We start from the raw sequence: 56,396 nt of genomic DNA, 5'->3' as shown, positions 1-56,396 counted from the left end.
CCGGTTGATCTCGGTCACCGGGCATGGCGGGTTGGCGGAGCAGATGGTCGTCGTTGCGGCGAAGGCGTTTCGCCTGCCCGGCGGACGCGATCCGGCGGAAGGCGCGGCCCTGCTCATGACCTATGCGACGACGATCCACGCGCTGATCGACCGGGGAGAGTTGCAGGAGGGCGAAACGCTCCTCGTGCTCGGCGCGGCGGGCGGGGTCGGGCTGGCCGCCGTCGAAATCGGCAAGGCGCTGGGCGCGCGCGTCGTGGCCGCCGTCTCGACCGAGGAGAAGGCGCAGGCCGCGCGCGATGCGGGCGCCGACGATGTCGTGCTCTACGGCCGCGCGCCGTTCGACAAGGCGGAATCGAAGGCGCTCGCCGACAAATTCAAGGCCGCCGTGGGCAAGGGCGGCGCCGATGTGATCTACGATCCGGTGGGCGGCGATTATTGCGAACCGGCCCTGCGCTCCATCGCGTGGGAGGGGCGCTATCTCGTGGTCGGTTTCCCGGCGGGCATTCCGAAACTGCCGCTCAACCTCACCCTGCTCAAAAGCTGCGATGTGCGCGGCGTGTTCTGGGGCGCGTTTGCGCAGCGTGCGCCGGACCGCAACCGGGCCCATGTCGAACAGCTTTTCACATGGTGGGAGGAGGGTAAGATATCGCCCCGAATCGACCGGACCTAGCCGCTGAAAGACGGCGGCGATGCGATCCGCTGGCTCTCCGACCGCAAGGCGGTGGGCAAGGTGATCGTCACGCCGGGCTGAACGCATTCCGGCATCCCGGCACAGGAAAATGGCGGCCCCCATCGGGACCGCCATTTTTGTTGTGCCTTCCGGACGGGTTCAGGCGACGGCCTGCAACGGCTCCGAGGAATAGTTCATCATCGCATCGTAATTGGTGCGATAGAACATGTCCTTTTCGGTTTCATTGAGATCGTCCATCGTCGCCTCGAACAGGCCGACGGGATCCTTCGTCCCTTCGGGATGCGGGAAATCGCTGGAGAACATGAAGAGTTCCGGCCCGGCCTCGCGGATCATGGCGCCGACGTCTTCCTTGGGGAAGGGCGTGAATTTCACCGCGCGGCGGATATAGTCCGACGGCTTCATGGCGAGCGCTTTTAGATACTGATCCGTCTTGCCGAACGCGCGATAGGCGTAGTCGAGCCGGCGCAGGAAATCGGGCACCCATCCCGCCCCGCTTTCGATGACGCCGCCGCGAAGGTCGGGGAAACGGTCGAACACCCCGTCATAGACCATCGCGGTCAGGAATTCCTGCGGCGCGAAACACAGCGAGGTGAAATCGGCAAAGCGCAGGTTCTCGCCCCCGCCGTGAATGTCGGGCGACCGTTCGCGACCATTGTTGTGATAGCCCTTGGGCTGCGTGATGGTGCCGGTGCCGATATGCACCATGAACGGGATGCTGCGATCCGACAGCATCTGCCAGAACGCATCATGGTCGGGATGGCCGGGCGATTTGTTGCCGCATGGCATCGGCGCCACGCCCACCGCGCCGGCACCGGCGTCGATCGCGCGCTTCGCCTCGGCAAAGGCCATGTCCGCATCGTCGAGCGGGACATAGGCCACGTTCACGAGCCGCTTGTCTCCGTCGCAGAATTTCTGCTGCGCCATGTTGGCCGCCTTCACCAGCGCATATTTGTCGCGCAGGTTTTCGGCCCGGCCCATCGCGGCGAGGCTGGCGGTGGTAAAGACGAGCTGGCTCACGAAGCCATATTTGTCGAGCATGCGCGTGCGTTCGGACGTGTCGAACGCCCCGAACGCGAGCCAGCCCTTGTCCCCGCCGATGGGATCGGCGGCGGCGGCGGCATCCGCCTCCGGATCATGGGCGCGGCTCTTCGCCTTCTCGATCAGGCTGACGACGCGGCCCGACGTGTCCGCCTTGTAGAGATCGCCGTATTTGTCGCGCAGATCCTCGTCGAGAAATTCGTAGATCCAGTCCGCGGTTTCCATCGTGTGGCTGTCGGCGTCGTTGATGACGCGCCCGTATTCGTAATTCATCGTATCGCTCTCCTTGCATCCTGCCTGCCGTTCCATCGCCGGTTTGCGTCATCCGCCGGGCCATGGAGCACGCTGCGATTATGATGCACTATTAGAGTGCGAGTCAAGACGTTACCGATGCGGATAGCGGAACTGCGCGTCCACGACGTATGTTTCCCAGGCTTTATGGAATTTGTATCAGGTCATTGCGCCGCGATGTCGGTGCCTGCGGAAGGTGCGGGAAACTGGCGCTTTTCCAGAGCTTGGGTAAAGGAGGGGAAAGCCCCGCGCCCATCCGGCCGCGAAGGACAGAAGGACACGAGGATTGGCCGAGCACGAGAGTTCCGCAAGCCAGGCCGACCGGCGCGCGCAGATCGTCGCGGCTGCCCGTGCGCAGATCGCGCAGAGCGGCACGCTGCAACTCGGCATCGCGCCGCTGACCGAATCGCTGGGGATCAGCACGTCGCTGTTCTGGACCTATTTCGCGAATGGCGATGCGCTGGTGGCGGCAGTGTTCGGCGAGTTGATCGACGAATTGCACGCAGCCGGCCTTGCCCGTGCGGCGCGGGATGGCGATGCCGGAGATCGGTTGCTGCGTTGCGCGCGGATTTATCTGAAGTTCCTGTCCGGCGGGGGCCTGCCGCTGACCTATTTCGTGCAAGGGGACGCGCTCGCCCATCTGGGCAGCCATGTGTCGGAGCGGTTGCGCGCCGATCTGCGGCAATTGCTGCGCGCGCTGCGCCGGGATTTCAGCCTTTCGGTGCGCGAGGGGTTTGCATGGATCGAAATGCTCGCCGCCATTCCGGAGGAGCTGGGCCGGATGGTCGCTACGGGCGCGCTCACCCCGGACATGGCGGGCGAGATTTGCGACACTTTGATCGGTGCGGCGATCGACGCGGTTCGCCCTATTGCTCCGTCCCGCCCGGCCGGGTGAGAGCCGCGACCGCGCGGGTCCCTGCCATGACCGTCGCGAGGCAGAGCCGCGCCACGTCCCAGGAATCGTGCCGGTTCGCCGCGACCATGCCGCCCGCGCGCATGCACACCTGCGTCAGCGCCGCATTCGTCGCCTGCGCCCGCGCATCGGGTGCCGTGCCGTCCGCGTAAATCGCGGCCAGGATCTGGCTGCGCGCGCGGGCGCTGGCGATGGCGCGTTCGTCGCGCAGCCCTTCGCGCACCTCCGGCAATTGCATCAAGGATTGCAGCAACGGCCCGCGCAACGCCGCCTCGTGCAGATAGCCGGTAATCGACAGGACGAGCCGTTCGCGCGGATCCTGGCCGCGCGGCTGGCGCGAGGGGCGCCCCGGCCCGCCCCGCCGCAATTCGCGATAGGCCAGCGCCATCAGCAATTCGCGCCGCCCGGCATAGCAATTATGGGCCTGTGCCTCGCTGATCCCCGCATCGCGGGCCACCTGGCGCAGCGAAACTTCGCGCGGGCCGCGCGTCCGCGCAATCTCCGCCGCGATGTCGAGCAGATGTTCGCGCCGGCGTGCGATCGGCATGCGCGTGCGTTTCGGCACGGCATCCCCGCCGCCCGTCGCGACAATGGGAAGCGGCGGCTTCTCAACCGTGTCCCGCCCCTTCGCGGACCAGAATGCACGCGGCGGGCGCGGAACGTCCATCCGGTCGCAAAGGCGGGCGAAACCGGTGGGCGACATCCCGATCCGCGCCGCCGCCTGCGCAAGCGGCGCCGCCCACGCCAGCGCGTAAAGCTCCTCCCGCGAGGGGCGGGCGGGGGATGTCGCGTCGGTGTCACGGGCCTGGCTCATGGTGGCGCCGGTTATGCGCGCGTTCGCCACCTTTGCCAAATCGGATCATTTGTTTTGACGGGAGCTTTCGCGGCGCTGTCCCGTTATGGTTTCGTCCCGTCCGCCCGTCTCCGAACAAGTCCGAGAAAGCATCATGACCGATCCAAGCCGCAGCGCGACCATCCGGGGCGGGGGTATGTCCGCGCGGATCGATGCCGATGGCGCACAGCTCATGACGCTCGACGACGATGCGGCGGGGCCGCTGCTCTGGGATGGCGATCCGCAATTCTGGACCGGGCGCTCGCCGATCCTTTTTCCCGTCATCGGCTGTGTGGCCGGGAATGCCTACCGGCTCGACGGGCGCGAATATGCGATGACGAAGCATGGGTTCGCGCGCGACAATCGCTTTGCCCTCGACAGGGTCACGGCGGACCGCGCCCGTTTCACCCTCACCGAAAATGCGCGGCCCGGTGCCGACTATCCGTTCGCGTTCGCGCTTTCCCTGACCTATGCGCTGGACGAGGATGGGCTTTCGATGACGGCGTGCATCGCCAATCGCGGCGATCGGCCCATGCCGGCCAGTTTCGGGTTCCATCCCGCCCTGCGCTGGCCGCTGCCCTATGGCGGGGAGCGCGAGGACCACGCCGTGGTGTTCGCCGATACAGAGCCTGATCCGATCCGGAGGTTGAATCCCGATGGTCTCCTTCTGGACGAGCGTTTTGCGACGCCGGTCGACGGCGACACGCTGACCCCGCGCGACGCGATGTTTGCAGAGGATGCGCTGATCTTCGATGCATTGCGGAGCCGGCGCGTCCGGTTCGGCGTGCCGGGGCGGACGCGGCTGGAGATTGGCTTCGACGATTTTTCGGCGCTCGGCATCTGGACCAAGCCGGGGGCGCCGTTCCTGTGCATCGAACCGTGGCAGGGTATCGCAGATCCGGTCGGCTTCGACGGCGACATCTTTGCAAAGCCCGGCATCATGGCCATCGCGCCCGATGACACCCGCACGCTCACCATGACCATCAGGAAACTGCCCGCATGACCGATCTTTCGCAATCCATCGCCATCGTGACCGGCGGCGCATCGGGCATCGGCCGTGCCTGCGTGATGGCGCTCAACGAATCCGGTGCCCGCGTCGTCTTCACCTATCATTCGGAGGAGGACACGGCGCAGGACATCGCGGCCAAGACCGGCGCCATCCCGGTGCAGACCGACGTCGGCGACGAGGATGCGGTCGCATCGCTTTTCGCCCGGTGCGAGGAGGAATTCGGCACGCCGACCCTGCTCGTCAATTCGGCGGGGCTGAACATGAGCGGGACCTGCCTCGTCGACATGGAGCTTGCGCATTTCGACAAGGTGGTGCGCACCGACCTCTACGGTCCGTTCCTCACCTGCCGCGCCTTTGCCCGCGCGGCGAAGGAGGGCGGGCGCATCGTCAATATCTCCTCCATTCACGAGGATGCGCCGCGTGCAGGCGCGGTCGATTACGACGCGGCCAAGGGCGGGCTGGCGCAATTGACCGCGACGCTCGCGCTCGAACTCGCGCCGCGGCGCATCGCGGTGAACGGGGTCGCGCCCGGCATGATCCTGACGCCGATGAACGAAGAGGCGATGGACGACGAAGAGGTCCGCCGCAAGGCCGAGGCGAACATCCCGTGGGGCCGCGCCGGCACGCCGGAGGAGGTGGCCGCGCTGGTCGTGTTCCTGCTCTCCCCCGCGGCGGATTACATCACCGGGGCGACCGTCACCATCGACGGCGCCCTGTCGCAGGTGGTCGCACCCGGCGCCTGAATGCGGGCGGTGAACGCGGCGGGGGTTCAGCCGTTCGTTTCGGCGTCGGTGCGCTTCACCGTCTTGTGCTCATCCTCGATCAGCCCGCGTTTCCAGTAGCTGGAGAGATAGAGACGGTCGGGGCCAAGGGCGCGTTCCTTGCGCAGATATTCGCGCAGACCCTTCATGCTCTCGAACTCGCACGCGGCCCAGGCATAGGACAGGTCTTCCGGGAACGGCGCGCCGCGCACCGCGTCGATCAGCATCGCGGGATTTTCGCCCAGCTTCGGATCGACGAGCCAGTGGATCGCGACCCCGTCGGGCGCCGCGATCTGCTGCCGGTCGGCCTCGTCCCGGATGGCGATGAATGCCGTGCCGGTCGCATCGCGGCGCGCCCGCTCCAGATTGACGGCGATCGCGGGCAGGGCGGTCATGTCCCCCGCGATGAGGAACGGCCCGGCCGTATCGGGAAGCGGTTTCGCCGCGCCCGGCCCGCCGACCTGGATCGTGTCGCCCACCGCCGCCGTCATGGCCCAGCGCGTCGCCGGTCCGCTCTCCGCATCCTCGCCATGCAGCGCGAAATCGATGTCGAGCCTGTCGGCATGGTGGTGCCGGATGGTGTAGGTGCGCACGCGCCGAGCGTCGCCGTCCTCGATCATCAGCTTGACATAGCCGCCGTCCTGTTCGGTCGGAAACCCCTCCATCCCCGCGCCGCCAACGGTGACGCGATGCATGTTCGGGGTAAGGCGGCGGCTGTCGATGACGGTCAGCAGGCGGGGTTCGGGGCGGGGCATAGGCGGTTCCTTCTCTGCAATATGCGCCGTCTCATGCAGAAGCGTTCGCCATGATGCAATGCCGCGCCGCGTATCATCCGGTCGCAGCATCCTGGCGCCCGCCCGGTGACCCCACCGCGGCGTGGAACGCGACATGCGCATTGGCGAGCGCGGCCTCGCTGTCGATAAGCGACTGGCGGCTGGCGATGAGCTGGCGCTGCGCGTCGAGCACGTCGAACAGCGAGGTCAGCCCTTCGCGATAGAGGGCGTTCGACTGGCCGAGCGCAGTCTCGCTCTGCTCGATCGCCTCGCTCAGCGCGTCGATCCGCTGCCCATAGGCGTCGATGGCGACAAGCGCGTTTTCCACCTCGCGCAGCGCATCGAGGAAGGTCGCGCGATATTCGGCGAGCCTCGCATCCGCCTCCGCCTCCGCCGCGGCGACCTCGGCCCGGCGGCGTCCGCCGTCGAAGATCGGGACGTCGAGCGCGGCGCCGAGCCCGAGGAGGAAATCCCCGAACAGCCCGCCGAGCGTTCCGTCGCCCAGCACCAGATTGCCCGGAATGGTCAGCGAGGGGCGCAGGTCCGCGCGCTCGATCCCGATATCCGCCGCCGCCCTTACGAGCCTTGCCTCCGCCGCGAGAATGTCGGCCCGCCGGCGCAGCAGATCCGCCGGCACGCCCGCATCCGGCCCGCGCGCGAACACCGGGATCCCGGCGGACAGCGACGGCGGCGCGAAGGCGCCCGGCGCCTCGGCAAGCAGCACGGCCAGCGTGTTGGCGGCATCCGCCCGCGACAGCGCGATGAGCCCGCGGCGCGCCTGCGTCTGGGCAAGGTCGGCGGCGGCGCGCCGCACGTCGAGATTGGCGGCAAGCCCCGCCTCGTACCGCAGCGTCACGATGCGCAGCGTCTGCTCCTGCAGGCCGGTCGACTGGTCGAGCAGTTCGAGCTGTGCCCCGGTGCGGCGATATTCGATATACTGGCTGGCAATGGCGGCAGCGACGAGGCGGCGCCGGTCGGCGAGGACATAATCGGCTTCGGCGTAATCGGCGGCGGCGGCGCGGATTTCGGCGGCCAGCCTGCCGTTAAGGTCGGGATTGAACGCCACCAGAAGCCCGGCCGCGCCATCCACCGTGCTGTCGCCCGAAAGCGACACGCCCGCCTCCGCCGTGCCGTCGAGCCGGGGCAGGCGATCGGCCCGTTCCGCACGCAGCAGCGCGGCCGCGGCGGCCAGCCGGTCGCCCGCCGCGTCAATGTCGAGATTGGCGGCCAGCCCCCTTTCGATCAGTGCGGCCAGCACCGGATCGTCGAAGCCCTCCCACCATTCCTCCGCCAGGCCGGAGGGCGGCAGGTCGCCCGCATATTCGGGCGGGGCGGAGACGACCGGGGGCGTTACGACGACCGGCGTGGCGGCACAGGCGCACAGGGCGAGCGCCGCGACGCAGGGCGGGATTTGGCGCAATATCATGCCGGCGCGCCCACCGCGTCGGTATCGCTGGTCTCGATCTCCTCGCGCAGGCGGTTCGCCTCCACATTGCGCGGCGTCTCGAACCGGGCAAGGGCGAGATAGATCACCGGCGTCAGGAACAGCGTGAAGATCCCGGCCAGCCCCAACCCGCCGAAAATGACCCAGCCGATCGATTGCCGCGCCTCCGCGCCCGCGCCGCTCGCGAGGATGAGCGGCACCGCGCCCAGCACGGTGGAGATCAGCGTCATGGCAATCGGGCGCAGGCGGATCGCGGCGGCTTCCTCCACCGCTTCGCGCACGTCGCGGCCTTCCTGCCGCAGCTGGTCGGCGAATTCCACGATCAGGATGCCGTTCTTCGCCATGAGCCCGATGAGCATGACCAGCCCGATCTGCGAATAGATGTTGAGCGATATGCCCGACAGGAACAGCGCGAACACCGCCGCCGCCAGCGCGAACGGCACGGTCAGCACGACGACCAGCGCGCTCGTCAGGCTTTCGAATTGAGCGATGAGCACGAGGAACACGATGACGAGCGCGAAGCCATAGGTCAGCAACAGATCGTTCGACGTTTCATCGAGGCTTTCCGCCTCGCCCTGCAGCAGCATGTCGATGCCGGGGGCGACCGTTTCGTCCGCGAGCCGCTCGATCTCGTCCACCGCGTCGCGCAGCGGGGTGCCCGGCGCGATGTCGGCGCCGATCTCGATTGCGCGGCGCTGTTCCGTGCGGTCGAGTTCCGCCGCGATGCCCTGTTCATCGAACCGCGTCACGCTGGAGAGCGGGATGAGCGCGTCGCCCGTGCCGCGCACGTAGATATTGGAAAGATCGGACGGCCCGCTCACGCTGACCGCCGGGGTGGTGAGGAACACGGGCACGGCCTGATCCCCGACGTTGAGATCGATGAGATCGTCGCCGCCCACCATGGCGCGCAGGGCCTGCGATATATCGTCGAGCGCCACGCCGAGATCGGCAGCGCGCTGCCGGTCGATGCGGATCGACAATTGCGGCTGCGTCGGTTGATAGGAGACGTCGGCATTGGACAATATGTCCGATTGCGTGTCGATCGCGGCGGCCAGCGCCTGCGCCGATTCGTAGATTTCGGGATATTCCGCCCCGGTCAGCGCCACCTCGATCCCGTCGTCCCCGCCGCCGAAGCTCAGCGTGCCGCGCCCCCGCGCACTGGCCCGCGAACCGGGAATATCCTCCAGCGGTTCATTGAGCGCCTCGACGATTGCGGTCTGGCTGCGGTCCCGCGCGTCCCAGTCGGCAAGCTGTGCCGTGACGCGAATGCGGTTGGGGTCCCACTGGCCGACGACGGAAAACGTGCTCCTGATCTCGCCGCTTTCGAGATAGGGGGCGAGCACCTGCTCGATCTCGTCCATTTCGCGGTCCATGAAATCGATGCCGACCCCGTCCGGCCCGCTGGCGTCGACGGTGATGACGCCGCGATCCTCATCCGGGACCAGCTCGTTTTCAAGCTGCGTATAAAGCAGCCCCGCCGCGACGGCGAGCACGACCGACACGATGCCGACGAGCCGAGGCCGGTCGAGGCACCGCTTCAACCCGCTCTCGTACCGGTGCGTCACCGCGGTGCCCCAGCGCGACAGCCGCCCCGGCGCCTCGTCCCCGCTCGTCAGGTCGAAGCGGGAGGCGAGCGCGGGCACGAGGCTCAACGCGACAAAGCTCGATATGATGACCGCGACCGCCAGCACGAAGCCGAATTCGCGAAACAGCCGCCCGGCCTCCGACGGCAGGAAGCTGATCGGCACGAACACCGATACCAGCACGGCGGTGGTGGCGATCACGGCAAAGAACACCTGCCGCGTGCCGACGACGGCGGCCGCACGCCGCCCCATGCCCGCATTCTGCAACCGCTGCGCATTTTCGAGGACCACGATCGCATCGTCCACAATGAGCCCCGTCGCCAGCACCAGCGCCAGCAGGGTCAGCAGATTGACCGAGAACCCCATCATCCAGATGCCCGCGATCACGCCGACCAGCGCGACGGGAATGGTTGCGCTGGGCACGATGGTGGGCCGCCAGGCGCGAAAGAACAGCAGCATCGTGCCGATCACCACCGCGATCGTGAAGGCGAGCGTGATCAATACCTCGCGCACCGAGATGCGGATGAATTCGGCATCGTCCGACACGACATCGATCTGGATGTCGTCGAACCGTTCGTTGAGCGTGTCGACCCCGCCCCGAATCGAATCCGAAATCTGGATCGTGTTCGAACTCGCCTGCCGCACCACGCCCAGCCCGATGATCGGCCGCCCGTCCATCCGCACGAAATTCGTCGCATTGGCAGGCGCGAACCCCGCATCGGCCACGTCGCCGACCCGGATATTGCCCGCGATCACGACATTCTCGATCCGGGCGGGCGAGGTCGCGCTGGCCTCCGCCCGCACGATCAGCTCCTGCGCATCGGAACGGAACGAGCCGACCGGCACGTCATAGGGCGCGGTGCGCAGCGCATCGGCGACGTCGACGATGGTAAGGCCGAACCGGTTCAGCCGCGCCGGGTCCACCGACACGCGCATCTGCCGCGGGCGGGTGCCGAATTCCTCGATACTGGCGACGCCTTCTGCGGTGAGCAGTTCGGGCACGATGTCGTTCTCGACGATCTGCGTCAGCTGCGCCTGATCGTAGCGGGTGGATTGCACCGCCAGCGTCATGATCGGCTGCGCGTCCTGATCCGCCTTCACGATGCGGACCTGTTCGACGCGTTCGGGCAATTCGCGGGTGACGCGGGCGACCGCCTCGCGCACGTCGCTCGCCGCGGTGTCGAGATCGACGCCGGGGTTGAACTCGGCCCGGATGCGCGAATTGTTCTCCTCGCTCGACGCGCTGATCTGCCGCACGCCGGACACGCGGGCGACCGCATCCTCAAGGACGCTCGTGACCTCCGCATCCATGGTTTCGGGCGCGCCGCCGGGCAGGGTCGCGCTCACCGACACGATGGGCCGGTCGACGTCGGGAAGCTCGCGCACCTCCACGCCGAGCAGGGCCGCAATCCCCGCGATCACGATGAGGAGGTTGAGCACCCCGATGAGCAGCGGCCGCCGGACCGCGAGCATGGGAAGGCCGGATTTATTCTCCATCGCGGCCTGTGTCATCGCGGCCTGTGTCATCGCCGCCTGTGTCATCGCCGCTCGACACGGTGACATCCTGCCGGGCGGGGCCGCGCGGCTGCACGAGGCGGATGTCCTGACCATCGCGGATCTTCTGCACCCCTTCGACGATCACGCGATCGTCGCGCGACAATGGCGCATCGACAAAGACCATGCCGTCACGCCGCGCGGTGATGGTGACGGGCACGCGCACCGCCTTGCCCCCGCGCACAACGAAAAGATGCGATCCCTCTCCGCCCCAGACGATTGCCTGTTCGGGCACCGCCGGGCGCGCCTCGCCATTGCGGGTGAAATTGACGCGGAAACTCATGCCCGGACGCAGGCGGTCGCCATCGTTGGGGATCGCGGCGCGGACGATGAAATCGCGGCTGTCGGCGGAAATGCGGCTGTCGGTGGCGATGACGCGCGCGTCGATGGTGCGGTCGGGGTCGGAAAAGGGCGTGACCTGGATCACCTGTCCGGGTTGCAGCGCACTGAAAATCGCCTCGGGCGCGGGGAAATCGACGTAGAGCGTGCCGCGCCGGTCGATGCGCGTGATCGGCGTGCTGTCGTTGACGCGGTCGCCGCGGTCCACTTCGGTAAGGCCGACATGGCCCGAAAACGGCGCCCGGACCGTCCGGTCATAGAGCGCGGTCTGCGCCTGTTCGAGTGCGACGCGGGCCGAGGCGAGGGCGGTTTCGCCGGTCTCGATCTGGCTTTCGGAAAGCGCGCCCGTATCCTCGATCCGGCGATAGCGGGCGAGCAGCTGATCCGCCTCCCGCACATCGACGCGCGCGGCCTCCACCGCGAGCCGCTCGGCCCGCGAATCGAGGCGGAGAAGCGGCGCACCCTCGCGCACGTAATCGCCGGCGGAAAACAGCACCTCGGTCACGCGGCCCTGCGTTTCGGGAAAGATTTTAGCCGATGTGGCCGCGCGGGCGGACCCGATCGCCTCGATCTCCAGCGTTTGGGGGAGAGTGCGTATGGCCTGTGCGACGACGGCCACGGGCGCCCGCTCCTGCGCGGCTTCCTCCCCCGAACAGGCGGAGAGCATGACGAGCCATGCGACGCAGAGCAGCCGGAAGTGCGATGGGACCATGTGCGTAGCCCTAACGCCTTGTGGCGATAGGGCAAAGCGATTGTGTCGGGATTGCCGCCCGGTCCGCATGCAGAGTAAATCGTAATGCAAATCACTTGCAACAAGCACGGCAAATGGTAAGGACGCCGCCGCACGCCCAAGAACCGGAGACTTTCGCAAATGACCGCCGTGACCCCGTTCCTCCTCGCCACCGCCGCGGCAACTGCTGCCAGCGGCGCCGCCACCGGGGCCGCCGATGATTTTCAGCCGCGCGACGAGATCGTGGTCACCGGCGTGCGCTCCGAAGGGAGCGACGATTACGCGGTCAAGGAACAGCGCACCGCAACCCGCCTCCCGCTGAGCCAGAAGGAAACGCCGCAGTCGGTGAGCGTCGTCACCCGCGCCCAGATCGAGGATTTTCAGCTCAACGACGTCAACCAGCTTTTGACCACCGTGCCCGGTGTCAGCGTGCTCGCCGCCGAGACGGACCGCGTTTATTATTCGGCCCGCGGGTTCGATATTCAGACGTTTCAGATCGACGGCGTGGGCCTGCCCTTTGCCTTCGGCATTCAGACAGGTTCGATCGACACGGCGATCTACGACCGGGTGGAGGTCGTGCGCGGCGCGACCGGCCTTTTGTCGCCAACGGGCAATCCCTCCGCGCTGATCAATTTCGTGCGCAAGCGGCCCTACCGCGATTTTCAGGCGGGGGTGAGCGCGCAATACGGCTCCTTCGATCACAAGCGCATCGACGCAGATGTCAGCGTGCCGCTGACCGCCGATGGCAGCGTGCGATTTCGCGGCGTGGGGGCATGGCTCGATACCGGGAGCCACCTCGACCGGTACGAACTCGAACGCTGGACCGGATATGGCATCGTGGAGGCCGATCTCGGCCCCGATACGGTGGTGAGCGGCGGCTACGCGCATCAGGACCATCAAAGCCAGGGCTCGCAATGGGGCGCGATCCCGCTCACCTATACCGACGGCACGCGCATCGCGTTCGACCGGTCGGCGAATACCGGGCCGAAATGGTCGGGCTGGGGCGTGATCGACCGGCAGATCTTTGGCGACATCACCCATGATTTCAACGCGGACTGGTTCGTGCGCGGGACGATCATGCGCCGCGCGGCGAGCGAGGCGGACGAGATTTTCTACGTCTTTGGCACGCCGGATCGCGAAACCGGGCTCGGCATTCTCAGCTATCCCGGCAAATTCGGCGGGGAGACGCGCAACATCACCGTCGACGCGCATGTCGGCGGCAAGGTTTCGGTCGCCGGGCGTGAGCATGAGGTCATGTTCGGCGGTGTGCGCGGCACGCAGGATTACGTGCAGTCGTCGGCCTATGATGTGTCGGCCAACTTCAATTCCATTCCGGTCAATCAATTGTTCGACGGCACGTTCCCCCGGCCCGACTTTCCCGAGTTGCAGGAAAGCCTGAACGTCGAATCGAAGCGGGAGAGCCTTTACGGTCTCGTCCGGCTCAACCCCGCCGATGCGTTCAAGCTCATGGTCGGCGGCAGCTACTCCCACGCGATGAGCGAGGGCGTATCCTATGGCGCGCCGCAGAATTTCGACGAAAGCAAGCTGCTGCCCTTCGTTGGGGCGACCTTCGACCTGACGCCGACGATCTCCGCCTATGCAAGCTATACGACGATCTTCAATCCGCAGATCGAATATTTCGACATCGACAATCGCCGGCTCGACCCGATCACCGGCGATAATATCGAGGCCGGGCTGAAAGGCGAATGGATGGGCGGGCGCCTGTTCGCGAGCGCCGCGATCTACCGCGCGAATCAGAACAACGTTGCCGAGGCGGCCGGGTTCGACGAGGCGCTCGGCCGGCAGATCTACAAGGGCGTCGATGCGAAATCCGAAGGGATCGAGGCGGAAATCGCCGGTTCTCCCATCGAAGGCCTGCAACTCACCGGCGGCATCAACGTGATGCGCGTGCGGGGCGACGATGGCGAAGCTGTCCGCACTTTCGTCCCGCGCAACACGGTGCGGCTGAACGCGGTGTGGACGCCGCAGATGCTCGACGCGCTCAAACTCGGCGCATCGGTGCAGTATCAGAGCGATTTCTACTACGAACCGGGGCGGCAGTCTGTCACCACCGGCGAGGAGGTGCGGATCACGCAGGGCGGCTATGCGCTGGTGAACCTGATGGGGTCCTACGCGCTGACCGACAATATCGGGCTGGCGGTGAATGTCCGCAATGTGACGAACGCGAAATATCTGTCCTCGCTGACCTTCGATCAAAGCTATTACGGGGCGCCGCGTTCGGTGCTCGGCACGATCAGCTTCGGGTTCTGAGCCGTGATTGCGGCGCCTCTTCTCCTGATCCTCGTGGCCGTGGCGCTGGTGCGCGCGGGATGGGGCCGGGATCGCCGGTTGTCGCATGGCGGCTGGGCGCTGGGCGTAGGGGCGCTGATATGGTGTGCGCTGCTCGACGGGGCGTGGGGCGTGGCGGTGGGTGCGACTCTCGGCGTGGCGGCGGTGATGGCCATCGTGCTGTTCGTCGCGGCGACCGCTCCTGCGCGCAGGAACCCGCAACGCGCCGGGGCGCCGCGATCGGACAGGATAGCCACGCTTTCCACCCGTCCCGGCGACCTTGCAGTGGGCCGGCGGCTCGCCGTCTTTGCCCTGACCGTGCCGGTGTCGTTCCTCGCCGCGCAATGGTTCGCATTTGCATGTAATGCCGCTATGAAGGGGGATGCCCCGCTCGAGGCGAATTCGGTCGCGACCATGTTCATGGTGCAGCCGCTCGTCTGGGCCGGATTGATGACGTGGCAATTGTGTCAGCGCGGCCCGGCGGAGATGATCCGCCCGCCGCTGCTGATTGCGGCCATCGGCGCACTCATATGGATATTTGCATGACCACTGCCACCCGCGACAAAAGCCTCGTTCAACGCGCCCTGTCGGGGCATGCCGCGATCGGCCTCATCGCAGGGGCGCTGATCTATCTCATCGCGGTGACCGGCACGCTGGTCGTCGTGCTCGAACACTGGCAGCGCTGGGAACAGCCCGATATTGCCGAGAGCGCTGGCCTCACCCCGCAGGCGGCGCAGGCGTCGATCCCCAATGTCCTTGCGCAGGAGGCGGACATGACGCCGACCGCGCATCTCTATATCCGCATGCCGAACGCGGCGCTGCCCCGGCCCGTCGTCACCACCGACAACAAGGCGTGGTATATCGACGGGGAGGGCCGCGTCGCCGGGCGCGAGGGGCACAGCTGGACCGAGATGGTCGCCGCGCTGCATTACAACCTCACCCTGCCGGTCATCTGGGGCATGATCCTGGTCGGCGCGCTGGGCGTGGCGCTGGCGGCGTTGCTCGTCACGGGGGTCGTCGCCCATCCCAAGATCTTCAAGGATGCGTTCCGCCTGCGTGCCCGCGCCGAACCGCAACTGGCGCGGACCGACTGGCACAACCGGCTGGGCGTGTGGACGTTGCCCTTCACGCTGATGGTGACGCTCACCGGCGCGTTCATCGGGCTGAGCTATACGAGTGTCGGCACGCTGGCGCAGAGCTATACCGGCGGGGCGATGGACCCTGTTTACGCGACGATATTCGGGGCGGAGCCGGAACACGATCCCGCGCCCGCGCCGATGGCGAACGTCGCCCGCGCGATGGAGACCGTCGCCGCCCGTTTCCCGGATGCGGAGCCCACCTATATCGTCGTGCACGATCCCATGACGCAGGGGCAATTCGTGCAGGTCATCGCCGAACATCCGCGCCGCCTCATCTATGGCGAGGTGTACAGCTTCGACGGTGCGGGCCGCTATCTCGGCAAGGTCGGGCTGTCGGACGGGGCGCTGGGCCGGCAGGCGGCGGCGTCGACCTATAACCTGCATTTCGGCAATTATGCCGGGCTCCCGGTGCAGCTTGCCTATATCGCTTTCGGCATCGCGCTTTGTGTCATCACCGCGACGGGCACGACGATGTGGCTGCGCAAACGGCGGCGCAAGGGGCATGACATCGCGCGCATGGCGGCGGCATGGGCCATGACCGTGTGGGGCATTCCGCTGGTGCTCGTGCTGGTCGCGGCGCTGCGCTTTGCAGGCGGGCCGGACATGCCGGTGGTGGCGGCGTTCTGGGGCCTGCTCGGTGCGGGGCTGATTGCGGCGGCTGCGTGGCCGGCGCTGTTTTCGGATGCGGCCATGCGCCGCGTGCTCGGCATTGCGATGATCGCGGGCGCGCTGCTCCATCTCGTGTGGTTCGGCGGGGGCGCGCCCGGCGTGGTGGCGATGAACCTTGCGATCCTGGTTACCGGCGCCGTCATCTGGCGCCCGGGGCTGCGGATGGCCGGTGTGGCGGCGCCGCGAACGGGCCGGCCCGAAGCCGCCTGATCCCGATCGGCTGGACCGGGATCAGGCGCGAGGGGATCAGGCAGGGTTGCGGGCAAACACGCCGAAGCCGCCGATGATCGCGTAGCAAACCGCCGGCAGTATCAGCGCATAGGACAGCCCCCCGGTAATGTCGGCCAGCGCGCCGGTCGCGAGCGGGATGATCGCCCCGCCGCAGATGGCCACGTTGATGATGCCCGACCCGTCGGCCGCGCGCGGGCCCAGCTTCTCGCACGCGAGCGAGAAGATCGTCGGGAACATGATCGAGTTCATGAGCCCGACGGCGAGCAGGCTGTAACCGGCAAGCGAACCCTGCGAAAACAGGGACAGCACGATGAGCAGGATCGCCCCCGTTGCATTGACGGCGAGGATCTTGCCCGGGCTGAACATGCGCAGCGCCCACGAGCCGATGAAACGGCCGACCATCGCCCCGCCCCAGTAGATTCCGATCATCCAGCCCACCGCGCTCTCCGGCTGTCCCAGCACGCGGTCGAGCGCGAGATAGTTGATGATGACCGAGCCGATCGACACTTCCGCCCCGACATAGAGGAAGATGCACAAGGCGCCGAAGCCGAAACGCTTGCGCTTCAACAGGTCCAGCCCGGCGAGGCCGGAGGACGCCTCATGTCGTTCCCCCTTCAGCCGGTTGCGGAACAGCCACACGGCCAGCGCGACGATGCCGATCATCACCGCGAGCGCGAGATAGCCCTGCCAGATCGCCTCGCCCTCGGCCTGGCGATAGGCGCGCAGCGCCTCGCCCGAAAGCGTGGCCGGGTCGACCTCTGCCAGGCTGCCGAGCAGCACCGCCGCGCCGACGAGCGGAAAGACCGTCGTGCCGAGCGAATTGAACGCCTGCGCAAAGGTCAGCCGGCTATGCGCGGTCTTCTGTGGGCCGAGCAGGCTGATGAGCGGATTGGCCACGACCTGCACGATCACGACCCCGCTCGCCAATACGAACAGGGCGAGCAGGAACAGGCTGAAGGTCGCGCCCTGGCTCGCCGGGATGAACAGCAGGCAGCCCGCCATCATCGTGACAAGTCCAAAGGTCGCGCCGCGCATGTAACCGACGCGCTTGATCAGCTTCGAGCCGGGAATGCCAATGATCGCATAGGCGGCGAAGAAGCAGAACTGCACCAGCATCGCCTGCGTGTAATTGAGCGTGAACAGCTCCTTGAGCTTGGGAATGAGCACGTCGTTGAGCGACGTGATCCCGCCAAAGATCAGGAACAGCCCGAACATGAAATATTGCAGCCCTCCTGCATCCACCGGGCGGCCCGTGTCCTCGATCGGTTGCGGATCGGTGCTGCTCGATACGTTGGGGGCAAGTGCCATCAAAGCGTTCCTCGTCATGATATTAGGCCGCGAAAGGCCGTGAGAGCCCAAGCATGGCCGGGCTGGATTACAACGTCAAAAAGTGCAAGCGGTATCGGCGGCGATTTCGGCTCTCTCTACACGCGAAATACGCATGGTGAAGGCGCCCTGCGCGGCAAAGCCGATGCTTTTCGCCGCGGTGTCGAGACATTGCGCGGTCAAGATCATCTCGCGCCATCCCTTGCCCGCCGCGACGCGCAGGTGATCGGTGATGTCGATCCGCTGCGTCCCGTTCAGGAGATGGACCGGCGCCGTCGGGGCATCCGTCACCTGATACGCGATGCGATAGGCGCCGCCTCCGCCGGCTGTTCGAGCACGAGCCGCGATCCGGGGGCAAAGCGGATTTCGCGGGCGTCTTCCTGCGCGTCGCGGTCGTATCCGCGCGCGGTGATGCCGCCCTCGCTCCCGATGAGATTGGGCAGCGCGCCTTCGCCGGCGCGGGCCACGACCCCTTGGGCGAGCCGGCCCGATCCGAATAGCTGCGCAGAGGGTCCCTGCGCCAACGCGGCGCACTCTTCGGAGAGCGGGGCCAGCGGCGCCGTATCGGACAGATCGCGACCGTAGCCGAGCGGGAAGAGCGTGCCGTCGCCGCCGTTCACCGGCATTCCGGCGCATCGCGCCGGCCAGCTGAACGAAAGACGCCCGGTCGCCGGGACCGTGCCATACAGCACGTCGGCAATACCCGCGCCCTCGCTCCCCGGAAGCCACGACGCGACGAACGCATCGGATGCATTGAGCTCGCGATTGACCCAGAGCGGGCGCCCCGACAGGAACACCGCCACCGTCGGCACTCCCGCCGCGCGAAACCGGCGCAGCGCATTCAGACCGGCCTCGTCGCGAAACGCCAGATCGGTCCGGTCGCCCGCGAATTCGGCATAGGGATCCTCGCCGAACACCACGATGGCCACGTCCGCGCCGCCGACCGCCCCATCGCTCTCGCTCAGCGTCGCCGTGCCGCCGCCCCGCTGCGCATGCGACGCAATGCCGTCGAAAATCGTGGACGCATTGGGAAAGCGCGCATTGGTCAGATCGCCGCCACCCTGCCAGGTGAGCGACCAGCCGCCCGATTGTTTGGCAATGTCGTTTGCGCCCGATCCGGCCACGACGACGCGCGCGCTCGGCCTGATCGGGAGGACGCCGTCGTTCTTCAGGATCACCTGCGATTTCGCCACGGCCTCGCGCGCAAGGGCGCGATGTTCGGGCGAGGCGAGCATGGCATAACGCCCGGCGAGCGGGCGCGCCGACGGACGCCGCGCATCCGGCCCGAGCAGCCCGGCCCGATATTTCACGCGCAGCACGCGCCCGACCGCCTCGTCCAGCCGCGCCGCGGGGATCGTCCCGTCGTTCACCTGCGCGATGAGCGTGTCGAGCAATCCCTTCCAGTCGTCGGGCACCATGTAGATGTCCAGCCCGGCAAGCAGCGCCTGCGGACAATCGGTCACGGTACAACCGGCGATCTGTCCGTGCCCGTTCCAGTCGCCCACGACCAGTCCGTCGAAGCCCATCTGCCCGCGCAGCACATCGGTAAGCAGCGGGGCATTGCCGTGCATCTTGCGCCCGTTGACCGAATTGAAGCTGGCCATGATGGCGGCCACGCCCGCATCGATCGCGGCGGGATAGGGGCGACCATGCAGGGCGAGGAGCGCGTCGATATCGCCGTTCACGTCGCCCTGGTCGACGCCATTGGTGGTGCCGCCATCGCCAAAGAAATGCTTCGCCGTGGCGATCACGTGGGGACCGTGCAGGTAATCCGCGTCCGCCGGCTCGCCCTGCAACCCGCGCACCAGCGCCGCGCCCATGGTGGCGACGATGTCGGGATTTTCCGAATAGCTTTCATAGGTCCGGCCCCAGCGATCGTCGCGCGCGACCGCCACGGTGGGCGAGAAGTTCCAGTCGATGCCCGTCACCGCGATTTCGGCGGCGGTGGCTGCGCCGATCCGCTGCACCAGGCCCGCGTCCCCTGTTGCGCCGAGGCCGATATTGTGCGGGAAAAGCGTCGCGCCGACGATGTTCGAGTGGCCGTGGACGGCATCCGTGCCCCACATGGTCGGCACCGCCGGTTCCCCGCCCGGAAGCGGACGCACCGATGCGTCATACATCGTATCGGCAAGCGCGAGCCATTCCGACGCAGGCGCGTATTCGTCCCCGCCCGGCCCGCCATTGCCGCCGTTCAGATAGCTGCCGAAACGATAGCGGGCCATGTCCTCTGGGGTGAAGGAATTGATCTGCGGCTGGATGAGCTGCGCGACCTTGCGTTCCACGCTCATGCGCGAAAGCAGGCCGGCGACGACGGCATCCTCGCCATCGCGTTCGGTCGCGGCCGGTTCGGCGGCGGCCGCGGATGCGGGGCGCTCCATCGTCGCGCAGCCGGGCAATGCTGCGGTGGCGAGCAGCAGGGCGGCGAGTTGCGGAAACGGTTTCATGGCTGAGGATCCCTTGGTTGCGGGCATTGGGGCCGCGGGTGCGGACAAGCACGAAGCATGGCGGCGTGGTCGTTAAAGAGGACGCCGCCCCTTCGCACCCTGCACGGCTTCGCTTCTGTATCACGGAAATTGCGGGGAGCATGCGCGACGGCAACGCTGGCGAGCGCCGGAGCGAGGGCGATCACAGCCACGGCGAACCCGGTCGCGGTGGTGTTACGATCATCAGGCGCATGGTTCTCCCTTCGCTCGTCGAATCGTTGCGTCCGACGTCACGCATGTTGACATAACCATAATTGTGAACGCTCACAATCCGAAAAAAGGGGAGCGTTCACAGCGCCGCGATCCGCTGCTATCTACCGCATGGGAAGAGGAACTCGCGTGCGAAGGACAAGACGATCGGCGACGAACGATGCCGGCGCGGCGGCGGATCATGGCGGGGACGGAGCGGCGCGCCCGGCGGCAGGTTTCGCCGCGCATGCCGTGCCCGGCGCCGGTGCGCCCTGCGCGCATCTTTATTAACATGCCCATGACGGCTTCTGCTGCGCGGCTTTCGGCGGGGCCGGGTGTCTTTCGCTACGTGCTGGCCTTCATGGGCGGGCATGTCGCCTTTGTGCCTTTGCTCGTTCTGCTGCTCCCGCGCCGGGTCGAGGCGGGCGACGCCGCCGATCCGGTCGCGGCGCTCAGCATCCTTCTCGTCATCGGCGGGGTGGTCGCCAGCATCGCCAATATCGTCGCGGGCCGGTTGAGCGATCGCGCCTTTGCGCAGGCCGGCAACCGGCGGGGCATGATCGCGCTCGGCCTCGCGCTTGTCTGTGCGAGCTATGCTCCCTTTGCGCTGTCGTCCGGTTTTGCGGCGCTGTGTGCGGCGATCATCGCGTTTCAGGTCGCGCTGAACGTGCTGCTTGCTCCGCTCGGCGCGTTGCTGGCCGATTATGTGGAGGATGCGCGCAAGGGCCGCGTCGCCGGCCTGTTGAGCGCGGCCTTGCCCCTGTCCTATGGCGTTCTCGCGGTGCTGGGCTGGGCGTTTCCGCGCGACGCGGACCTTGCCTTTGCGGCGACTGCCGTGATCACCGCCGTGCTGGTGCTTCCGCTTCTGCTCGCCTGGCCGTTCGGGCGGGAGGGCGCCGGTGCCCCGCCGGCGCTTGCCGCACCGATCGGCGCGGGGGCGGGCAGGGACCGGCGCAGCGTGCCGCGGGACTTCGCGATGGCCTTTGTCGCGCGGCTCGCCATGCAATGCGGTGCGGTGCTGGTGCTGTCCTATGTGTTCTTCTATCTCGACGGGCTGGCCGCGCGCATCGGGGCGCCGCCGGGCGGGACGACGACGGCGGCGCTGGCGCTGCTCTCGGTGCTGGCGCTGTGCGCATCGGCGCTTGCCTCGGTCGTCGCGGGGCTGGCATCGGACCGGCTCGGCCAACGGCGCGGGCCGCTCATGGCGTGTTGCGCGCTGGCGGCGGCGGCGCTTGCGCTCATGGCGGGGGCGCCGGGGTGGTGGGCGATCTTCCTGTCCTATCCGCTCTTCAACGCGGGGTTGAGCGGTTTTGTCGCGCTCGACGCCGCGCTTGTCGGGCAGCTTGTCGCGGGCGATGCGCGGCGCGGCTTCTGGCTCGGCATCATGAACCTCACCAACACCGTGCCGGCGATCGCGGTGCCGCTGCTCACCCTGCTCTATGCCGCGGGCGATGCGATGGCCGTGTTCTTCCCCGCGTTTCTGGCAAGCGCCGCGTGCGCCGCAATCATCGCGATTGCCTGCGTGGCGGCGATCCGGTCCATCGACTGATCGACGCCGGGCGGTGCGCCCTTAAAAATCGTAGCGCAGCGACACCCCGTATTGCCGCGGCGGCGCATAGCCGGCGAGCCCGCCATAGCCCGGCGAATCGAACACCGTCGCGATATAGCGGGAATCGAGCAGGTTCTGCGCCCACGCGCTCAGTGACCAGGCGCGCGAATCCGGGTTGTAGGTGATCGACGCGTCGACGAGGTGGATCGGCTGAATCGTGGAGCGCGGCGTGTTGAGGATCGCGGTGTAATATTTCTCGCTCGTATAGGAATAGAGCGCATCGGTGACGACCTCGCCGCCGCCGCCCACGGGGATGACGAAATTGACGCCCGCCGTCGCGCCCCATTTCGGCGCGTTCTGCAACCGGAATCCTTCGAGGTCGATGATGTCGCCCGAAATCGGGTCGCCATACAGAAAATCGGTATAACGCGCGTCGAGATAGGCGAGCGATCCGCGCAGCGTCATGCCATCGACCGGCGCGGCCGTGGTTTCGAATTCGAAGCCCTTGATCTCCGACGCGCCGGCATTGAGGATGCGGTTGCCCTGCGTATTGGTGGCGCCGTCGAAATAGATCTGCGCGACCTGCATGTCCCTGTAATCGGTGTAGAACGCGGCGAGATTGGTGCGCAGCCGCCGGTTCAGGAAATCGGCCTTGATCCCGGCCTCGAACGTGTCGACTTCTTCGGGATCGAACGGGGTGTCGCCGTCCGACGGCACGCCGACGCGCCCTGTAAACCCGCCCGATTTGAACCCCCGCGTCCAGCTGGCATAGAGCAGCGTGCCGTCGTCAAATGCGTAATCCGCGCCGAGTTTCCAGCCAAGGTTGTCCCAGCTCTTGCGCCCGCCGGTGGTGAAGCTGTCGATGATGACATTGCCTTCGCCGGTATAGTTCGATCCCGCAGGATCGCCGATGCTGGTGATGAGGCTCGGCATGGAAGTGGTGCGCTCGTGGGTATAGCGCAGGCCGCCTTGCAATTGCAGGCGGTCGGTCAGCTGCCAGTAGGCCTGCGCGAAGCCGGAAATCGAATAGTTGTCCTGATCCTGAAGATTGGTCTGCAATAGGCCGGGCGCGGCGAATTGCAGGCGATAGGCCTGAATATGGTCGTAATGGGTTTTGAGGTAGAAGCCGCCGACGATCATCCGGATGTCCGGCGTGATGTCGACATTCGTGCGCAATTCCTGGCTGAATTGCCAGCCTTCGGTTTCGCGGAACGTGTCGTTCTTGAATTCGGGCGTGCCGTCCTGATCGGTGAATTCGGTGAGGGTGAACTGCTTGTACCCGGTGATCGCGGTGATGTCGCCGATGCCCGTATCGAACAGGTTCATGGTAAGCGTGCCGGAGTAGGTGTCCATGTCGGACACGTCGGGCACGGAATTGTTCGCGCTGAAATATTCATCGGGGGCGAAACATTGCCCCCCGCCGGCGCACGGGCTGCGATACATGCCGTCCTCGCCCGTGGGCTCGTAAATCGCCTCCCCGACATAGGCGCCATTGACGATGATCGGCGAACCGTTGCGCGCGGCGACATATTCGCCCTGCAACGTGGCATCGAAACTGGCGGACGGTTCGAAGCGCAGATAGGCGCGCACCGCGTCGAGGTTCTTGCTCCCCATGTCGGAGCCGTCGACGACATTGGTGACGAACCCGTCGCGCTGCGAATGGATGCCGGCCACCTTGAAGGACAGCGTGTCGGCGAGCGGAAGTTCGATCGCGCCCGTTACGTCGAAACGGTCGTAATTGCCGTAGACGCCCTTGATATGGCCGCCGAATTCACCCGTCGGCCCGGCGGTCGTGACGTTGATGACGCCACCCGTCGTATTCGCCCCGAACAGCGTGCCCTGCGGCCCGCGAAGCACCTCGATCCGGTCGACGTCATACAGTTCGAGCAGCGCGCCCATGGAGAAGAACTGCGGCACGCCATCGACCACGACCGACACCGTATTGCCGGCGTAGGGATCGGGTTCGATCACGCCGATGCCGCGAATGGTGAAGACCGCGCTTTGCGGGGTGTTGGCGAAATTGTCGATCTGCACATTGGGCACTTCGCCCTGCAATGCCCGCAGGCTGGTGCCCTGCGTCGCGGCGAAGGCATCGCCGCTGATCGCGGTGATGGCGATGGGCACGTCCTGCAGGTTCTGGCTCGTCTTCTGTGCCGTGACGACGATTTCCTGAATCGCGGGGGAGGTGGGCGGCGTGTCGGCCGGCACTGGCTGCGATGCCGGGATGGGCGCGGTCTGATCGGATGTGCCGGCGTTTTGCGCCAGCGCCGGCGCGGCCAGGCATGCAAGACCGATCACGCATGCGATCGCGACGCGCGAAGCGCCCCCTGTGTAGCTCATGTTACTCTCCCTCGAACGATTTCGTCATGTTCGGGTGCGCGGTTCTGGCCGGTTCTTGTGCTCTGGATGGCTGTCGCCGCTGCTGCCCGATCGGGAGGGGACCGGCCTGTTGGCCTTGTTCCGCTCTCGCCGACGCTTGTCGCAAACCGGTACGGCGCGGGAAACTATCCCTTCGCACAGGAAATCCGGCAGGGGTGCCTGTTTTACCGGTACCGCAACCGGAGTCGCGCGCCATCGTGACACCGCCCGACAGTTGCGATAGACCTTGCCTCCATGAATGCATCACCGCCGATCTGGACGCCCTATTGCGGCGCGGCGCCCGACCCGGCGGGATTGCTGCATGCGTGGAACCCGGACCCGGTTCTGCTCTGCGTGCTGTTCGCGGCGTTGATGCTGGGATGGCGCTACGCCCCGGCGGAGCGTCGCTGTCATCTTGCCGCTGTGTGCACCATGGGCGTGCTTTTCATCAGCCCGCTTTGCGCGCTGGCCTCGGCGCTGTTCACCATGCGGGCGATCCACCATGTCGCGCTCGCGCTGGTGCTTGCGCCGTTGCTGGCGCGTTCGCTCGGCCTCGGGCGATATGCGGGGCGGGTTTCACTGTCGGTGATGACGGGGGTGCAGGCGCTCGTGTTCTGGTTCTGGCATGCGCCGCCCGTCTATGCCGCGGCGTTGTCGAACGATGCGGTGTTCTGGATCATGCAGGTCACGCTGACCGGGACGGCGGCGTTCTGGTGGGCGGCGATGCGCCAGGCGCCGGCGCCCGGCGCCATTGCCGCGACGCTCGCCACCATGGTGCAGATGGGCGCGCTCGGCGCGTTGCTGACCTTCGCAGGGCGTGCGTTCTACACCCCGCATTATTTCACGACGCAGGCGTGGGGCTGGACACCGCTGGAGGATCAGCAGATCGCCGGGCTCATCATGTGGGCGCCGGCATCGGCGGTCTATCTGCTGATCGCGCTGGCCATGCTCTATCGCGCCCTGCCGCCGGCCTATGCACGATGAAACCATGGGTGCAGCAATGGCGCGAATGGTCGCTCTCCTATCGCGAGCGGGGCCGGTATACGCCGGTGGGGGTCGCGTTTCACTGGACCATGGCGGCGGTGGTCACATGGCAGCTCGCGACCGGCTGGTGGATGCAGCGCTATCTTGTCGGGGCGGCAAAGCTCGACGCCTATGAACGCCATTCCGCCATCGGGCTGACGCTGCTGGCGCTGGGTGCGCTGCGGCTGCTATGGCGGCTGATCGTTCCGGGGCCGATCAACGATGCGGACCGGATGGGATGGAAGACGACCGTGGCGCATGCGATCCACGCGGTGTTCTACCTGTTTTTCGTGCTGTTGCCGGTGTCGGGATGGGCGATGTGGTCCGCGATTCAGCCGGCGCGCCCGCTCCGGCTGGCGGGGATCGTGCCGGTTCCGCCCATGCCGTTTCAGGACATGTCGCCGGCGTGGCAATTCTTCATCCTCGATTTCGCGCAGGATGTTCATGTCGCCTGCGTCGTGGTGCTGTCCCTGCTCATCCCTGCGCATGCGCTCGCGGCGATCAAGCATCATTACTGGGACCGGGACGACGTGCTCAAGGGCATGATGCCGGAGGTGCCCGATACCCACTGGCACCCGGCAGGCCCGAACTATATACGGCGAGATGCGCCATCTCCCGCTCCGTCAGAAGACGGCTGACCGCGGTCATCGCATCGCTCGCGCCATAGCGTTCGCCGTTCGCCCATTGGTGCAGCTGCGCCTCGACATAGGGGGCAGGCTGATGGGCGAGCGGGGGATTGCCCGCGCCCACGCCCGCACCATCCGCGCCGTGGCACGTCGCACAGGCCGGCAGGCCGCGTGCCGGATCGCCGCGTTGATACAGCGTCGCCGCCGTGCACTCTACCGCCGCCAGCTCCTCACCCGCCGCGTCGGGAACGGGGAGGGCGGCATAGTAATTGGCGACCTTTTCCCGCGCCGGCCAATCGAGCTGATCCGCGATCCACACCATTTGCGGGTGGCGCCGCTGTCCTTGCGCGAAATATTCGAGCTGCCGCAGCTGATAGCCGGGATCCAGTCCGGCGAGCCGCGGCACGAGATTCCCGTCGCCTTCGCCGTTCAGCCCATGACACGTCGCGCAGGCCCCGCGCGCACCGGCGTCGCCCCCGCTCAACGCGATGATTTCCCCTGTGGTTTCAAACGCGCTCGTCGCCGGCATGTCCTTGCCGCAGGCGACAAGGAGTGCCACCATCGGCAGGACAGCGAGCAGGGCGGGCCATTTGTGCATCGTCCATGGGAACCGCCGTGCAAACGCGACGGTTCCCGAAGCCTTGGGGGTAATATCGTGACACGCGCGTTTTCGTCCATGGCTCTGTCCGTCATGCTGTGTGCCTGTCTTGCCGGGTGCAAGCAGCCGCCCGGCCCGCGATACGTCCCCGACGAGGCCGCCGCCGCGCGCGGGCGCGCCGCGATCGAACGGGTCGGCTGCGGCGCGTGTCATGCCATTCCCGGCATCGGCTGGCCCAAAGGGCGCACCGGTCCCTCGCTCGACGGATTTCGCGACATCGGCCTCATTGCCGGGGCGCTTCCCAACACGCCGGCCAATCTCGCCGCCTTCGTGCGCAATGCACCGCGGGTAAAGCCCGGCTCCACCATGCCCGCCACGCAGTTGAGCGAAGAAGAGTCTCGCGATGTGGCGGCATATCTTTATGGTCTCGACGATGAATAGCAGCACGACAGATGTCTTCGATGCCTGGTGGGGCGGGCCGCCGCCGGTTCTCGACCCCGCCGGGCCATATGCGGACAATGTGGTCGTGCTGGCGTGGGCGCTGTTCGCGATGGGGGTGATCGTCACCGGCATCGTGGTCGTCGCGCTTTACGTCGCGATCCGCGGCCCCGCGCGGTGGAAGGCGAAGCTCGGCGGCGAAAGGCTGGTGTGGATCGGCGGGGTTGCCTTTCCCGGCGTGGTGCTGACCTGCCTGCTGGTGTGGGGGTTGTGGCTGACGTCCTCGCTCACGCAGCCGGTGCCGGATGGGGCCATGCGGGTGCGGGTCACCGGCTATATGTGGTGGTTCGACGTCGAATATCTCGGCCCCGATGGCGATGTGATCATGCGCGACGCGAACGAGTTGCACATCCCGGTCGGCCAGCCAGTCGTGGTGGAGCTTCGAAGCGAGGACGTGATCCACAGCTTCTGGGTTCCGAACCTGTCGGGCAAGGAGGACATGATCCCCGGCCGCACCAACGAATTGGTGATCGAGGCGGATCGTGCGGGCCGCTTCGGCGGGGTCTGCGCCGAATATTGCGGCGGGCCGCATGCGTTGATGGGCTTTGTCGCGGTGGCGCACGACCCGGCGGACTGGGCCGCGTGGCTGGCGGGGCGAAGCATGACGCCGCCCGCCATCGCGGAGCAGGACGTGCCGGGCACGGTGCCCGCCCTCCGCCCCGTCGCGGCCGCGGATACCGTGGATGACGCGGCGATCGCGGCGAACGGGCGCACGCTGTTCATGGAAAGCGGGTGCGCCGCGTGCCACCGGGTCGCGGGGACCGAGGCGAACGGCATCGCCGGCCCGGACCTCACCCATGTGGGGAGCAGGCTGACGCTGGGCGCGGGGATATTGCCGAACAATCGCGGCACCATGATCGGGTGGATCGGGGACAGCCAGTCGATCAAGCCGGGCAATCGCATGCCGAGTTACGACATGCTCTCCGCCGACGAACTGACCGCCATCGCCATCTGGCTGGAACAGCAGCGATGAGCGATGCACCGCGGCTGAGCACACGCGACGTGATGGCCGGGCGAAAATCCGAAACAGGCTTCGATCACGCGCTCTATGCCCGCTTCCCGACAAAGGGGCCGCGCCCCGATGGCGAGGTCGAGGAGCTGGAGAAGATTTGGGACAACCCCAGGGGCTGGGGCCTGCTGACCGTCGTCAACAACAATTACATCGGTTTCTTCTACGTCGCGACGGCGTTCCTGTTCTTCCTCTTGGCCGGCGTGCTCGCGCTCGGCATGCGGATACAGCTGGCCGCGCCGATGCAGGATTTCCTGCCGCAGGACACGTATAACCAGTTCTTCACCATGCATGGCACGGTGATGATGTTCCTGTTCGCCGTGCCCATGGTGGAGGCGATCGGCGTGATGCTGCTGCCGCAGATGCTGGCCGCGCGCGACCTGCCGTTTCCGCGATTGTCGGCCTATGCGTTCTGGGCGTATTGCGTAGGGGGGCTGTGCTTTTTCGCGAGCATTTTCGTCGGCCTTGCGCCCGATGGCGGGTGGTTCATGTATCCGCCGCTCACCTCCATCGCCTACAGCCCGGAAATCAACACCGATTTCTGGCTGCTCGGCATCGGCTTCATCGAGATCAGCGCGATTGCCGGCGCGATCGAGATCATCGTCGGCGTGCTTCGCACCCGTGCGCCGGGCATGACGCTCGACCGGATGCCGATGTTCGCCTGGGCGATGCTGGTGTTCGCGGTGATGATCGTCGTCGCCTTTCCCAGCGTCATTCTCGGCACGTTGCTGCTCGAACTCGAACGGGCGTTCAACTGGCCCTTCTTCGATCCGACGCGCGGCGGCGATCCGCTCTTGTGGCAGCACCTGTTCTGGTTCTTCGGCCATCCGGAGGTCTATATCATCTTCCTGCCCGCCGCCGGGTTGATGAGCATGATGGTGGCCACCGTCGCGCGCACGCCATTGGTGGGGTACCGGCTCAACGTGCTGGCGCTGGTGGCGACGGGGTTCATCAGCTTTGGCGTTTGGGCGCATCACATGTTCGCGACCGGCATGCCGCGCGTGTCCACCGGCTATTTCAGCGCGGCCAGCATGGCGGTCAGCCTGCCCGCCGGGATACAGGTGTTCTGCTGGATCGCGACGCTGGCCGCGGGGCGCATCCGGTGGTCGACGCCCGCGCTGTTCGTGGTGGGCAGCATCGTCGTGTTCGTGATGGGCGGGCTCACCGGCGTGATGGTCGGCATGGTCCCGTTCGACTGGCAGGCGCATGATAGCTATTTCATCGTCGCGCATCTGCATTACGTGCTTTTGGGCGGGATGGTCTTTCCCATGTTCGCCGCGTTCTATTACTGGAACGGGATGACGTCGAAGAACGCGTTGTCGGAACGGCGCGGGAAATGGGTGTTCTGGCTGATGTTCACCGGGCTGCACATCACGTTTCTGCCGATGCATCTCACCGGGTTCATGGGGATGCCGCGCCGCGTCTATACCTATCTGCCGGGGCGGGGTCTGGAATGGCTCAACCTTGTATCCACCATCGGCGCGTTCGTCCTTGCGGCGGGGGTGTGCCTGTTCCTCTACGATCTGGTGCGGCGGTTCCGGTTCACCACGGACGAGGATGCGGGCAATGTCTATGGCGGCGGCACGCTGGAATGGTTGCCGACGGGGATGTATTCGACCCGTTCCATCCCATTGGTGAAAAGCCGGGAGCCGCTCTGGGACGATCCGGAGCTTGGCGACGATGTCGCCGCGGGCCGCTATTTCCTGCCCAATAGCGCGACGGGTCTGCGCGAAACGCTCATCACCTCGCCCATCAATGCGGAGCCGCAATATATTCAGCTCATGCCCGGCCCGTCGGCATGGCCGGTCGGCGCGGCGGTGTTTACCGCGGGCTTCTTCCTCGCGCTCACCGTGCAGGCCTATGTGTTCTCGGCGGCGAGCGGCGTGCTCGCCGTCGCCTGCGTCCTGCGCTGGCTGTGGGAAACGGACCGTCCGATCGAGCAGGACCATGCCGACATCGGCGGCGGGATCACCGTGCCCATCGCGATCACCGGGCCATCCTCGCACGGGTGGTGGGCGCTCAACACGGTCATGGTGGTCATGGGCATGATCGTGTTCATGGCGCTGTTCAGCTATCTCTATCTCTTCGGCATCAATCCCGAATTCTGGATCGCGCCGCCGGATATGTTGCAGACGGCGGGGATCGCGGCGCTTCTCGTCGCGGCGTTTGCGGCGGCATGGCTGTCGCGGCGGATCCTGGCGGCAAAGACACGCGGCGAATTTCCGGGGCAGGGGCCGTGGCTCATGGCGGTTATCGCGGCGGCGCTGCTGTGCATCGCGGGGTGGTGGGACTGGACCGGGTGGCGCGGCGCCGGGCTCGACCCCGCGGCCAGTGGGCAGGGGGCGACCGTGTTCGCGCTGCTCGCGTTTCAGGCCTGCAGCGACGGGATCGCGGCGATCATGGCGCTCTATCTCGGCTATCGCAGCGGCAGGGGGCTGCTCGTCGCGCCGTCGAGCGTCACGCTCGACATTGTGGTGCGCTTCATCGGCTATACCGCGGTGCAGGGGCTTGTCATCGCGCTTGTCGTTCGACTGTTTCCGGGGGGCTGAACGGGTGGCGGATTATCGCAACGATATCGACTGGCTGACCCCGGCGCTGGCGCTTGGCGTGTGGGCAGCGCATTTTTCGCTGTCCTGGGCCGGCAGCAGTGTCTTTCCGGGGCAGGCCACCGCGCGGGTGGTCGGGATCGGGCTGGCGCTGCCCGCGCTTTTCGCGATGGCGTGGCTCTGGCGGCGGGCCGGGGCGGGGCCGATGCGTTCCGTGCCCCGGCTGGGCATCGCGATTGCGGCCACGGGCGTGGTGTTCACCGTGCTGCCGGCCCTCTTCGGCTAGTGCGCTATTGCGAATTGCCGCCGAGAAGGCCGCTATTGCCCGCAAGACCGAGCCCCGCGCCGATCGACACCACGCCGACGCCCAGCGCGATCAGCATGAGCAACCCGTCGCGCACCAGCAGGGCCAGGCCGAACGCGATGATGGCGGCCATCGGCGCCGTGCTGGCAAACGGCACGAATTCGAGCGGCGGCACGGTGAGGCACAGGAGAATCACGATGGCGGCGGCAATGCGCGGCCAGATGCCGGTCACGAAGCGCGGCATGCGCCCGTGGAACCACCGGTCCAGCCAGTTCGCCAGCCCGTCGAGCTTGTCCGCCGCCTTGTGAAGCTTGCCGGCCGAAATCGCGCGCTTCTGAACCAGTTGCGGGAGCCAGAGATGCTCCTTGCCGATGAGCAATTGCGCGGCGGCCAGCGCGACGATCGTGGCGAGCAATGTCGGCACGCCGGGAATCCCGCCGACCGGGCTGATCTCGATCATCGCGGGCAGCATCATCGCCGGGCCATAGGACCGGTCCCCGATGGTATCGAGCACATTGCCGATGGAAACCTTGTCCTGCCGATCCGCGAGCGAACGCAGCATGTCGAGGATTTCGCCGACCGAGTGAATCTCGTCGCCGGAATCGCCGCCCGTCTCTTCGCCCGTGTTTCGGGTTGTCATTGCGGCGTTCTCCTCAACCGGGCGCTTGTGTAAATTGGCGAGAGGCCCGTGCGCGGCAGGGCGGGCCTGTCGGCGCCATGGCCCCTTTCGTCATGAAATGAGGTAATGAACGACAGGCCCGACGGTTTCCCGTTGCGCGGTTTGGGTGGCGCCCTCGCCGATAATTGCGTTTGCTGTGCTGCCCCGCATCACAGCATCGCGATGAGTGCGCGAGATGAAGGGATAGCCTCGGCGCGCCGTCATCGCCCTCGAAATTCATGCGCCCGCTGTCGCGCGAAGGCGTCGCGCCTTTCCCTGAAATCTTCGGTTCATGGGACGAGGCATGGCCGGTGATTATCGGTTTCTATGGCAATGCGTAGGGCGCCCGGCTCCAGAATATCGCAAATGACCATGCCGCCGTCTCGAGCGATCGAAGGCGCGGCGCCGCACCGCTCAGCCCCGCGACGTCGCTTGGGACCGCGCTCACCGATCCCTGCCGGAATGTTCGGCATTGCCGTCGGTGGATAGGTAAACCCGTTTAGGAGCGTCTGCAGCAACGGCCACACAAGCATTCCGGCGAATCGAGCGCGAGTGCTTCGCTGTGGGCCAGCGTGGCGCGCAGCGTGCGTTCCCAACATCCCATCCTCGCCCATGAAATAATTCCATAGGCCCTGCTGGTTTCGGAATGGTAGAGCGAGCGCCCGCCCGCGCTGAACGCGATGCCGTTCGAGGCGAACAGGTCGCGCCGAACATCATGAGCGAGCCCTGCGCTTATGCGAAGATGCGGACGATCGCCGTGATGGAGCATGACGCCTTTGGCGAACCCGGCCTGTTTCGGGTGCTGGGGCGGACCATATTTTCCTGCATGAGGAAAAGGGCGGGCCTAGCCACGATACGAATCTCGCGCCGCCGTCCGAACATTTCAAACGCTGGCGACACGCGGTGTGCGTGATTCTCATGCGCGTTGCGAAGGAAGTCGTCGCGAACTGGAAAGGGACGATGGCTTTCATGGAGGCCTGTCACACCGTCGTTCCGCACCCGCGACTTCTTCCGCTTACCGGTGCCTGCGACGCAGCATATTGGACCTTGGGCGACAATGTGAAGGCCAATTTCACCCCTCTCGGCGTGACGAGCCCCACGTGGACCGAGGGCAAGTGGCAGCAGTGGATCGTCGACGCATTCGCCAGATACAATGGAAGCAGCGCCCGCCCTTACGGGCATGACGCCGACCCGCCGGCCATCACAGTGCCGGAGGGCAGCGTCGCGGGAAATGCGCCGGGCGCGCAGATGCGGAAGCTTTATCCCGAGCAGACCGGTTCCGATCACGACGATGCGAGCGATGCCGAACATCGTCGGTCGCAGGGTGCCGGGACAGACGCCGGACAAAATGGGATGGAGGTGCGGATATTGTCACGCGTAAAGAAGGGCGATCCGATGCCGCCCGCTGCGTTGCCCAAATTCCGCACCCTCGATCAGAAAGGGACCGAGGCGCCCGGACTTGGCGTGCTGGCCGACGTGTTCGAGCAGGAAATGAACGGCCTGCCTTATTCGACGCCGATGCAATGTATGAGGCGCCACGGGGGCGGAATGTTCGCCCGCCCCTGCGACGCCCGATCGCTGCCGTAAAGGACGCGGTGACGATCGCGGATGAAGGCATTGCGCATCGCTTTGCTGCCTCCACCGGCGGCCCGGATGATCAACGCCCGTATGAAGGACCGCAGTCCCTCACGCCATTTCCGGCATCCTCGCCGGACTCGCGGTTCAGATCGGCTGTGCGCAGACTTCGAACATCTGTGTCGTGGCCGCGTGATTGTCGACCGGTGGGCTCTTGCCGATCTGTCCGTGGCAAATGGCCAGCGAACTCTCGACGATATAGCGGCAGCGTTCGAAACGGCGTTCGCGATAGGCGGCAAAGGCGTCTTCGGGCGTGTCGGCCCGGGCCAGCTCCTCGGCCAGCACGATGCTGTCCTCGATCGCCATGCCGGCCCCCTGTCCAAGGTGCGGCGTGGTCGCATGCACCGCATCGCCGAGCAGGACCACGCGCCCGCGACTCCACGCGCCGTAGAGCAACATCGTCTCGAGCGGGCGATAGACCACGCCCTCGTCATCGGTGATGCCCTTGGCCAGTTCCCGGATCTGCGGCGCGGTCCCGGACAGTTTTTCGCGCATGGCCCTTGCGATACCGGCCTTGTCGTACCGGGGATTGCCCGGCTCCGGCGTGGTGACGAACATGTACATCATCTGCGAACTCATCGGCACCAGCCCGACGCCGGTGGGACCGTTGAAGGCATGCAGCGCGTCAAGATCATCCGGCCGGGGGAGGTTGTAGCGCCACACCGCCTGCCCGGTATATTCGGGCGTGCCCGCCTCCGGCATGATGCGCTGGCGGGTATCGGAATAGATGCCGTCGGCACCGATCACGATGTCGAAACGGTCCTCGCTCCCGTCCGACAGGCGGACCGTGACGCCGGCGCCGTCATCCTCGATCGCATGCGCCACCACGCCGAGCCGGATTTCGGCGCCGGCCGCGATCGCGCGGTCGCCCAGCACCGTGTGCAGGGCGGGTAGGCCGATTCCACATTGGCGGGATAGCCATCGACGAGGCGGGGGCTGGGCACGCGCGCGACCTCGGTGCCATCGGGCGCGTGGACCGCGACGACATCGAACCCGACCGCCGCGTCCATGTAATCGTCGAGCAGGTCGAGATGCTTCATCGCGCGCACGACATTACCCTGCTGAATGATGCCGACGCCATAGACCGACCATTCGGGATCCTTCTCGATCACGGTGACGGCATGACCGTCCCGGCGCAGGGCGATCGCCGCCGTCAATCCCCCGATACCGCCCCCGATGACGAGCGCTTTCAAGCCTTGCATGGTCGCGATCTCCCCCGCGTGGTCCGAACTCTTGCGCCGGACAGTCCCACCGGCACTGCCATCGGTCCAATTTTTTCTTTTGCTTATCTATCATCAACGGTATCGATGGATGATGCGGCTGGACAATTTCGATCTCAACCTGCTCGTGGCGTTCGACGTGCTGATGCAGGAGCAGAACGTGACCCGCGCGGCCCATCGCCTCCACGTCACGCAATCCGCGATGAGCGCGTCGCTCAAGCGGCTGCGCGAAAGTTTTCAGGACGATATCCTGGCGCAGCATGGCAAGCGGATGATACCGACGCCTTTCGCGCTGACCATGCAGGGCGAAATTGCGGACAAGATTGCGGAGCTTCGCGCGCTCATCACGCGGCAGGGCAGTTTCGACCCCCGCCGGTCGGAGCGGCGCTTCCGCATCGCCGCCTCCGATTACATCACGACGGTGCTGCTGGCCCCGCTGCTCGACACGCTGGAACAGGACGCGCCATCGGCCAGCTTCACCTTTGAACTGCCCGGTCCGGAATCGCAGGTGGCGCTGGGCAATGGCGATCTGGACCTCATGTTCACGCCCGAGTTCTTTCTCCATCCCGACCATCCCCATGAACTGGTGTTCGCGGAACGGCACGTGACCGTCGCCTGCGCCGAAAATCCGCGGGTTGCCGGGGGGTTGAGCCGGGCGACCTTCATCGATTCCGGCCATGTCGGGGTGAGCGTCGCGCGCCAGCACACCTTTGCCGACGCATGGCTGATGCAGAACGCGGTCGAACGGCGGATCGAGGTGCGCGTGCCGTCCTTCATCCAGGCGCCGTTCCTCGTGCCGGGAACGCAGCGGCTGTGCGTGATGCACGAAAGGCTGGCGCATGACATGGCACGGCGTCTTCCTCTGAAGATCCTGCCGGTGCCGTTTCCCATCCCGCCGATGCGCGAGATGATGCAGTTCCATGCAACGCGAAAGGGCGATCCGGGGCTGAGCTGGCTGAGAGCGAAGATCCGCGAGATGGCGTCCCGCCGCACCCCGCCTTCGGCTTGAGGGGGCCGGGGCGCTGCGCATCGGTTGCGAATTCTCCCTTCCGGCATTGACGCCATGGGCCAGCCGTTCATCGAACGGACGGACGACGCGCTCGCCCATCGGCCGGAATGGCGAGGTGATGCGCACCGGCGCTTTGAGACATCAGGGCGTATGTGTGGTTCTCCGCCCTGGCCCGGATGTTCATTGTGCGAAGGGCGGAATGGGAGCTCTCGCGCCGATGGCGATGGGGTCGTCCGCGCCCGTCGCGTGCTATCGCGATTACTGACGTGACCGATCGACGAACCCCGGAACGGTGAGCAACAGCAGGGCGGACAGGGGCAGGTTACGCGTGATGCCCACTCGCCGAACACGCAAATGCATTCGAACAACCTATGGAAGTGCGATGGCGAATAGCGAGGCGATGCAGGGCGTCGCCGGCCGGCGCTTCCCTGCTGATGGCTCTCATAAAACCCGGCATCGCGGCGCCGGCGCATTTCGGACAGCACAATGGCGAACACGACCACGCAGGCCATGTGCTGGATCCCGGTCCGGGTGCCCGCGCCGCCGCCCAATACCGGCAGGAAATTCCGCATGATCGTCCTGCCGTGAAAGCGGCCAATGTCGGAACTCTCGAACACAGGCATGCGCGGCAGGACCGACTGGAAGCGGCGTTCATCATCCTAGCCGTGGAGCCCATCCACCCGACGCGCGGGGATTGCTCCATCGCCAGCATCGACGCAAACCCGAACGCATAGAAAGCCCCCGCGCCACCCGCCATGGCGAGAGAGCAGGCGCCCCATGCGGACATTCCGCAAACGCCCCGGCTGTCGACGGGACAAGCCCACCGGAACGGCGCGGCGGCGTCCCGTGCGCGGCGGGTGCGATTGACAGCGGCGTCACTTCCTTTGCATGGGCGGTCCCTTAATACGGGACCGCGTCAAAGGAGGCCATGGCGGTGTGGATGGTGAAATCGGCTCTGAAACTTGCGGCGTTGGTGTGGGCGGCCTGCATCTCCGCCCCTGCCGCCGCGCAGTCGTTTGCGCCATGCGACGATGCCGGCGACATGCCTGCGTTGGCGGGTTCCCTGTGCGCGACCGCCAGGATGCCGCTCGATGCGACGATGCCGGGCGGCGCGGATATCGCGCTTTTCGTGCGCAAGTTTCCGGCGCCCGAGCCCCGACGCCGGCGGGGGGAGATATGGCTCGTCGCAGGCGGGCCCGGCGAAACGGGCGCATCCTTCTATCCCCTCCTGCCGACGTTGCGGGTTGCGTTCTCCGACTATGACCTTGTCATTCCCGACCATCGCGGAACGGGCTACTCGGCGAAGCTCTGCCCCGAGCAGGAGGCGGCGGACAGCCCCGCCGGCCTGTCGCTTGCGGGCGAGGAGTGGGGCCCCTGTATCGGCTTCATGCACGCCAATGCGGCGCGGTCGCGCGCATTCACGATTACCAATGCGTCGCACGACCTCGCCGGCCTGATCGGTCGATACCGACAGCCGGGCCGCGTCTATGTGTACGGCGTCTCCTACGGCACGCAGTTGGTGTTGCGCATGATGCAGACCGCCCCTGTGCAACTCGACGGGATCATCCTCGACGGGATGGTGCCGGCCGAAACGGATGCGTCGCTGGACCTTGGCCACCGCACCGATGTCGTGGACGCCGTGGGCCGGGCGCTGCTCACGCCGGCTGAGGAGGCGGACTATCGTGCGCTGCTCGCGCGGGACGCGCCGGGCTGGATCGGCGATGTTCCCGGCGGCGATCTTCGCGCCTTCATGGGCAGACTGCTCAATTTCCCGGCGCTTCGCGCGCGCATCCCGGCGATCATTGCGGGGCTGTCGCGCAACGACACCGCGCCGCTCATCGAAACGGTCGCCGGGTTGCAGGAAGAACGCGCACGGTTGAGCGCGTTCCCGCAATCGCCCTCTTCGCTGCCGCTTGTCATGGTGATCAGCGGGTCGGAGAACAATGGCCGAAGGGACATCACCGCCGCGACGGTAGCGAACGAAGCGAAGGCCGCACTCTTCACCAGCCCCTTGCCGGGTCTTCTGGTCGACACGCCGGCGCCGCTCTATCGGCGCGATGCGTTCTACGGTCGGGTGCCCGAACGCCTGCCCCGAACCCTGGTGATGCAGGGCACGCTCGACCCCAACACGCCTTATGACGGTGCGAAGGCGCATGCCGATACGCTCTCGGCCAAAGGGGGCGAGATCATTTTTTCTACGGTCGAGGGCGGTGCCCATTTCCTCGCTCTGGTGGCGCCCGATTGCTTCATTCAGGCAGCCTCCGCGTTTGTCGACGACAAGGTCCCGCAGGAGCGCTGCACCCCGAAGGAATAATCCGTCGCTGCGGGGCCAATGAATGCAGATGCGTGCCGGGGCCGCCGCAATCCGCTGAACCCCAACGATGGTCAGCCGCCCAAGGCAGGCGGCTGGCTTGCCGCCCGGTGGTGCAAATCTTGGGCCGTCGGTGGGCGGAGCAACGTCGAGCGTGACGCGCATCTGTGCCGTTCGTTCGCATTGCGCAGGCGAGGGGTTTTCCGGGGTAACGGAGGGCGAAATCCATTCCTTCTGCATGTCCCGAAAGGAGCGTACCCCCCAATCATTCGCCGACGACCGTGCGTGTCATGCCGGCATCGTTGATCACGGACCGGAAACGGGCTTGCATCAATAACTCTACATATATATGCCGAACCTCATGGTTCGCTCCCGACGCCCCTCTCCGCAGATGCTGGCCGTTCTCGCCGCGCTATACGATCGGGCGCCCGAGCGGATCCACGGCTATGATCTCATGAAGCTGACCGGGTTGAAGTCAGGCTCGCTCTACCCGCTTTTGATGCGGATGAGCGACCGCGGCCTGCTCGCCTCCGAATGGTGCGAGCCGACCGCGCCCGGACGGCCCCCGCGCCATGCCTATCGCCTGACGGCGCGCGGCGTGGCGCTCGCGCAAGCGGCCAGGAACGACCCCGATTCGTCCGGTCTCGTGGGTGCAAAGGCATGAGCGGCGGGATCGCCCGCGCGCTCATGACGCTCGCTTTGGCGGGTCTGGGCCCGCATCGCCGCGACTGGGCCGCGGCCATGCGTGCCGAATTCACCATGGCGGCGCAGGCCGGCGAGGGCCTGTCGTTCGCATTCGGTTGCCTCGCGACCGCGTGGCGGGAATTGCCGGCCCATCACGAGGGCCGTCTTGCCCTGTCACGCTACACGTTCGCGCTCGGGCTGATCCTGCCCGCGGCGGCGGTCCTGCTGGCCGGGTTGTGGTCGGGCTATCCTTGGGTCGAGCCTCCCTACGCGGACGGCATTGCCCGTTTCGCGAAGGTGCCGACGGTCCTGCCGGCGACCATTCACGCGGGCAACGCCTTCGCCGTTCCGTGGTTGGCGACCATTCTGCTGCTGCGGGTGGGCGGTCTGATGCTGGTCGCCTGGTTCGTGGTCGAAGCCGACTGGGACAGGGCTGCCGCCATTCAGCGGGCCGGCGCAGCCGCCACGGTCACGCTGGCGCTTTTTGCCGCCATCGTGGTCGCGGATTTCACCTGCGTGGTGCTGCCCGTGCTCGCCCTGTGCGCGGAGATGCTGTCGATCGCCTTGCTGCGCCGGTGGCATGATGGCGAGGATGTTGCCGTGGCCTAGGCCGGTTCAAGCCAATCTCTCCCGGCGGCCCAGTGGGCACGGAACGAGGAGACAACGAGGAGAGGCCATCATGATCGAAGACCGGATCGCGCCGTGCGTCGGACCCACCCCGGCCACGGGGCAAGAACGGCTGGCGAGCCTCGACTTCATGCGCGGCATTGCGGTGATGGGCATCCTTGCCGCCAATATCATTGCGTTCGGGCAGCCGCAGATCGCCTATCTCTGGCCGGGCGGTTTCATGACCGAACACGGCCCGCTTTCGGACTGGCTCTGGGTCGTGCAGTTCACGGTGATCGACGGCAAGATGCGCGGCCTCTTCACCCTGCTGTTCGGCGCAGGGATGATCCTGTTCCTCGACCGGGCACGGGCACGCGGGAAGGGGCGCTGGCTGCAGGCACGCCGCCTCGGCTGACTTTTCCTGTTCGGCTATGGGCATTTCCTCTTTCTGTCGAAGGGCGACATCCTGGCGATTTACGCGACCTGCGGGCTCATCGCGCTGCTCTGCGCGCGATGGCGGCCCCGGACGCAGCTGTGGGTCGGCATCGTGGTCTATGTGCTGGGCGCGGTGAAGGACACCGTGGTTCTGGGGCGGGTGTACGCGGCCGCATCCGGACGGATCGCCCCGGTTCGGGATGGAACAGGGGATCTCGCCGCCGCAATGCGCGACGCCGGGATCGCCGATTCCCGCATCGAAAGCGCGTTGATCCGGGCGGGCGATTATGGCGGTTGGGTCCTGCACAATGTCACCGAACACGGGGCGCAGCCGCTGCTGTCGTGGGTGCAGAACGGGCTCGAGGCGATCCCCATGATGTTGATCGGCATGGCGCTTTACCGCCTCGGTCTTTTCGACGGGCGGCTCGATCCGCGTCGGCAGTCGCTTTGGGGGTGGGTCGGATTGCTCGTCGGCCTTGCCGGAACGCTCGCGATCGGGCTCTGGAATTATGCCGAGGGGCTCAGCTATATGGGTGCGGTCTGGTCATTCGACGGGACGTCGGCCCTGCCGCGCCTGCCGATGGTGCTGGGGCTGGCGGCGCTGCTGTCGCTGTGGGGGTCACGCGCGACCGGCTGGCTTGGCTTCCGCATTTCCGCGGCGGGACGGATGGCATTCTCGAACTATCTGGGCACCTCGATCCTGATGCTGTTCGTGTTCCATGGCTGGGCGCTGGGCCTGTTCGGCGAACTGACCCGGCCGGCGCTCTATGGGGTGGTGGTGCTGACCTGGGCGATCATGCTGGCCTGGTCGCCGGCCTGGCTGGCGCGCTATTGCTTCGGTCCGCTCGAATGGGTGTGGCGGTGTCTGACCTACGCGCGCATCGTCCCGATCCGGCGTGACGCATCACCCGCCTAGCGGTTCGCCACCTTGGGAGGATGCCATTTCGCGCGGGTGCGCCATCGCGGCGCCAGAGTGGCGAGGCACGTCGCGTGACAATACAGGAGGCCGGGCATTGTGCGGCTTGCGAGCCGGGATCGCGGCTTACCCCCGACCTGTCTCACCCTTACAGGCGTCTGATGGCCAAGGCGCCGAACCGGACCGAGCGATTGCGGACCGGCCCCACCGAATTGGGAAGCATCCCGCGCGATTGTGAGTGATGTTGGACGGCCTTGCAAAGGCCGGTGGCGGAGACGGAGGGATTCGAACCCTCGATACCCGATAAAGAGTATGGTTCCTTAGCAGGGAACTGGTTTCAGCCACTCACCCACGTCTCCGGAACCGCGCCCTATAACGAGGTCCGTCGGTCGCTTCAAGAGGGCGCCGTTGCAAAAAGCCGTATCGCCGCGAAGGGCCGCGAATTAACCGTCGGTTCAGGGCGCCCGATGCCATTTGCGCGGGGCATGCGGACTTGCCATCGGGCGTGCAATCGCGCACTCGACACGGCAGGCGCGCGGCGGTCGATGGACTGCGCCGCAGCAGACGGGAAACGACAATGGGACGGTTTATGCAACGCTTTTCGGGTCAATCGTATCGGGTGTCGGGGCCATGGCTTCGCGCCGCAACGCTGCCTGTGGCGGCGATGGCGCTGTGTCTTGCCGGCACGGCGCAGGCGCAGATCACCACCATCGACCCCAATCGCGCGATCGACGGCGATCTGGAGCAGCCGCAACCCGCGCCCCGGTCCCCGGCGCCGCAGTCCGCCGCGCCCGGAGCGCAAGGCGAATTGCCGCCCGTGGCGGGCGACCCCTATGCCGATCCGTATGCGGCCCCGCCGGCGTCGGACTATGTCTATCCCAGCGAAGAGCCCGCGACCGTGCCCTCCCCCGCGCCGACCGCGCCCGGACCGCAGCCGGCTCCCGCGACGCCGCCCGCCGCCGCGCCGCAGGCTGCCACCACCTATCAGCGTGACGACGTGCTCGGCGCGGCGGAGCGCGCCTTTGGCAGCGGTGCCGAAGGGCTGGCCAAGCTGGTCGAGGAGATCCTGAGCAAGCAGGGCGAGCCCAACGCCTATATCACCGGGCGCGAGGCGGGCGGCGCCTTTGCCGTCGGACTGCGCTATGGCGAAGGCACGATGTATCACAAGGTCGAGGGCGAGAAGCCGGTCTACTGGACCGGGCCGTCGATCGGGTTCGACGCGGGCGCCAATGCCGGCTCCACCTTCATCCTCGTCTATAATCTGTGGGACAGCGAGGATCTCTACGAGCGCTATCCCGCTGGCGAGGGGCAGGCCTATGTCGTGGGCGGCTTCAACGCGAGCTATGTCCGCAAGGGCGATGTCGTGCTGATTCCCATTCGCATGGGCGTAGGCGTCAGGCTCGGGATCAATGCGGGCTATCTGCGCTTTTCCAAAAAGCATCGCTGGTTCCCGTTCTAACACCGCCCCAATAAAAATTGATGGCGCTTGAGGCTTGCCCCGCGGTCCCGCGGTCGGCATGAGACGGCGACCCGGCGCCCGATGCGCGCTTCGTTCAGACCGCGAGATGTGACCCATGCCGATGCTTGCCGATCTTCCCGAACAGTCGCCCGATGCGCTTCTGGCGCTGATCAAGATGTATGCCGCCGATCCGCGCAAGGAGAAGATCGACCTCGGCGTCGGCGTCTATCGCACCGACGATGGCGCGACGCCCGTGTTCGCGGCGGTGAAGGGCGCGGAAAGGGATCTGGTCGAGCGGCAGGATTCTAAGGCTTACCTCGGCCCCGAAGGCTGCATGGATTTCGTGCGCTGCCTGATGCCGATCATCCTGGGCGATGACATGGCGAAGAGCGACCGCATCGACGGCATGCAGACGCCGGGCGGCACCGGCGGCGTGCGGCTCGCCGTGGCGCTGGCGCAGGCGGCGGGGGCGAAGCGCGTGTGGATGGGCACGCCGAGCTGGCCGAACCATGCGCAGATCCTGAAGGACATCGGCATGGAGGCCGCGACCTTCAATCACGCCGCCGATGGCGCCACCGACATGGACGCGCTCAAGGATGCGATCGCGAAGGCGGACGCCGGCGATGCGTTCCTGCTCCACGGGTGCTGTCACAATCCGACCGGTATCGATTACACGGTCGATCAATGGCACGAGATCGCCGCCATAATTGCCGAAAAAGGCATCCTGCCCATCCTCGACCTCGCGTATCAGGGGCTGGGCGAGGGGCTGGACGAGGATGCGCAGGGCGTGCGCATCGTGATGAAGGCCGTGCCCGAAGCCCTGCTCGCCTATAGCTGCGACAAGAATTTCGGCCTTTATCGCGACCGTGTCGGCGCCGTCTACGTACAGGCGGCCGAGGCGGATCACCTGCCGCGGATCATGTCGAATGCCGCGTCCTTTGCCCGCGCCACATGGTCCATGCCGCCCGATCACGGCGGTTCGGTGGTGCGCGAGATCGTCGCCGACGATACGCTGCGCGGCGAATGGCTGGACGAGCTTGCGGGCATGCGCCGCCGGATGCTGCAGGTGCGCGCGCGCCTGGCCGAGGCGGGGACCGCCGGTTCGGTCGACCTCACCCCGCTGGCGCAGCAGCATGGCCTGTTCGCGATGCTGCCGCTCGACAAGGATCAGATTCAGGCCCTGCGCAAGGATCACGCCGTTTACATGGCGGGTTCGGGGCGCATCAATATCGCCGGGCTGACGCTCGGCAATATCGACCGGTTCATCGCCGCGCTTGCAAAGGTGAGCGGTTAAGCTTCGCGCAGCGACTGCATCCGGCGCAGGTAGCGGGCGAGGACGTCGATCTCCAGATTGACGCCGTCGCCCGGCTCCCGCGCGCCCAGCGTCGTGACCTCGGCCGTGTGCGGAATGATGTTGAGCGCGAACCGCGCCACGCCATTCGGCAAATCCTCCACCGCGTTCACGGTGAGCGAGACACCATCGACCGTGATCGAGCCTTTGCCTGCGATATAGGCGGCGATGTCGCGCGGGGCGTCGATCTCGAAATGGATGGGAGCCGGCGCGTTCCTCGCGCACGGCGACGGTGCCGACCGCATCGACATGGCCGGTCACGATATGCCCGCCCAGCTCGTCCCCGAGTTTCAGCGCCTGCTCCAGATTGAGCCGCGCCCCTTCGCGCCATTGTCCGGGCGCGGTGCGCGAAATCGTTTCGTCCGACACGTCGAGCGCGAACCACGCATCGCCCGGCGCCCCGCCGCGATCCACCACGGTCAGGCAGACGCCGGAACAGGCGATGGACGCACCGATCGCCATGTCGGAGGGGTCGAAGGAGCACGCGACGGTGAGCCGCGTATCGCCGCCATCGCGCGAAACGCGGGCGACCGTGCCGATTGCTGTGGTTATGCCGGTAAACATGGGATCCGTTCGTAGTGTTCCATCGTGTCCTTGCCAAGCATGCGCCGGTCGCGCAATCGCCATTGTTCGTGCGCATCGGCAAGCGTGGCGAGCCCGATGTCGCCGATCCCGGCCATGCCCCCGCCAATCACGATCGGCGCGCGATAGATCAGCAGCCTGTCGACATGCCCGGCGGCAAGAAAGGCGGCGGCGGTTTCGGCCCCGCCTTCGACCATGAGATATTGCGCGGGAAGGAGCGGCGAAAGATCGTCCGCCGCGCGCAGGGCCGACCATCCGGGCGGCGCGTCACCGCGGCTCAACACCCATCGGACGGGGCTGCACCGTTCGAGGCCGGGGAGCCGCACGTCGAGCCGGGGCGCATCCGCGCGCAATGTGCCGCCCCCGACCAGGATGGCATCGTGGCACGCGCGCACCAGATGGGTATGCGCGCGGGCCGCAGGGCCGGTGATCCACTGGCTGCTTCCGTCGGCCATGGCGATGCACCCGTCGAGCGACAGCGCCAGTTTCAGCGTGACGAGAGGCCGCCCCCGGCCTTCGCGCATCAGATAGCCGGCAAGCGAATCGCGCGACGCCTCGCTCGCGCATGATGCGGCGCTTATGCCCGCGGCTCTCAACGCGGCGATCCCCTTGCCCGCGGTACGCGGATCGGGATCCTCGCATCCCACGACCACGCGCGCAACGCCCGCCGCGATCAGAAGCGCGGAGCAGGCCGGGCCGCGCGTGGAGACATGTGCGCACGGCTCCAGCGTGACATAGGCGGTCGCCCCGCGCGCACGGTCGCCGGCCTGCCGCAGGGCCATCGCCTCGGCATGGGGGCGCCCGCCCGGCTGTGTCCAGCCGCGCCCGACCACGATGCCATGGCGCACGAGGATGCACCCGACCGCGGGGTTGGGAAGGCTTAGCGGGCGGGCGCGTGACGCCAGCCGCGCCGCGGCATCGAGCCAGCGGGAATCAGAAATTCTTTTCGACCCGCTCTACCGCGCGGCGGCGGGCCTCCGCCTCGCGGGCTTCGCGCATGGCGCGCTCGCGCTCGCCCTGCCGGCGGGCTTCCTCCACGTCGATGCCGGACACGCGGGCGACGGTTTCGTAACGCTCGCGAATCTCCTCCTCGCGCGCGGCACGTTCGGCGCGCAGCGCATCCTTGCGTTTCTGATTCTCGATATTGGAGGCGATGATCTCCGCGTCGGAGCGGCCCGGCTCGAACGTGTTGATGTACGTGATGGTGGGTGCGCGCGGCTCGATCCGGTAGCTTTCGCCGAAAATCGTGCCGAAGATACAGACCGTCACCGCCGCCGCCAGCGCGAAAAAGCGCCAGCGATGCGGGTTTTCCTCCATCCAAACGCCGCGAAAATCCCGCACCGCACCCATCGGGTTGATGAGGGAGAGAAATCGCGAAAGACCTGTTTTCTGAACTGCCATGTCCTGCCCAAGATAGGAGCTGTGGTGCGCCGTGGCCAGCCCGCCGCGTGATCCGCGATGCGCCGGCCTAGCCGAACGCGGCGTAGAGCGTGCGCCCATGCTCGCTCAGCCAGCGATTCGCATGCCCGAGATCGCCATCGAAGATCCTGGCGTGGAGCGCATGAAACGCCGGTGAATGATCGAAATGCACGAGATGCGCGACCTCGTGCGCGGCGACGGACCGGCGCACTGCATCCTCCGCCATGACGAGCCGCCAGTTGAGCCGGATGGTCCCGTCGCGCGCACAGCTGCCCCAGCGGCGCTGCGCCCGGCTGAGCCTGACGGCCGGGGCGGGGATCGCGGCCAGGGCGCAGAAATCCGCCACGTCGGCCGTCATGAGCCGCAGCGCCTCCTCCTCCAGCCAGCGGCGGATACGGCCCTCCATCCCCTCCACCGGCCCGCCGCACCACAGCACGGCCCCGTCCACCTCGGGACGCCGGGCGCGGGCGGCATCGCGCGTCACGCGAAGAACCCGCCCGCGAAAGGGCAGCGTGCCGCCATCGGCGATGACGAGCGCGCGCGGCAGCTTCGCCCGCTGCGCCGCGAGCCAGTCGGCACGCGCCGTCGCGAATCGGACCCCCTCGTCGAGCGCGACGAAGCGGGGAATGCTCACCCGCGCCTCCGCCCCATCGGGCGACAGGCGCAAGGTCATCCGGCGCGCGGTCGGGTGACGGCGCACGACGAGCGGTAGGGGACCGTCGGGCAAATCCACCGTGCCGCGCATCTGCGTCGCCGGTGGCGCACGGCGCGAGAGAAAGGCGTTGAGCCCGGCGCGGGCGCGGCTCTTCATTCGCCGTCCTCGTCCGTATCGCCATCGGGAGCGAGCACGAGTTCGTAGCCGGGAATGACGACATGCTCCTCGATCGGGCCGGCGTCATCCTCCGATATGACCTTTCCGGCGACGGAAATCCCCGCCCGGTGGACCGCGTCGCGATCCCCGCAGATCAGATAGTGCCATTCGCGCAAGGCTTCACCATTCGCGCGCAGGCGATAGGCGCACGTGTCGGGAAGCCAGTGCAGTTCATGCGCCTTTTCGCGGGTCAACTGCAGGCAATCGGGCACCTTCGCCTTGCGATTGGGGTAATCGGTGCACCGCGCGCTTTGCGTGTCGAGCAGGCGGCAGGCGACATTGGTGGGGTAAATCTCGCCCGTGTCGGCATCCTCCAGCTTGTGCAGGCAGCAATTGCCGCATCCGTCGCACAGCGCCTCCCACTCCGCATCGTCGAGCGCGGCGAGCGGTTTTTCCCAGAACGGCAGGTCGCCAGTCACAGGGTCCTCCACTGGGCCAGTCACAGAGCCCTTCACCGGACCCATTTCGCCAGCTCTTCGGCGACCGCGGCGGCGCCCTCGTTCGTGGGGAGCAGCGCGACCGGATTGCCGTCGGGATCGAACAGCATCGCCGCGTTGCTATGCTCCATCAAATAGCCGCCACCCGCCGATTCGGCGCCCTTTTCGTGATAGACCACGAAGGCGTCCGCTGCCTGCGCGACCTGCTCCTCCGTTCCGGTCAGGCCGACCATGCGCGGATGGAAATTGGCGACGAATTCGCCGACGGCTTGCGGCGTGTCGCGCTCCGGGTCGATGGTGATGAAGATCGGCGTGACCTGTTCGGCGCGGTCCGGCGCCTCTTTCGCGAACAGGGTGAGGCCCTGCCCGATCGCCTGCGCATCGACGGGGCACACGTCGGGACAGAAGGTGTAGCCGAAATAGACGATGCGCCACTGCCCGGCAAAATCGGCCCAGCGGACGGTCTGCCCCTCACTATTGATAAGCGTGAAATCTCCGCCGATGGCCGCACCGGCGAGCGGCGGCGGTTCCGCCGCACCCTCGCCCGCATCGCCCCAGCCGCACGAGGCGAGCGCCAGTGCGAGTGAAAGCGCAAGACCGGACAACATGGTGCGCAGGCGCGGACGGGCGCGCAGGGGCAGGGCGGGGCGGCGAGTGCGATCGTAATGGGGCATGGAAGGGCGGTTCATGTCCTGCTAAAGCATGAGACGCAAGTGAAAGCGCCGCGCATCGCGCGTAGGGTAGAGCGCGGCCGATACAACCGCCGGATCAGGATATGGCAGGGATACGAACCGGAATGAACACACGTCTTTTCACCGTTCTGGCCGCGGCGGCGGCGGCGTGCCTGTCGGCGAACCCGGCGGCCGCGCAATTTTCCGAAGGCTATCGTTTCCTCGAAGCGGTGGAAAAGCGCGACGGCGAAACCGCGATCGCCGCATTGAACGAACCGGGCAGCACGCTGGTCAATACCCGCGACGTGGGCACGGGGCGGTCGGCGCTTCACATCGTGGTGGCGCGCCGGGACCGAACCTGGCTCGATTTCCTGCTCGACAAGGGGGCGAACCCGAACGTGCGCGATTCAGAGGGGATCAGCCCGCTCGAAATGGCGTCGTCGCTGCGCTTTCTCGAAGGGGTGGAAATGCTGGCCAAGGCAGGCGCCGACGTGAACGAGACGAATGCGACGGGGGAAACCCCGCTGATCGTGGCGACCCATCTGCGCGATGCCGATCTTGCGAAGATTCTGCTCGACAACGGGGCGAACCCCGACCGCGCCGATTCGTCGGGCCGCAGTGCGCGCGATTACGCGACGCTCGCCGGGCGCAGCAACCCGGTGCTTGCCCTGATCGAGCGGCAGGACAGCGCCGCCCGCAACCCCCAGACCTACGGACCGAGCCTGTGATCGACGCCGATACGCTGACCCTCGACGCGCTGGCCATCGCGCTGGCCCCCGCGATTGCGGATGCGGCGATTTTCGACGGGTGGAGCGATACCGCGCTCGTCGCCGCGGCGGAGATGGAAGGCGTGGACCCGGCGGTGGCGCGGCTCGCGTTTCCGGGCGGCGCGATGGACATGATCGCGGCATGGATCGGCGCCATCGACCGCCGCATGGCCGAGGAGTTGAACCCCGCCGAACTCGCCGCGATGAAGATTCGCGACCGTATCCATGCGCTCGTGATGTTCCGGCTCGACGCCGCATTGCCGCAACGCGAATCGCTGCGCCGGGCGATGACGATCATGGCGATGCCGCAAAATCTCGCCCGCTCGGCACGGCTCGGGTGGAGCAGCGCCGACCTCATGTGGCGCATGGCGGGCGACACGGCGACCGATTACAACCATTATACGAAACGTGCGATCCTAGCCTCGATCTACGCCGCGACGCTCACCGTGTTCGCCGACGACGACAGCGACGGACAGGCCGACACGCGCGCCTTTCTCGACCGCCGGATCGACGGCGTGATGAAGTTCGAGAAAGCCAAGGCCAAATGGCAAAACCCCGATCGCGAACGGTTCAGCCCGCTCCGCATGCTCGGACGGCTGCGGTATCCCTCGCGTTGAGGCCCTCGCGTTTAGGGTGGCGCGCTTTATTGAGAATTAGTTGCAAAGAGCGTCGCTATGTGCGACCGGCGGACCATGACCAACGGGTTCGAAACACGAATTGAGACGCTGGCCGAAAGGCCGCTGGGCAGCGTGTCGCGCATCGTCGCGGTGGACTGGGACACGCTCGCGCCCGAAGAGGCGCGACGCCTGCGTGCGCTGGGCATCGATGACGGCGCCACGGTAAAGCTCGCGCATCGGGGCATTTTTGCCGGGCGCGATCCGCTTGCGCTCGAAATCGGGCGCATGACCATCGCGGTGCGGCGCGTCCATGCCGAAGCGATTCGGGTCGAGGCGGTCGCGGATGCCGGCACGCAGCCCGCCACCGGCGCGGACGCGGCAGCATGAGCCGGCCGATCCGCACCGTCGCGCTGGTTGGCAATCCGAACGCGGGCAAGAGTGCGTTGTTCAACGCGCTTACGGGTGCGCGGCAGAAGATTGCGAACTATCCCGGCGTCACGGTGGAGCGCAAGGCGGGCCGCATGGCGCTGTCCAATGGCGAGCCGGTCGAGCTGGTCGACCTTCCCGGCAGCTATTCTCTCGACCCGTCGAGCCCGGACGAGGCCGTGACCCGCGACGTCATCCTCGGCGATCAGGAAGGGCAGCGCCGTCCCGACGCGCTCGTCATCGTGGTCGATGCCGCCAATCTGGAACAGCATCTCGTCTTCGCGCAGGAGCTCATCGCGCTCGACCTGCCGGTGGTCGTCGCGCTCAACATGGTCGACCTTGCAAAGCGCGACGGGCTGGTGCTCGATGCGAAGGCGCTGGGCGAGGCGCTCGGCGTGCCGGTGGTGGAAACGGTGGCGGTGCGCCGCCGCGGACTGGACGCGCTGACCGATGCGTTGCAGCGCGCCGTCAACGAAAAGCATCAGGCGCCCTTTTTCGCCGCCGATCTCGACATGACCGAACGCCGCGTCAGCGCCCACGCCATCGCACAGCGCGCGCTGGTATCCGAAACGCGGACGCGGCGCATGCATCGCGGGCTGGACAAGGTACTGCTTCACCCTTGGATCGGGCCGGTCATCCTGTTCGCCCTGCTGTTCGTGGTGTTTCAGGCCGTGTTCGCATGGGCGACGCCCTTTGCCGACGGGCTGGAGGCCGGTGTCGCCTTCGTGAGCGAGCAGGTCGCCGCGATCCTGCCCGACGGGCTGATCCGCGACGCGATTACCGAGGGCGTCCTGGCAGGCGTCGGCTCCGTCGTCGTGTTCCTGCCGCAGATCGTGATCCTCTTCTTCTTCATCCTCTTGATGGAGGCGACCGGATACATGGCCCGCGCCGCGTTCCTGATGGACCGGATGATGGCCGCCGTCGGCCTTTCGGGACGTAGCTTCATCCCGCTGCTGTCCAGCTTCGCCTGCGCCATTCCGGGCATCATGGCGACGCGTTCGATCTCCGACCCGAAGGACAGGCTGACCACGATCCTCATCGCGCCATTGATGACGTGTTCGGCGCGGCTGCCGGTCTATGCGGTGATCATCGCGGCGTTCATTCCGGCCCGCACGGTCGGGCCGGGGATCGGTTTGCAGGGGCTGGTGCTGTTCGCGCTTTACGTCGCGGGGATCGTCGGGGCGATGGTCGTCGCGCTGATCCTGCGGCGCAGCGTGGCGAAGGGCGCGGCGAGCGGGTTCATCATGGAATTGCCGCGCTATCAATGGCCGCGCCTGTCGGACATCGCGCTCGGCCTGTGGCAACGCGCGTGGATCTTCCTGCGCCGGGCAGGCACGATCATCTTTGCCGCGACGGTGGTGCTGTGGCTGTTGCTCTCCTTTCCGCAGGCAGAACCGGGCGAAAGCCAGGTCGATGCCAGCATCGCGGGGCATATCGCGGACGGGCTTTACGTCGTGGTCGAGCCGATCGGGTTCAATCGCGACATCGCGCTCGCGCTCATCCCCGCGATGGCCGCGCGCGAGGTGGCGGTGTCCTCGCTCGCCACGACCTACGCGGTGGAAAGCGGCGACGAGGAAGAGACGGCCATGGCTCTCACCGACCGGCTGTCGAGCCGGTGGAGCCTGCCGACCGCGCTCGCCTTTCTGGCCTGGTTCGTGTTCGCGCCGCAGTGTCTGTCCACCATTGCCGTGGCGAAGCGGGAAACGAATGGGTGGAAATGGCCGGTCTTCATGTTGGCATATCTGTTCGCGCTCGCCTACATCTTTGCGGGAATCACCTATTGGCTCGCCGTTGCGGCCGGGCTCTGACGCAAGCATTCAAGGCAGGAATTTATGGCAGGCAGTCTCAACAAGGTCATGCTCATCGGCAATCTGGGCGCCGACCCGGAGGTCCGCAGCTTTCAGAACGGCGGCAAGGTGTGCAACCTGCGCCTCGCCACCACCGAAAACTGGAAGGACCGCGAAGGTCAGCGCCAGGAAAAGACTGAGTGGCACACCGTGTCGATCTTTTCCGAAGGGTTGATCAGCGTCGCCGAACGCTTCCTGCGCAAGGGCAGCAAGATCTATGTCGAGGGGCAGCTGCAAACCCGCAAATGGCAGGATCAGCAGGGCAATGACCGCTACTCAACCGAAATCGTCCTGCGCGGATTCGGCGGCACGCTGACTATGCTCGACGGCAAGTCGGGCGGCGGCGGCGGCGGCGATTGGGGCGGCGGGCAGTCGGGCAATTCCGGCGGCGGTCAATCCGGCGGCTGGAACAAGGGCGCGTCGGGCGGTGGTTCCGCGGGCGGTTCGGGCGGCGGTTTCGGCGGCGGTCAGGGCGGCGGCGGTGGCTACGACGATCTGGACGACGATATTCCGTTCTGATCGCGGGCCGCTCCGCACGGCCACCCCGGTCATGTCAGTCTTTTGAAGACCCCTTCGATACCGCGCCCTTGAGCACGGCGAAGGGGTTTTCCCGTTCCGGCTCCTCCAGTCCGACCGCGTCGCGCACCCGGTCCGCGTCCGGCCCGGTGGCGAACGGATCGATGGCGAGCGCGACGCTTTGCGCCACGGCCTCGCCCAGGTCGAACTGATCGCCATCATAGGGGATCTCGTCGAGCTCGTCGGCTTCGAGTTCGATTTCGTCCGGCATTTGCGAGGTGGCGGGCACGAAGCGGAAATGCAGCGGTTCGGAAATCTTCGTGCGCAGATCCTCGCCCGACACGGCGCAGGCCTGCGTGGCGGCGGCGCTCAACTGTCCGCGCGCCTCCACGACGCCGCCATCGATTTCGAGGCTGAGCCGCGCGACGAGCGAATCGAGCGACACGATGCCGAAACGCTTTGCAAGTGCGGTTCGCTCCTCCGGCTTCGCGGTGATTTCGACGATGCGGCCATCGGCCTGCTGCGCCGGGACCCAGCGCGGCATCTCGGACGGTATGCTTTCCTTCATCGCGCGATATTTCCTTTCAGCAAGTCTTCCATCTCCACCGCCCGGATGTCGGCCATCAAGCGCCGCAGCCCGGCCGCCATCCGCGTGCCGTCGTCATCGGGGTCGATCATCGTCGTGTTGCGCCGGGCCGCCTGCGCGAGCGCGTCGTCGTCGGCATGGGCGAGCCCCTCGCGATAGGCGCCGATCCGCCCGCCGAGCGCGGCCATCAGCTTGCCCATGCGCTTGCCCACCACGAGATCGCCGACCCCGGCCTCGCGCAATTGTCCGTCCATGTCGTCGATGAACAGTTCGGTCAGCCGCGCGGCGTGGTGCGCGGCGCCCTCGTCCTCGAACCGGATCATGACGAGCGCCATGACCGCGCTGATCATGTCGAATCGCCCCTCCACCGTATCGGCGACCCCGTCGGCCGCGTACCAGTGCGGCTCACGCGCGATGGCGACGATGCGGTGCCACAAATCGGTGAGGTCGGTGGCGCGCTGACGCTTGAAAAGACGGGATAGCATGGTCGTTCCTTCGATGTGTCGCCGGCGCCGCCGCAGGGCTGTTCAGCGCCGATTAAACGCATGGACCCCAATTCCCGTCCCGATCAGGGAACCGGCGGCGCGTGCGTATCGCACGGTCTTGTGCGCTTCGCCCGCGTTCCGTAAGGGTTCGGCGCCCGTCCTACCGATATAGGTCGAAACGCGGGCATGACAACGTGGGCGCGCAGCCATTTGCGCTGACCCGGCAGTATGACGAAAAGGCGCGTTGAGCACATGAATTTCATTTCCGGCACCGCATCGCGCCGTTCCATCGCCGGCAGGATGGCCAGCAGGGCGCTTGTCCTCGCGCTCGTCGCACCGGCCATGCTGGGCGGGTGCACCGCCATTCGCGACCGGCGCGGCTATGTCGGCGACGTCGCGCTCACGCAGTCGATCCAGCCGGGCATCGACAATGCCCGCTCGGTCGAAGGCACGCTCGGCCGGCCCAGCTTTACCAGCCAGTTCGGCGACAACATCTGGTATTACGTGACCAGCGCGCAGCAGCGCGAGATTTTCGGCGGCTCCCATATCGTGGAACACCGGGTCCTGCGCGTGCGGTTCGATCCGTCGGGCAATGTCCTGGGGGTCGACAATACCGGCATGGATCTGGTGCGCGACATCAATCCCGATAACAAGACCACGCCGACGCTGGGCCGCGATCGCGGATTTTTCGAGGATCTGTTCGGCAATATCGGCTCGGTCGGGGCCGGCGGGCTTCCCGGTGCGGGTCCGGGCGCGGGCGGCGGCCCACCCTGAGGTTGCGGAGCGATATGCGGACCGCGCGCGGTTGAACCGCGCGCGGCCCCACCCATATCGCCGGCATGAGATCACATGACGAAGCCCACGGCCTGGTGCCGTGGCACGGAACCACCATCATCGGCGTCAAGCGCGGCAACCGCACCATCGTGGCGGGCGACGGGCAGGTGTCGATGGGCAATACGGTGATGAAGCCCAACGCCCGCAAGGTGCGCCGCATCGGCGAAGGCGGCCCGGACAAGGGCAAGGTCATCGCAGGCTTTGCCGGCGCGACGGCGGATGCGTTCACTTTGTTCGAACGGCTCGAACGCAAGCTCGAACAATATCGCGGGCAATTGATGCGCGCCGCGGTCGAACTCGCCAAGGATTGGCGGACCGACAAATATCTCCGCAATCTGGAAGCGTTGATGATCGTCGCGGATAAAGACGTGCTGCTGGTGATCACCGGCAATGGCGACGTGCTCGAACCCGAAGGCGGGATCGCCGCGATTGGCTCGGGGGGCAATTACGCGCTCGCCGCGGCAAAAGCGCTGTCGGATTACGAACAGGATCCGGAAAAGATCGCCCGCCGCGCGATGGAGGTCGCCGCGGATGTGTGCGTCTTTACCAATGGCAATGTGACGGTCGAGGCCGTCGGCGAATGAGAACCCCCGAAACCATGACGAACACGAACCTCACCCCGAAGGCCATCGTGGCCGCGCTCGACGAACATATCGTCGGACAGACCGATGCGAAGCGCGCCGTGGCCGTGGCCCTGCGCAATCGCTGGCGGCGGCAGCGCCTGCCCGAGGAATTGCGGAACGAGGTCACGCCCAAGAACATCCTCATGATCGGGCCCACCGGCTGCGGCAAGACCGAGATCAGCCGCCGTCTGGCGAAACTCGCCGATGCGCCTTTCGTCAAGGTCGAGGCGACCAAGTTCACCGAGGTCGGCTATGTCGGGCGCGATGTCGAACAGATCGCCCGTGACCTTGCCGAGGAAGCGATCCGCCTTGAAAAGGACCGCCGCCGCGACGCGGTGCGCGATGCGGCGTAGGCCGCGGCGATGAAGCGCCTGCTCGACGCGCTCGTCGGTGACAGCGCCAGCGAGGCGACGCGCGAAAGCTTCCGGCAGCGGATCGTCGACAACCATCTCAACGATACCGAGGTGGAGATCGAGGTCGAGGACCAGCCCGCGATGAACATGGAACTGCCCGGCATGGGCGGCAATGTGGGCATGATCAACCTGTCCGACATGATGGGCAAGGCGTTCGGGGGGCAGAAGCTGAAACGCCGGAAACTGCGCGTCGCCGATGCCTGGGACAAGCTGGTCGACGAGGAATCGGAAAAGCGCATGGACCAGGACGACGTCGCCCGCGTCGCGCTGCAGAATGCCGAAACCAACGGGATCGTGTTCCTCGACGAGATCGACAAGATCGCCGTGCCCGACAATCGCGGCGGGCAGGTCAGCCGCGAAGGGGTGCAGCGCGATCTGCTCCCCCTCATCGAAGGCACGACCGTGTCGACCAAATACGGTCCGATGAAGACCGACCATATCCTCTTCATCGCCAGCGGCGCGTTCCACGTGTCGAAGCCCAGCGACATGCTCCCGGAGTTACAGGGGCGCCTGCCGATCCGGGTAGAGCTGAAGGCGCTGACCGAAGAGGATTTCGTGCGGATCCTGTGCGAGACGCGCGCCAATCTGGTGCAGCAGTACAAGGCGCTCATCGGGACGGAGGACGTGACGCTCGATTTCAGCGAGGAGGCGATCCGCGAGATCGCCACCATCGCCGCGCAGGTGAACGAAAGCGTCGAGAACATCGGTGCCCGCCGCTTGTCGACGGTGATGGAAAAGCTGCTCGAGGAAGTGAGCTTCGATGCGGAGGAGCGCGGCGGGTCCACCGTGTCGGTCGACCGCGACTATGTGCGCGAACGGCTCGCCGAACTCGCGCAGGACAGCGATCTGTCGAAATATATCCTCTGACGACGTAGCATTCGCTGCAAGAAAAACGGCGCCATCTCCACGCGGGGATGGCGCCGTTTTCGTACCGGATTTGCGTGTGCGTCGGGTTGCGCCTGTGCGTTCAGGCCGGCTCTTCCTGACTATCGGCGGCCTGCCGCGCCCACATTTCGGCATAGAGCCCGTCATGGCGCAGCAATTGCGCATGGCTCCCGCTTTCGGCGAGGCGCCCGTGGTCCAGCACGAGAATACGGTCGGTATCGACCACGGTGGACAGCCGGTGCGCGATGGTGAGCGTCGTGCGATGCCGCGCGATCCGTCGCATCGTGCGCAATATGTCCTGTTCCGTGCGCGAATCGAGTGCGCTGGTCGCCTCGTCGAACAGGATGATCGGCGGATCCTTCAATAGCGTGCGGGCGATGGCGACGCGCTGCTTCTCCCCGCCCGACAGTTTCAGCCCGCGTTCGCCCACTTCGGTGTCGTACCCCGATGGCAGACGTTCGATAAATTCGGCGATGGCGGCGCCGTGTGCCGCGGCCTCGATCTCGTCCCGGGTCGCGCCTTCACGGCCATAGGCGAGATTATAGCCGATGCTTTCGTTGAACAGCACGCTGTCCTGCGGGACGATGCCGATCTGGCGGCGCAGGCTTTCCTGCGTCACGTCGCGAATGTCCTGTCCGTCGATGAGGATGCGGCCGTCCTGCGGGTCGTAGAAGCGGAAGAGCAACCGCGCGATTGTGGATTTTCCGGCGCCCGACGGCCCGACGATGGCGATCCGCTCGCCGGCGTCGACCTCGAAGCTCAACCCGTGCAGGATTTCACGGTCGGGGTCGTAGCCGAAATGCACGTTGTCGAAGGCGATCGTCGCACGGGCCACGTGGATGGCTGGCGCGCCGGGCTTGTCCGCGACCTCCACCGGCGTGTCGATCAGCCGGAACATCTCCGCCATGTCGATGAGGCCCTGCCGGATCGTGCGATAGACCCAGCCCAGCATGTCGAGCGGGCGGAACAGCTGCGTCAGATAGGTATTCACGAAGACGAGATCGCCGGTGCTCAGCTCCCCGCGGCTCCACCCCCACACGGTATAGCCCATCGCCGCGGCCATCAGCAGGTTCATGATCGCAGCCTGCACGATGTTGAGCAGACCGAGCGAGTTTTCGGATTTCAGCGCCGCCTGCGCATAGGCCCGCGCGGCCCCGGCATAGCGTTCCTGCTCGCGATGCTCGGCGCCGAAATATTTGACCGTCTCGTAATTCAGGAGCGAATCGACCGCGCGCGACAGGGCATGGCCGTCCATCTCGTTCATTTCGGCGCGCAGTTTTGTCCGCCATTCGGTGATCCACCGGGTGATGAGGATATAGGCGACCACGGTCGTGCCCG

At 66.6% G+C, this 56,396-nt stretch carries 52 protein-coding genes, 1 tRNA gene and 3 pseudogenes (2 of these 56 running past the window's edge); 32 read left to right on the top strand and 24 right to left on the bottom strand.

Features of this window, described 5'->3' with window-relative positions; all coding sequences use genetic code 11:
• A pseudogene (locus JD971_RS06895) lies at nt 1–751 on the top strand (NADPH:quinone oxidoreductase family protein) (it extends 248 nt beyond the left edge of the window).
• Nucleotides 752–829: 78 nt separating this feature from the next.
• Here the strand turns inward: JD971_RS06895 and JD971_RS06890 are convergent.
• Complete coding sequence (locus JD971_RS06890; RefSeq protein ID WP_202086867.1) at nt 830–2,002, bottom strand: amidohydrolase family protein; 1,173 nt, start codon at nt 2,000–2,002, stop codon at nt 830–832.
• A gap of 304 nt (nt 2,003–2,306) precedes the next feature.
• Between JD971_RS06890 and JD971_RS06885 the strand changes: the two genes are divergently transcribed.
• Nucleotides 2,307–2,915, top strand: a complete 609-nt coding sequence (locus JD971_RS06885; protein ID WP_202086866.1) for a TetR/AcrR family transcriptional regulator — start codon at nt 2,307–2,309, stop codon at nt 2,913–2,915.
• Here JD971_RS06885 and JD971_RS06880 read toward each other — a convergent pair.
• On the bottom strand, nt 2,887–3,747 hold the full coding sequence (locus JD971_RS06880) for a TetR/AcrR family transcriptional regulator (RefSeq protein WP_202086865.1): 861 nt from the start codon (nt 3,745–3,747) through the stop codon (nt 2,887–2,889). The genes JD971_RS06885 and JD971_RS06880 overlap by 29 nt on opposite strands.
• 133 nt (nt 3,748–3,880) lie before the next feature.
• Here JD971_RS06880 and JD971_RS06875 point away from each other — a divergent pair, with 133 nt between their 5' ends.
• Complete coding sequence (locus JD971_RS06875) at nt 3,881–4,768, top strand: aldose 1-epimerase family protein (protein ID WP_202086864.1); 888 nt, start codon at nt 3,881–3,883, stop codon at nt 4,766–4,768.
• Entirely contained in the window at nt 4,765–5,517 is a 753-nt protein-coding gene (locus tag JD971_RS06870) for an SDR family NAD(P)-dependent oxidoreductase (RefSeq protein ID WP_202086863.1), read from the top strand. Before JD971_RS06875 ends, JD971_RS06870 begins: the two co-directional genes overlap by 4 nt.
• Nucleotides 5,518–5,543: 26 nt before the next feature.
• Here JD971_RS06870 and JD971_RS06865 read toward each other — a convergent pair whose 3' ends face one another.
• From JD971_RS06865 to JD971_RS06850, 4 genes are all read right to left on the bottom strand, one after another.
• Nucleotides 5,544–6,290 carry a siderophore-interacting protein gene (locus JD971_RS06865; RefSeq protein WP_202086862.1) on the bottom strand — a complete coding sequence of 249 codons (747 nt, stop codon included), beginning with the start codon at nt 6,288–6,290 and terminating at the stop codon, nt 5,544–5,546.
• A 73-nt stretch (nt 6,291–6,363) separates the two neighbouring features.
• A complete protein-coding gene (locus JD971_RS06860; protein WP_202086860.1) occupies nt 6,364–7,734 on the bottom strand; it encodes an efflux transporter outer membrane subunit in 1,371 nt (456 codons plus the stop codon).
• Entirely contained in the window at nt 7,731–10,862 is a 3,132-nt protein-coding gene (locus tag JD971_RS06855; RefSeq protein ID WP_236672325.1) for an efflux RND transporter permease subunit, read from the bottom strand. Before JD971_RS06855 ends, JD971_RS06860 begins: the two co-directional genes overlap by 4 nt.
• Nucleotides 10,822–11,940: an efflux RND transporter periplasmic adaptor subunit gene (locus tag JD971_RS06850; RefSeq protein ID WP_202086858.1), complete on the bottom strand. Its 1,119-nt coding sequence runs from the start codon at nt 11,938–11,940 to the stop codon at nt 10,822–10,824. Before JD971_RS06850 ends, JD971_RS06855 begins: the two co-directional genes overlap by 41 nt.
• A gap of 159 nt (nt 11,941–12,099) precedes the next feature.
• On the opposite strand from JD971_RS06850, the gene JD971_RS06845 reads away from it, so the two are divergent.
• From JD971_RS06845 to JD971_RS06835, 3 genes are read left to right on the top strand one after another with little or no spacing between them, the layout of a single operon-like run.
• Nucleotides 12,100–14,229, top strand: coding sequence for a TonB-dependent siderophore receptor (locus JD971_RS06845; protein WP_202086856.1), 2,130 nt, complete (start codon nt 12,100–12,102; stop codon nt 14,227–14,229).
• A gap of 3 nt (nt 14,230–14,232) precedes the next feature.
• Nucleotides 14,233–14,793, top strand: a complete 561-nt coding sequence (locus tag JD971_RS06840; RefSeq protein WP_202086854.1) for a hypothetical protein — start codon at nt 14,233–14,235, stop codon at nt 14,791–14,793.
• The gene (locus tag JD971_RS06835) at nt 14,790–16,265 is read left to right on the top strand and encodes a PepSY domain-containing protein (RefSeq protein ID WP_202086853.1); all 1,476 of its coding nucleotides are present in this window, start codon (nt 14,790–14,792) and stop codon (nt 16,263–16,265) included. Before JD971_RS06840 ends, JD971_RS06835 begins: the two co-directional genes overlap by 4 nt.
• 36 nt (nt 16,266–16,301) lie before the next feature.
• Here JD971_RS06835 and JD971_RS06830 read toward each other — a convergent pair whose 3' ends face one another.
• The 3 genes from JD971_RS06830 to JD971_RS06825 all read right to left on the bottom strand — a co-directional run bounded on the left by JD971_RS06830 (nt 16,302) and on the right by JD971_RS06825 (nt 20,056).
• Nucleotides 16,302–17,594, bottom strand: coding sequence for a sugar MFS transporter (locus JD971_RS06830; RefSeq protein WP_202086852.1), 1,293 nt, complete (start codon nt 17,592–17,594; stop codon nt 16,302–16,304).
• 75 nt (nt 17,595–17,669) lie between these two features.
• Nucleotides 17,670–17,903 (bottom strand): hypothetical protein, encoded by a 234-nt coding sequence (locus JD971_RS16550; protein ID WP_236672324.1) that lies wholly within the window; start codon nt 17,901–17,903, stop codon nt 17,670–17,672.
• Nucleotides 17,900–20,056 carry a glycoside hydrolase family 3 protein gene (locus JD971_RS06825; protein ID WP_236672323.1) on the bottom strand — a complete coding sequence of 719 codons (2,157 nt, stop codon included), beginning with the start codon at nt 20,054–20,056 and terminating at the stop codon, nt 17,900–17,902. The genes JD971_RS16550 and JD971_RS06825 overlap by 4 nt, the downstream gene beginning before the upstream one ends.
• A gap of 526 nt (nt 20,057–20,582) precedes the next feature.
• Here JD971_RS06825 and JD971_RS06820 point away from each other — a divergent pair.
• Nucleotides 20,583–21,833, top strand: coding sequence for an MFS transporter (locus JD971_RS06820; RefSeq protein WP_202086851.1), 1,251 nt, complete (start codon nt 20,583–20,585; stop codon nt 21,831–21,833).
• Nucleotides 21,834–21,854: 21 nt separating this feature from the next.
• Here the strand turns inward: JD971_RS06820 and JD971_RS06815 are convergent, their stop codons facing one another.
• Nucleotides 21,855–24,173, bottom strand: coding sequence for a TonB-dependent receptor (locus JD971_RS06815; RefSeq protein WP_202086850.1), 2,319 nt, complete (start codon nt 24,171–24,173; stop codon nt 21,855–21,857).
• A 273-nt stretch (nt 24,174–24,446) separates the two neighbouring features.
• Here JD971_RS06815 and JD971_RS06810 point away from each other — a divergent pair, with 273 nt between their 5' ends.
• Together JD971_RS06810 and JD971_RS06805 are read left to right on the top strand one after the other, a co-directional pair.
• A complete protein-coding gene (locus JD971_RS06810) occupies nt 24,447–25,175 on the top strand; it encodes a cytochrome c oxidase assembly protein (RefSeq protein ID WP_202086849.1) in 729 nt (242 codons plus the stop codon).
• Entirely contained in the window at nt 25,172–25,852 is a 681-nt protein-coding gene (locus JD971_RS06805; protein WP_202086848.1) for a cytochrome b, read from the top strand. Before JD971_RS06810 ends, JD971_RS06805 begins: the two co-directional genes overlap by 4 nt.
• Here the strand turns inward: JD971_RS06805 and JD971_RS06800 are convergent.
• On the bottom strand, nt 25,749–26,438 hold the full coding sequence (locus tag JD971_RS06800) for a c-type cytochrome (protein WP_202086847.1): 690 nt from the start codon (nt 26,436–26,438) through the stop codon (nt 25,749–25,751). The genes JD971_RS06805 and JD971_RS06800 overlap by 104 nt on opposite strands.
• Nucleotides 26,439–26,516: 78 nt before the next feature.
• Between JD971_RS06800 and JD971_RS06795 the strand changes: the two genes are divergently transcribed.
• From JD971_RS06795 to JD971_RS06780, 4 genes are read left to right on the top strand one after another with little or no spacing between them, the layout of a single operon-like run.
• The gene (locus tag JD971_RS06795; protein WP_202086845.1) at nt 26,517–26,879 is read left to right on the top strand and encodes a cytochrome c family protein; all 363 of its coding nucleotides are present in this window, start codon (nt 26,517–26,519) and stop codon (nt 26,877–26,879) included.
• On the top strand, nt 26,872–27,909 hold the full coding sequence (locus JD971_RS06790; RefSeq protein WP_202086843.1) for a cytochrome c oxidase subunit II: 1,038 nt from the start codon (nt 26,872–26,874) through the stop codon (nt 27,907–27,909). The genes JD971_RS06795 and JD971_RS06790 overlap by 8 nt, the downstream gene beginning before the upstream one ends.
• Entirely contained in the window at nt 27,906–30,494 is a 2,589-nt protein-coding gene (locus tag JD971_RS06785; RefSeq protein WP_236672322.1) for a cbb3-type cytochrome c oxidase subunit I, read from the top strand. Before JD971_RS06790 ends, JD971_RS06785 begins: the two co-directional genes overlap by 4 nt.
• Nucleotides 30,495–30,498: 4 nt before the next feature.
• Nucleotides 30,499–30,777, top strand: a complete 279-nt coding sequence (locus tag JD971_RS06780) for a hypothetical protein (protein ID WP_202086841.1) — start codon at nt 30,499–30,501, stop codon at nt 30,775–30,777.
• Between the two features lie 4 nt (nt 30,778–30,781).
• Here JD971_RS06780 and JD971_RS06775 read toward each other — a convergent pair whose 3' ends face one another.
• The gene (locus tag JD971_RS06775; protein WP_202086839.1) at nt 30,782–31,435 is read right to left on the bottom strand and encodes an exopolysaccharide biosynthesis protein; all 654 of its coding nucleotides are present in this window, start codon (nt 31,433–31,435) and stop codon (nt 30,782–30,784) included.
• A 936-nt stretch (nt 31,436–32,371) separates the two neighbouring features.
• Between JD971_RS06775 and JD971_RS06770 the strand changes: the two genes are divergently transcribed.
• Nucleotides 32,372–33,040, top strand: a complete 669-nt coding sequence (locus JD971_RS06770) for a hypothetical protein (RefSeq protein WP_202086837.1) — start codon at nt 32,372–32,374, stop codon at nt 33,038–33,040.
• Nucleotides 33,041–33,175: 135 nt separating this feature from the next.
• Here the strand turns inward: JD971_RS06770 and JD971_RS06765 are convergent, their stop codons facing one another.
• On the bottom strand, nt 33,176–33,946 hold the full coding sequence (locus JD971_RS06765) for an FAD-dependent monooxygenase (protein WP_371809743.1): 771 nt from the start codon (nt 33,944–33,946) through the stop codon (nt 33,176–33,178).
• Nucleotides 33,832–34,290, bottom strand: coding sequence for an FAD-dependent oxidoreductase (locus JD971_RS17105; RefSeq protein WP_371809721.1), 459 nt, complete (start codon nt 34,288–34,290; stop codon nt 33,832–33,834). Before JD971_RS17105 ends, JD971_RS06765 begins: the two co-directional genes overlap by 115 nt.
• Before the next feature lie 109 nt (nt 34,291–34,399).
• On the opposite strand from JD971_RS17105, the gene JD971_RS06760 reads away from it, so the two are divergent.
• The 7 genes from JD971_RS06760 (at nt 34,400) to JD971_RS16535 (ending at nt 40,269) form a co-directional block, all read left to right on the top strand.
• Nucleotides 34,400–35,317, top strand: coding sequence for a LysR family transcriptional regulator (locus JD971_RS06760; RefSeq protein WP_202086834.1), 918 nt, complete (start codon nt 34,400–34,402; stop codon nt 35,315–35,317).
• Nucleotides 35,318–35,751: 434 nt separating this feature from the next.
• Nucleotides 35,752–36,051 (top strand): hypothetical protein, encoded by a 300-nt coding sequence (locus JD971_RS06755; protein WP_202086833.1) that lies wholly within the window; start codon nt 35,752–35,754, stop codon nt 36,049–36,051.
• 308 nt (nt 36,052–36,359) lie between these two features.
• Entirely contained in the window at nt 36,360–37,631 is a 1,272-nt protein-coding gene (locus tag JD971_RS06750; protein WP_236672381.1) for an alpha/beta fold hydrolase, read from the top strand.
• A gap of 358 nt (nt 37,632–37,989) precedes the next feature.
• Entirely contained in the window at nt 37,990–38,292 is a 303-nt protein-coding gene (locus JD971_RS06745) for a PadR family transcriptional regulator (protein WP_366519918.1), read from the top strand.
• On the top strand, nt 38,289–38,921 hold the full coding sequence (locus JD971_RS06740) for a hypothetical protein (RefSeq protein ID WP_202086832.1): 633 nt from the start codon (nt 38,289–38,291) through the stop codon (nt 38,919–38,921). Before JD971_RS06745 ends, JD971_RS06740 begins: the two co-directional genes overlap by 4 nt.
• Before the next feature lie 70 nt (nt 38,922–38,991).
• Nucleotides 38,992–39,333: a hypothetical protein gene (locus tag JD971_RS16540; protein WP_236672321.1), complete on the top strand. Its 342-nt coding sequence runs from the start codon at nt 38,992–38,994 to the stop codon at nt 39,331–39,333.
• Nucleotides 39,334–39,465: 132 nt separating this feature from the next.
• Nucleotides 39,466–40,269 carry a DUF418 domain-containing protein gene (locus JD971_RS16535; protein ID WP_236672320.1) on the top strand — a complete coding sequence of 268 codons (804 nt, stop codon included), beginning with the start codon at nt 39,466–39,468 and terminating at the stop codon, nt 40,267–40,269.
• 267 nt (nt 40,270–40,536) lie between these two features.
• Here the strand turns inward: JD971_RS16535 and JD971_RS06730 are convergent.
• Nucleotides 40,537–40,628: transfer RNA gene (locus tag JD971_RS06730), tRNA-Ser, on the bottom strand.
• Between the two features lie 218 nt (nt 40,629–40,846).
• Here JD971_RS06730 and JD971_RS06725 point away from each other — a divergent pair.
• Both JD971_RS06725 and JD971_RS06720 read left to right on the top strand, forming a co-directional pair.
• Nucleotides 40,847–41,728, top strand: a complete 882-nt coding sequence (locus JD971_RS06725) for a DUF1134 domain-containing protein (protein WP_202086831.1) — start codon at nt 40,847–40,849, stop codon at nt 41,726–41,728.
• Nucleotides 41,729–41,849: 121 nt separating this feature from the next.
• Entirely contained in the window at nt 41,850–43,022 is a 1,173-nt protein-coding gene (locus JD971_RS06720; RefSeq protein WP_202087426.1) for an aromatic amino acid transaminase, read from the top strand.
• Here JD971_RS06720 and JD971_RS06715 read toward each other — a convergent pair.
• The 6 genes and pseudogenes from JD971_RS06715 to JD971_RS06690 all read right to left on the bottom strand — a co-directional run bounded on the left by JD971_RS06715 (nt 43,019) and on the right by JD971_RS06690 (nt 47,077).
• Nucleotides 43,019–43,643: pseudogene (locus JD971_RS06715) on the bottom strand (riboflavin synthase). The gene JD971_RS06720 and the pseudogene JD971_RS06715 overlap by 4 nt on opposite strands.
• Nucleotides 43,628–44,602 carry a bifunctional diaminohydroxyphosphoribosylaminopyrimidine deaminase/5-amino-6-(5-phosphoribosylamino)uracil reductase RibD gene (gene ribD / locus JD971_RS06710; RefSeq protein WP_202087424.1) on the bottom strand — a complete coding sequence of 325 codons (975 nt, stop codon included), beginning with the start codon at nt 44,600–44,602 and terminating at the stop codon, nt 43,628–43,630. Before ribD ends, JD971_RS06715 begins: the two are co-directional and overlap by 16 nt.
• Nucleotides 44,595–45,062 (bottom strand): hypothetical protein, encoded by a 468-nt coding sequence (locus JD971_RS06705; RefSeq protein WP_202086830.1) that lies wholly within the window; start codon nt 45,060–45,062, stop codon nt 44,595–44,597. Before JD971_RS06705 ends, ribD begins: the two co-directional genes overlap by 8 nt.
• Before the next feature lie 67 nt (nt 45,063–45,129).
• Nucleotides 45,130–45,891, bottom strand: coding sequence for a M48 family metallopeptidase (locus JD971_RS06700; RefSeq protein WP_236672319.1), 762 nt, complete (start codon nt 45,889–45,891; stop codon nt 45,130–45,132).
• Complete coding sequence (locus tag JD971_RS06695) at nt 45,888–46,370, bottom strand: YcgN family cysteine cluster protein (protein WP_236672318.1); 483 nt, start codon at nt 46,368–46,370, stop codon at nt 45,888–45,890. The genes JD971_RS06700 and JD971_RS06695 overlap by 4 nt, the downstream gene beginning before the upstream one ends.
• 32 nt (nt 46,371–46,402) lie before the next feature.
• A complete protein-coding gene (locus tag JD971_RS06690) occupies nt 46,403–47,077 on the bottom strand; it encodes an SCO family protein (RefSeq protein ID WP_236672317.1) in 675 nt (224 codons plus the stop codon).
• 107 nt (nt 47,078–47,184) lie between these two features.
• On the opposite strand from JD971_RS06690, the gene JD971_RS06685 reads away from it, so the two are divergent.
• The 5 genes from JD971_RS06685 to ssb all read left to right on the top strand — a co-directional run bounded on the left by JD971_RS06685 (nt 47,185) and on the right by ssb (nt 51,235).
• On the top strand, nt 47,185–47,787 hold the full coding sequence (locus JD971_RS06685; protein ID WP_202086828.1) for an ankyrin repeat domain-containing protein: 603 nt from the start codon (nt 47,185–47,187) through the stop codon (nt 47,785–47,787).
• A complete protein-coding gene (locus JD971_RS06680) occupies nt 47,784–48,443 on the top strand; it encodes a COQ9 family protein (RefSeq protein ID WP_236672316.1) in 660 nt (219 codons plus the stop codon). Before JD971_RS06685 ends, JD971_RS06680 begins: the two co-directional genes overlap by 4 nt.
• Nucleotides 48,444–48,518: 75 nt before the next feature.
• The gene (locus JD971_RS06675) at nt 48,519–48,830 is read left to right on the top strand and encodes a FeoA family protein (RefSeq protein WP_202086827.1); all 312 of its coding nucleotides are present in this window, start codon (nt 48,519–48,521) and stop codon (nt 48,828–48,830) included.
• On the top strand, nt 48,827–50,677 hold the full coding sequence (locus tag JD971_RS06670) for a ferrous iron transporter B (RefSeq protein ID WP_202086825.1): 1,851 nt from the start codon (nt 48,827–48,829) through the stop codon (nt 50,675–50,677). Before JD971_RS06675 ends, JD971_RS06670 begins: the two co-directional genes overlap by 4 nt.
• Nucleotides 50,678–50,701: 24 nt before the next feature.
• On the top strand, nt 50,702–51,235 hold the full coding sequence (gene ssb / locus JD971_RS06665; RefSeq protein WP_202086823.1) for a single-stranded DNA-binding protein: 534 nt from the start codon (nt 50,702–50,704) through the stop codon (nt 51,233–51,235).
• Nucleotides 51,236–51,269: 34 nt separating this feature from the next.
• Here the strand turns inward: ssb and JD971_RS06660 are convergent, their stop codons facing one another.
• Together JD971_RS06660 and JD971_RS06655 are read right to left on the bottom strand one after the other, a co-directional pair.
• A complete protein-coding gene (locus JD971_RS06660) occupies nt 51,270–51,800 on the bottom strand; it encodes a DUF177 domain-containing protein (RefSeq protein WP_236672315.1) in 531 nt (176 codons plus the stop codon).
• Nucleotides 51,797–52,303 carry a ubiquinol-cytochrome C chaperone family protein gene (locus tag JD971_RS06655; protein ID WP_202086821.1) on the bottom strand — a complete coding sequence of 169 codons (507 nt, stop codon included), beginning with the start codon at nt 52,301–52,303 and terminating at the stop codon, nt 51,797–51,799. The genes JD971_RS06660 and JD971_RS06655 overlap by 4 nt, the downstream gene beginning before the upstream one ends.
• A gap of 252 nt (nt 52,304–52,555) precedes the next feature.
• Here JD971_RS06655 and JD971_RS06650 point away from each other — a divergent pair, with 252 nt between their 5' ends.
• From JD971_RS06650 to hslU, 3 genes and pseudogenes are all read left to right on the top strand, one after another.
• Nucleotides 52,556–53,077, top strand: a complete 522-nt coding sequence (locus tag JD971_RS06650) for an outer membrane protein assembly factor BamE (RefSeq protein WP_236672314.1) — start codon at nt 52,556–52,558, stop codon at nt 53,075–53,077.
• Between the two features lie 65 nt (nt 53,078–53,142).
• On the top strand, nt 53,143–53,721 hold the full coding sequence (gene hslV, locus JD971_RS06645) for an ATP-dependent protease subunit HslV (protein WP_202086819.1): 579 nt from the start codon (nt 53,143–53,145) through the stop codon (nt 53,719–53,721).
• Between the two features lie 14 nt (nt 53,722–53,735).
• A pseudogene (gene hslU / locus JD971_RS06640) lies at nt 53,736–55,040 on the top strand (ATP-dependent protease ATPase subunit HslU).
• A 100-nt stretch (nt 55,041–55,140) separates the two neighbouring features.
• Here hslU and JD971_RS06635 read toward each other — a convergent pair.
• A protein-coding gene (locus JD971_RS06635; RefSeq protein WP_202086817.1) for an ABC transporter ATP-binding protein/permease crosses the window boundary here: on the bottom strand, nt 55,141–56,396 show its 3' portion. The gene runs 556 nt beyond the window's last position; only the last 1,256 of its 1,812 coding nucleotides appear in the window; its start codon lies off the right edge, out of view; it ends in the stop codon at nt 55,141–55,143.

The sequence above is a fragment of the Croceicoccus sp. YJ47 genome (assembly GCF_016745095.1).
Classification (GTDB): domain Bacteria; phylum Pseudomonadota; class Alphaproteobacteria; order Sphingomonadales; family Sphingomonadaceae; genus Croceicoccus.
The sequence above is the reverse complement of the archived record's forward strand: the minus strand, read 5'-3'. Positions and strand labels throughout refer to the sequence as shown.

Excerpts from the sequence above, each read along its gene's own strand:
- JD971_RS06890 (WP_202086867.1), bottom strand. The coding sequence starts at position 2,002 with ATGAATTACGAATACGGGCGCGTCATCAACGACGCCGACAGCCACACG.
- JD971_RS06880 (WP_202086865.1), bottom strand. The coding sequence starts at position 3,747 with ATGAGCCAGGCCCGTGACACCGACGCGACATCCCCCGCCCGCCCCTCG.
- JD971_RS06875 (WP_202086864.1), top strand. The coding sequence starts at position 3,881 with ATGACCGATCCAAGCCGCAGCGCGACCATCCGGGGCGGGGGTATGTCC.
- JD971_RS06870 (WP_202086863.1), top strand. The coding sequence starts at position 4,765 with ATGACCGATCTTTCGCAATCCATCGCCATCGTGACCGGCGGCGCATCG.
- JD971_RS06865 (WP_202086862.1), bottom strand. The coding sequence starts at position 6,290 with ATGCCCCGCCCCGAACCCCGCCTGCTGACCGTCATCGACAGCCGCCGC.
- JD971_RS06860 (WP_202086860.1), bottom strand. The coding sequence starts at position 7,734 with ATGATATTGCGCCAAATCCCGCCCTGCGTCGCGGCGCTCGCCCTGTGC.
- JD971_RS06855 (WP_236672325.1), bottom strand. The coding sequence starts at position 10,862 with ATGACACAGGCCGCGATGACACAGGCCGCGATGGAGAATAAATCCGGC.
- JD971_RS06850 (WP_202086858.1), bottom strand. The coding sequence starts at position 11,940 with ATGGTCCCATCGCACTTCCGGCTGCTCTGCGTCGCATGGCTCGTCATG.
- JD971_RS06845 (WP_202086856.1), top strand. The coding sequence starts at position 12,100 with ATGACCGCCGTGACCCCGTTCCTCCTCGCCACCGCCGCGGCAACTGCT.
- JD971_RS06835 (WP_202086853.1), top strand. The coding sequence starts at position 14,790 with ATGACCACTGCCACCCGCGACAAAAGCCTCGTTCAACGCGCCCTGTCG.
- JD971_RS06830 (WP_202086852.1), bottom strand. The coding sequence starts at position 17,594 with ATGGCACTTGCCCCCAACGTATCGAGCAGCACCGATCCGCAACCGATC.
- JD971_RS06825 (WP_236672323.1), bottom strand. The coding sequence starts at position 20,056 with ATGAAACCGTTTCCGCAACTCGCCGCCCTGCTGCTCGCCACCGCAGCA.
- JD971_RS06820 (WP_202086851.1), top strand. The coding sequence starts at position 20,583 with ATGACGGCTTCTGCTGCGCGGCTTTCGGCGGGGCCGGGTGTCTTTCGC.
- JD971_RS06815 (WP_202086850.1), bottom strand. The coding sequence starts at position 24,173 with ATGAGCTACACAGGGGGCGCTTCGCGCGTCGCGATCGCATGCGTGATC.
- JD971_RS06810 (WP_202086849.1), top strand. The coding sequence starts at position 24,447 with ATGAATGCATCACCGCCGATCTGGACGCCCTATTGCGGCGCGGCGCCC.
- JD971_RS06805 (WP_202086848.1), top strand. The coding sequence starts at position 25,172 with ATGAAACCATGGGTGCAGCAATGGCGCGAATGGTCGCTCTCCTATCGC.
- JD971_RS06800 (WP_202086847.1), bottom strand. The coding sequence starts at position 26,438 with ATGCACAAATGGCCCGCCCTGCTCGCTGTCCTGCCGATGGTGGCACTC.
- JD971_RS06795 (WP_202086845.1), top strand. The coding sequence starts at position 26,517 with ATGGCTCTGTCCGTCATGCTGTGTGCCTGTCTTGCCGGGTGCAAGCAG.
- JD971_RS06790 (WP_202086843.1), top strand. The coding sequence starts at position 26,872 with ATGAATAGCAGCACGACAGATGTCTTCGATGCCTGGTGGGGCGGGCCG.
- JD971_RS06785 (WP_236672322.1), top strand. The coding sequence starts at position 27,906 with ATGAGCGATGCACCGCGGCTGAGCACACGCGACGTGATGGCCGGGCGA.
- JD971_RS06775 (WP_202086839.1), bottom strand. The coding sequence starts at position 31,435 with ATGACAACCCGAAACACGGGCGAAGAGACGGGCGGCGATTCCGGCGAC.
- JD971_RS06770 (WP_202086837.1), top strand. The coding sequence starts at position 32,372 with ATGCGCGTTGCGAAGGAAGTCGTCGCGAACTGGAAAGGGACGATGGCT.
- JD971_RS17105 (WP_371809721.1), bottom strand. The coding sequence starts at position 34,290 with ATGCAAGGCTTGAAAGCGCTCGTCATCGGGGGCGGTATCGGGGGATTG.
- JD971_RS06760 (WP_202086834.1), top strand. The coding sequence starts at position 34,400 with ATGATGCGGCTGGACAATTTCGATCTCAACCTGCTCGTGGCGTTCGAC.
- JD971_RS06755 (WP_202086833.1), top strand. The coding sequence starts at position 35,752 with ATGGCTCTCATAAAACCCGGCATCGCGGCGCCGGCGCATTTCGGACAG.
- JD971_RS06750 (WP_236672381.1), top strand. The coding sequence starts at position 36,360 with ATGCCTGCGTTGGCGGGTTCCCTGTGCGCGACCGCCAGGATGCCGCTC.
- JD971_RS06745 (WP_366519918.1), top strand. The coding sequence starts at position 37,990 with ATGGTTCGCTCCCGACGCCCCTCTCCGCAGATGCTGGCCGTTCTCGCC.
- JD971_RS06740 (WP_202086832.1), top strand. The coding sequence starts at position 38,289 with ATGAGCGGCGGGATCGCCCGCGCGCTCATGACGCTCGCTTTGGCGGGT.
- JD971_RS16540 (WP_236672321.1), top strand. The coding sequence starts at position 38,992 with ATGATCGAAGACCGGATCGCGCCGTGCGTCGGACCCACCCCGGCCACG.
- JD971_RS06725 (WP_202086831.1), top strand. The coding sequence starts at position 40,847 with ATGGGACGGTTTATGCAACGCTTTTCGGGTCAATCGTATCGGGTGTCG.
- JD971_RS06720 (WP_202087426.1), top strand. The coding sequence starts at position 41,850 with ATGCTTGCCGATCTTCCCGAACAGTCGCCCGATGCGCTTCTGGCGCTG.
- JD971_RS06705 (WP_202086830.1), bottom strand. The coding sequence starts at position 45,062 with ATGGCAGTTCAGAAAACAGGTCTTTCGCGATTTCTCTCCCTCATCAAC.
- JD971_RS06700 (WP_236672319.1), bottom strand. The coding sequence starts at position 45,891 with ATGAAGAGCCGCGCCCGCGCCGGGCTCAACGCCTTTCTCTCGCGCCGT.
- JD971_RS06690 (WP_236672317.1), bottom strand. The coding sequence starts at position 47,077 with ATGAACCGCCCTTCCATGCCCCATTACGATCGCACTCGCCGCCCCGCC.
- JD971_RS06685 (WP_202086828.1), top strand. The coding sequence starts at position 47,185 with ATGAACACACGTCTTTTCACCGTTCTGGCCGCGGCGGCGGCGGCGTGC.
- JD971_RS06675 (WP_202086827.1), top strand. The coding sequence starts at position 48,519 with ATGACCAACGGGTTCGAAACACGAATTGAGACGCTGGCCGAAAGGCCG.
- JD971_RS06670 (WP_202086825.1), top strand. The coding sequence starts at position 48,827 with ATGAGCCGGCCGATCCGCACCGTCGCGCTGGTTGGCAATCCGAACGCG.
- ssb (WP_202086823.1), top strand. The coding sequence starts at position 50,702 with ATGGCAGGCAGTCTCAACAAGGTCATGCTCATCGGCAATCTGGGCGCC.
- JD971_RS06660 (WP_236672315.1), bottom strand. The coding sequence starts at position 51,800 with ATGAAGGAAAGCATACCGTCCGAGATGCCGCGCTGGGTCCCGGCGCAG.
- JD971_RS06655 (WP_202086821.1), bottom strand. The coding sequence starts at position 52,303 with ATGCTATCCCGTCTTTTCAAGCGTCAGCGCGCCACCGACCTCACCGAT.
- JD971_RS06650 (WP_236672314.1), top strand. The coding sequence starts at position 52,556 with ATGAATTTCATTTCCGGCACCGCATCGCGCCGTTCCATCGCCGGCAGG.
- hslV (WP_202086819.1), top strand. The coding sequence starts at position 53,143 with ATGAGATCACATGACGAAGCCCACGGCCTGGTGCCGTGGCACGGAACC.